We start from the raw sequence: 56,287 nt of genomic DNA on the forward strand, positions 1-56,287 counted from the left end.
TTGCGGTTCGGCGGAGACGGGCGGCAGCTTTTCCGCCGCCTGTCGGAGTGGGGCTGACGACTGCCCGCCAGGGCAGGAGCCGAAGGGGGCCATGTTTCACAGGGGTTTGCTTTGATAATGGACGGAGAGAAAAAACTGAGGCGAACACTGATAAGGATGAAAACACAAAGTAAATGGCCGGAAAAAACCGCCTTAACACAGCCACTGAACAACCCCACCCGGCTGAGCGGGGTCAGCAATCAACTGCTGCGCCTTCCGGCAACAGCCTGCTCGTCCCTGTCATTCATCGACCGAATCACCGCCGATGCGCCAGTATTCAATGTCTTCATCAAGCGCTTTGATGTGCTCGTCCAGCGCATTAAGAAGCTGCTCCGTACCCGTTTCCAGCGGCCCTGAAAGGCCGTCCCATTCCGACACCATTTCCGTTATTTTCGCGCGAATGGTGGCAAGTTTGCGGCGCTGGCTGCGGGCCGTTTTCAGTTCGGTAACGTAATCGCCTCTGCTCATGCTCCCTCCCTGCCCTGTGTGAGCTTGTTCGGCACCATCCAGCGCTCCAGCACCCGCACCGCTTCGCCCGCCTCCTCTGACCGGAAACCGGCCTCAGCGGTGAGCCGCCACAACGGCTCTCCGTAAAAATACAGCCGGACAAAACCGGCCATCGATGGAAAGCGATCGGCCCAGCGGTAAAACTGACTGATCAGCTCGCTCTCGCTCACCTCTGTGTCTGACCACTTTGAGGCCCAGCTGGCGACCGTGGCAGGTGTCTGGAAGGCGAGTTCAATTTCAGCCTGCGCCGTCAGCGCCTGAACCTCCCGCGCCTTCAGCGCCTCCCTGCGGCGAAACTGGCGGCTGTATTTTTCGGCGCGCATCTCTTCCTTTCTGTGCCGCCGCTCGCCGCACTGAAAGATGACTTCCGGAAAGAGCAGGCGGGCCGCGTCCGACGGCAGCGGGTGGGTGGCGCAGCCCCCGCTTTCGATGAGCCAGTCAACGGCCCGCAGCCACTCGCGTTTGCGTCCCCGTAAATCTTCCTCCCGCAGAATTGGATGAAAGAAGCGCAGCTCACGCAGGGTGATGCGCTTACTGCCCTTCAGGAAGCGGAAGAACGCCTGCGCATAAGGGAAGTCAGCGCGAAGCGTCTGACGTTCGCGCCTGCGCTCCACGTACTCAACAGCCTGAAGCATCGCGCGCCTGGCCTCGCACAGTGGCACCAGTGAACGGTTTTTCGGGATCATGCGTTGCCCTCCTGTACCAGGTAATCAGCCAGGCCGTTGACGCTGTACTCCAGCAGACAGGCCTGCGCCGCAGCGGCGACCAGGGAGCTGATGCGCGGCGGATCGAACGGCGTCAGCCGGAGGACGTCGCGCACGCAGCCGCCATCCGCCGACGCGATCAGCACAAGCCACTCTCCGGCGACTTCGCCGGGGCTGCACACGCACAGGCAGAATGCCTCACCGGGCGGCGCGAAGCGCAACTGCACCGGGAAAAGGCCGCCGAACTCGGCCCGGTACTCGCCGTTGACCGTCCAGCCCGCAGGGACGGTCAGGAGGGAAAGCACGGCGCTGGTCAGCACATGCCTTTCGCCCTCGCCCCGCTCACGCCACTCTTCAAACTCACAGGGAAGCATTGACGCCAGCATACTGAGATTGTTCATTACGGTATTTTCCATGATGTTCTCCATGCGGCCCCGAAGGGCCGCGCTCCCTGTCAGGCCGCGTGAGCGGGATCGTTGTTGTCCGTGTCGCTGTCAGCCTCGCTGGCAGCGGCTTCGTCAGTGGCCTTTTCCGGCTCCGGCCCCTTCATCCAGGCAGGCACCCAGCGCGTGTCGCGCATTCTGTTTTCAGCAAGTTCGGCGGCGTCGCCCTTCTTCATCTTCTCTGCATCCCGCGCTGCGCCCGTGAGTCCGGCCTCGTTCAGGGCATCAATGATTCGGGCGTGTGTCAGATCCCCGAATAAACCCGCTTTTGTCGGATGCCACCAGTCGCGAAGGTGGAAGCCCAGCGCGGCCTCCAGTTCAATCAGGTTACTGCGCGAGGTGTGGCCGCATTCGCGGGTCTGGACGCCGTCTACCGAGCAGGCGACACAGAAGGTCATCAGGGCCATGAGCGTTTCGCCGTTCAGCGTGAAAAACGCGGTGAGGTCTTCACCCCAGCCTTTCGGTAACAGCCCTTCCAGCCTTTTGCGCTCCTCCCTGAGTGCCAGAAAAGCGGCCCCGTTTTCGCCAGAAGGCGCATTACCCGTCAGGGTAGAATGTGAATCGGTCAGGCTGATCCGGAACGGCCTGCTGCGGGTATAACCGGCAGTGAACACGCTCCGGCAGAGTTGCCAGGTCAGCAGGGCAATGGCTTTTTTCTGCTGCTGCATCAGCGCGGCCTGCACGGCAAGGGTGCGCTCGGAGGACATTTTCGTGAGCAGCGGCAGGCTGATCCCCTCGGCCTCATCGGGCGGTGACTGATACTCAAAGCGGCTGGCACCGGATGGCTCGGCATCGCTCTCCTGCGGCTCCGTTCCGCTGCTTTCTTCCGTTTCCACCGTCTCGATATCCGCAAGGCGGATCACGCCGCGCTGTACGCAGAGATCGCCGTAACCGTCAAAGCCCACCACCACGCCTGACGTTGCGCGAAACTCCGGCGTCCACGCGCGGATTTGCGCGGCTTTTTCAATGGCTTCCCACTCCCTCTCGGCATCGCTGTAGCCGTCATCGTCGCCGGCCTCCGCGCACTCGTCGCCTTTCTCATACAGCGCGGTCAGGCGCTGTTCTTCGTCATTGATGTAAACCGGCTCCGGCGCGTCCGTCAGGCTGTATTCAAGCGAATCCCCGTATGTCCTGATAGAAACCATCCGGCCCATGCTCCACTTCCAGCCCTCCAGTTCCTGGATTTCCTGCGCCATCGCCTCCAGCTTCTGCACGGTCAGTTTTTCCAGCAGCACGATGTCTGCCGTTCCTTCGCCGTCCTGCTGGCTGAACAGGTCTTCACGTACCACGCCGCCTGCGTTCTCGTAGGCCTCACGGCCCACGAACAGGAAACGATCATCTGTGACGGAAATTTCTTTGTCGGTGATCTGCTTTTTCAGCATGCTGACGGGCAGTTCAGGCCAGCCCGATTTCACCGACTCGTAGACGCTCACCTGACGTGCCTGATCGTCTTCCAGGCAGAGCACCTGACACTGCTCAACGGTCAGTTTGTCGTCTGCCAGCAGCTTAAGGAGTGACGGGGCGAGGTTCGCGAGTTTGAGCATGCGCTGGACGTGGCGGGTGCTGTAACCCACCTCTGCACCAATCTGCTCGGCGGTTTTCCCCTGCGCCGCCTGCGTACCGAAGCTGGCGATCTGCTCTGCCGCATGCATGTCGCTGCGCTGGGCGTTTTCGACGTAAGAGACGAGCGCCGCCATGTCTTCAGACACACGCTTGAACGGCACCGGATGATCGGCCCTCAGAACCTGCTGAGACAGCAGCAGATTCAGGGCGGTGAGGCGTCTGCCGCCTGCAGCCACCGCCAGTTGCCCGTCAGGCAGCGCGTGGGCGACAAGATTCTGCAGCAGGCCGACCGACTTAATGGTGGCCGCCAGGCTCTCCACGCTCTCAGCAGAATACGGGATGGTGCGCGCATTGAGCGGCGACACCACGAACGCCGACAGGGGCGCGCGCTCCAGCGGCGCGGCTTCAAGTGCCGCGCTGACCGCCGCCTGTTCGGCGTCGGTAACTTTTTTTACGCTGGTTTTTTTTGCTGCTTTTGATTTAACATCCGCTACTGACATCGTTGATACCTCATTCGTTTAATGTTTGTCACGCCCTGCGGAGTGACCGCTCCGTCAGGGCACCTTTCACTGCTTACTGCGTTTTGCGGATGCCATACTCACCGATATTACGGTTGAGCCAGTAACCCGCCTTTGCCTCAAAATTCCACGCGCGCCAGACCACCTGACCGTCTTTACGCACGACCAGGCGGAAGTGCGTTACCTGATCGTCTTCAATGGCGACGTTGGTGTACTGCGCGGCGACTGCGTTGGCTTCCTCACGCGTAAAGGTGTCGTCCGGTAAGCGCACCACTGCTGACTGTTCCACTGAAATCTCCTCTTTTTTGCCCTTAAAAACCGTCACCCGTTGAGTTGCCGGGGCCGCGGTCTTGACGTTTTGCGGGGAACTGCTGCTTTGTCCCCAGGTTGTATCCTTCACCCGTTTGAGAGCCGTTCGCCGCAAAGGGCGTAACGGGCACGGGCCGGTGCAGGTGTCCGGGAGCGAGCGGAAAAATTTTTAGCCACATCAAAAAATTTTCCGGCGAGAGGCTTCAGCCGTCCCTGGACAGCCAGGCGGTTTGTGCTTGTCTCAGCCCCGGCGAAAGGACTCAGACGGGCGAACACAACCCCTGAGGAAAGCAGGAACCCGCCGCAATGGCGTTGAGCGCGGTTGCGAAACGGCGTTGCCCCTTACATCCCGCCGTGTGTTGTGGCGGGATGCACGGAGCGACGTGTACGGCGCGACTGAGCGGCGCAGCCGGAACGGCTGCTGCAAGCGAGAGGTGTTGCGTCAGGATGGAAACCCGCTGCCCCGGAACGGGGCCGGGCAGAGACGGCCTGCCGGCTCTGTGCGAAGCATGACAGCCGACCGGACGCCCGGTGAGACAGCCTTCAGGCTCGCCGCAACAATGATCTGAAGGGAAAAAACCAACCTGGCATGAACATGCCCTTAAAACCGGCCCGCAGCCGCAAAGGGAAAGAGAGTGGCGCGCCAGCGCCGCTCTCCTTTCCTTTGCCGCAGGCCACAGGGGTTTGCGCGCGCCCGGACGACTGCGGGGGTCGGTTCCCATAGGCGCTAACTTAAGGGTTGTGGCATTACACCGGATATGATTTAACGTTCTTATGAACTACTCTCACGATAACTGGTCAGCAATCCTGTCCCATATTGGTAAACCAGAAGAACTGGATACTTCAGCACGTAATGCCGGAGCCCTGACCCGCCGCCGCGAAATTCGTGAGCAAATTGCCCTAAGCTGATAGTCAGGCCATAACCGAGCAGCAGGCGCATCGGCACTTTTGGTCAGGCGACAAACAGCAACGCCGGGAAAGCAACGAGCAGAAAGCGTAGCCCCGCGAGCATCAGCGACGGCATGGCGTGTAGACCCACTATGATCACCGCAAAATTGAGGCCCCAGGCCACGAATACCAGCATTGCCAGCAGCACATCTTTACGCGCCATCTACGGCCCTTTTTGTTTACAAACTTGTAAAAACTTACGTTTACTGAAAAATAGTCCAGTAATAGATTATTAAATTCGGTAGGTCGTTTTTGGCACCTACAGACAAATTGGCGGTTGTGCGCCTCAGTTTCGACGTGTAATTGCAATTGGTATCACAAAAACTAAATAATCATGCCGGGTAAGAAAATGACCTCGACACAAACGCGCTCCACCGCCGCATTACTTTTTTCATCACTTTTGTTAACGATTGGCCGCGGCGCAACGCTGCCGTTTATGACTATCTACCTCAATCGCCAGTACGGCATGGCGGTCGATCAGGTTGGCTATGCGATGAGTATCGCACTGACCGTCGGCGTGATCTTCAGCCTTGGCTTTGGCATGCTGGCGGATAAGTTCGATAAAAAACGCTATCTTTTGCTGGCAATTATCGCTTTTATCGGCGGATTTGCCGCCATTCCGCTAACTCATCATGCTGGTCTGGTGATGCTCTTTTTCGCCCTCATCAACTGCGCCTATTCGGTCTTTTCAACGGTGTTGAAGGCCTATTTTGCCGATACATTGCTGCCGGCGACGAAAGCGAAAATTTTTTCGCTCAACTACACCCTCCTCAACATCGGCTGGACCGTCGGGCCGCCGCTCGGCACCCTGCTGGTGATGCAGAGCATCAATCTGCCCTTCTGGCTGGCCGTATTCTGCGCCGCTTTTCCGCTGGTATTTATTCAGCTCTATGTTCAGCGCATTGCCGTTGGCAGCGGTCACGATCCCGCTGCGGCCTGGTCCCCGTCGGTGCTGCTGAGGGATAAAGCGCTGGGCTGGTTTACCCTCTCTAACTTTCTCGCATCGTTCGTTGCCGGATCCTTTGCTTCCTGCCTGTCGCAGTATGTGATGGTGGTGGCAAGCAGTGAGTTCGCCGAGCGCGTGGTGGCGGTGGTTTTGCCGGTCAACGCGGCGATAGTCGTCACCTTGCAGTATGCCGTTGGGCGAAAACTCACCCCTGGCAACCTGCGGCCGTTGATGGGGATTGGCACGCTCAGTTTTGTTATCGGTCTCGCGGGCTTTATGCTCTCTGGCGACAATTTATGGCTGTGGGGCCTCTCCGCAGCAGTGTTTACCCTCGGCGAGGTGATCTATGCGCCTGGCGAGTATCTGTTGATTGATAATATTGCGCCGCCGGGCATGAAAGCGACCTATTTCTCGGCGCAGGCGCTCGGCTGGCTGGGCGCGGCGATGAACCCATTGTTAACCGGCGTGATCCTCACCACGCTGCCGTCCTGGTCACTGTTTGTCATCCTGATGGTCACCATTGTCATCGCCTGGCTGATCATGCTCAAAGGGATGCGCGTCCGGCCATGGGGCGTTTTGCAAACGCAATAAGGGGCGGTGGAACCGCCACACCATTGCAGGATGCCCCTTACGTCCCGCCGTGTGTTGTGGCGGGGTGCACTGAGCACCGGCTACGGCGAGACTGAGCGGCGCAGCCGGAACGGCTGCTGCAAGCGGAAGGTGTTGCGTCAGGATGGAAACCCGCTGCCCCGGAACGGGGCCGGGCAGAGACGGCCTGCCGGCTCTGTGCGGAGCATGACAGCCGACCGGACGCCCGGTGCAGAGAACGTTTTTACTGTTAAGCTGCAGCGAACTGAGAACGGGATTACATATCGCTTCTCTTAAATGAATATTAATGCTAATAAATAGCATATTTATTCACAAAAGAGAGGTTAAGTATGTCAGTTACCCGCCCCGTTGCTGCTCAGTTTGAGGCTTACAATGCCCATGATATCGACGCTTTCATGGCCTGCTTTGCTGAAGATTTCAAGGGCTACCGAATGCCTGCTGAAACGCCCTCAACACAGGGAAAACCGGCGCTGCGTGATTTCTACATTAACAACCGTTTCAACAATCCCGCACTCCGGGCGGAACTGATCTCAAGAACGGTGCTGGGGAATAAAGTGTTTGATCATGAATTTATTCACGGCCTTTCACCCTCGCCTCTTGAAAGCATCGCCGTTTTTGAAATCACCGATGGCCTCATCTCAACGGCCTGGTTCTATTTCCCCTGATCCCCTGCACGCTGCCGGAATAAGCAGAACGGCAGGAAGCGCGCCGCCAGGCGCGTCTTCTGACGTTCTGCCGCCGCAGGCGCAGGGTTTTGGGCGGACTGACAGGCGGCCGTAACCGCCTGAACGTTGCTGATTATCCCCTGCCGTCCTGCTTAATGAAGCGGCCGCCGATGTAGACGGCACACTGGCAGGTCATGAAATGGCAGATTTCATCCACGACTTCCTCCGTCCTGAGTTCTCTCAGTCCACTGCTGCGGCGGTGCTCGTTAATCAGCGCCCTGTACTGGCGAAGAATGTCGCGGGTTTGCGGTGACAGTTTCATTTTTTCTCCTTATCTGTTCAGGGCCACTTTTGCCTGAGCAACGGCCTGCAAAATCGGGTCGGGGTCGTCCTCTCCTCCGGTCTGGACTAAGCGCCCTGCGGCCTCGATCAGCATCTGAAGGCTTCTGGCGTCAAGGCTGACTTCGCGCACCTGATGCATCGCCCGAATGTTGCTGAGATGCTCCCATACGCTCTGTCTGTTGATACCGTGCTCAATGTAGTCCTCATCCTGTGAGATGCGTCTGAGCACCTCGACAGACTCCTGTTCGGTAATGCCCATGTCTTCGCTACAGACTTCCACATCTTCAATTGTCCACACCAGAACGGTCAGGGTGCAGCCAGGGATATAAGTTTCCAGCAGCCAGGCGCAGACTTCATTTACGGTGCCATGCATGTTTTTTTCTCCTGTCTGGGGCGGCCCGCCGCCCCGTGGGTTATCAGTCAAGGGCGCAGAAAATCGCGGCGGCTTCGGGATGAATTTGTGCAAATGCGGTCAGCTGGCGGTAGCGACGGCAGAAATGCGCGCACAGTTCCTCGTCGTCGTGGCGGTCGTAGAGCCAACTGCGGTGATTCAGTACCAGCGCCGTGATGATGATCCCCGCCGCGTCCGAACTGATTTCAAGGTCAGTCCAGACGTGGGGGCTGGAAAACTGCCAGCGTTCTTCTCCGGCGGGCTTCATGTAGCCGCCGCCGTGGGGCACGCCTGGCACCCGTACAAAGTCCCACACCGCCCCGTCATAGTTGGCCAGGTAGCGGTCGGCGTAGAGGTAAACGTTGTTTTCGGCCCGCATGAAGTCGTGGCCAAACAGCGCAGGCAGAAAATGCAGCCTTTCAGAATCAGCCAGCACGGACGCTGGCGGGTAAACCTGGAATTGTGTGTTCATCAGACATCTCCGCAGTCAGAGGGAATTACCGTTACGGCCTGTGCCGTGCCTGAATGACAGCCCGACGAAAAGCGGAGTGATCAGGAGCGACGACGAGGCCGCAGCGCAAGCGAGCGGAGACGTGATTACGCACGGCGCTGACGCGAATATTGAGCGGAAGCGCGACGGAAGTAAGCGCGGCGGAGGGAGTGCGAACGGGGGAGGAGTCGAGCGGAGCGGTCTCTTGATCACGCAGCGGTCGGGCTAGAGTGAAGGCACGGCACCGGCCGCAGACCGCACGGACCGGGTTTTCTGCCCTCCCCCGCCGACAGGCGGAGCAAAGCGGCGCGCAGCAACCTCCTTGTTCCCGGTTGTCCACAGCACGGTGAATAAACCGGCCGGAACCCTGTGGATAAAAGCACAGCGGCGGCAGTACCAGCGAACTGAAAAGGAGCGGTCAAAAAATGAGTAAGCGTAATATTCAAACCGTGTTTACAGGAGCCGGGTTTTAAACACGAGACAAGAGAACTAATATATATCGAAATAATGTTGAAACACTGTAACAGGAGATTTAACTGCCAGAGGCTGCAGTGGAAAACACGTTGAAATCTCACTTAACGAAGGGTTTTGACTAAGTTTTTCATAAAATAAATCAGCCTTGTCAGTTCTTACCTCCCCATTTCTACATAAAAACTGTCCCCAAAGGGGCATATTCCGGTACTTACCGGTAACAGGCTTCGAAGAAGCTATATATTCCGGAGGAAAAAGTCTCTGGTATGCGCTTATATTATATAACCATGAAAGCCCGCAAACATTTTCAATTTCAGGATGAGATGTCAGTACAAACCGGAACAGTTCCCGCAATTCTGCATATCTCATTTCCTGCTGGCTATAGCTCAATGGTGACTCTTTTTCACCTTCTCGATTTTCGAAATGAATCCTTGCGGTGTTCCCGGACTCATATCCGCATGAAAAACAGCCCGAAATAGCTATTACATCTGGTGGCTGCACTTCGGCTCTCGACTGCCAGACTTCATAGGTATATCTCGCATTACTGGCTGGGGTACTTCTTAGGCCACCAACGTATTCTAACCACTCCAGGTTATTGGCACCAAAATCCCGTCCAAATCCCAGTCGGATATAAATATTTGTATAATCCATAATTGCAGCACCCAGCGACGTATCTGTGACAGAAGTTATATAAGCAGCAAATTCAAGCTGCATTCTAAAAAAATCCCGTGTGACCAGCATTTAACAGACAACCTCATTTTCTGCCGATTAGCGATTAGAAGGAGTTAAAGTTAATTATTGCATGTCCATATTACAAAATTATCAAGAATTTAAACTCACTTGCCAGGGCAACAGATCCTTAACACGGTTCACTGGCCAGTCCTGGATATGACTGATGACGTAACGCAACCACGTCTCCGGCTCCAAGCCGTTTAGCCGACAGGTGCCGATCAGCGAGTACAGTACTGCTGCTCTCTCCCCGCCCGCGTCTGATCCGGCGAACAGCCAGTTCTTCCGGCCCAGGGCAACGCAACGCAGGGCGTTCTCTGCAATGTTGTTGTCGATTTCCGCCCAGCCGTTACTGCAGTACAGGTTCAGCGCATCCCACTGCTTCAGCAGGTATGCGAACGCCTTTGCCGTATCCGAGTGGCGCGACAGTACCGTCATCTGCGCCTGTATCCAGTCGTACAGCGACTGCATCAGCGGCACACTTCTGGCTTTCCTGACCGACAGCCGTTCGTCTGCGGGGCTTCCCCTTATTTCCGCCTCGATGGCGTACAGCTCACCGATGCGCCTGAGCGCTTCGGTGGTGATATCCGTGGGTGTACGAGCGTGCACGTCGTGGATTTTTCGCCGGGCGTGCGCCATGCAGGCCGCTTCCGTGATACGGCCGTCTTCGTACAGCGCATTATAGCCACCGTACGCATCTGCCTGCAGGATGCCGCTGTACCCGCTCAGGTGCCGCTGCGGATGAACACCCTTACGGTCCGGCGAGTACGCAAACCATACCGCAGGCGGAAGCTGTGAACCGGCGTTGCGGCCATCCCGCACATACACCCACAGCCGGGCCATGCGGGTTTTGCCGCTGCCCGGCTCCTGTACCGGCACCGGAATATCGTCAGTATGCACCTTGCCCGGCATCAGCACGTACTGGCGCAGCAGGTCGGACAGCGGTGCCAGCAGTTCGCTCACCGCACCGGACCATCTTCCCAGCGTGGCCCGGCTCAGCTCCACGCCCTGACGGCGGTAGATTTCAGACTGGCGGTAGTGCGGCGTGTGCTCTGCGTACTTTGCCGTGACGATGCGAGCCAGCAGGCCGGGACCCGCGTAGCTGCGCTCAATGGGTTTTGACGGCACGGGGGCCTGAACGATGTGGTCACACCTGCAGCAGGCCAGCTTGGGCCGCTGCGTTTCGATAACCTTAAAGGCGCTGCTGATGAGCTCCAGCTGTTCCGACACGTCGCAGCCCAGCGGACTGAGGTCACCGCCGCAGGCCGGACAGACTGCATCTTCCGGCATCAGCTTGATGGTTTCGCGGGGAAGTGAGGCCGGCAGCGGTTTCCGCGCAGAGGACTGGCGCAGCGGCTGCGGCAGTACCGGCTCAGGCTGCTCACCCAGTACTTCCGCCATCTCTTCCTGCAGGGCGCTGATGCGCTCCTCAGCCTCGCGCACCCGGCGCTGAGTTTTCTCCCGCAGCTTTTCGGAACTTTTGCCGAACTGCATGCGCTGCAGCTTCGCAACCAGCGCTTTCAGCCTGCTGATTTCGCTGGCGTACGACGCCACCCGCTGTGACAGGAGGCGGTTATATTCGGCCATCTGCTCAAGGCTTCGCTGCTGCGTGTCCAGCAGCGCCCTGAGCCGGGCGTTTTCTGCAGAAAGTGAGCGTTCCATGCGCTCACATTACGCCGGTTCAGATGCGCAGGCCAGGAGGATTTATCCGCTGCGGATGCTTCCAGTTGATGCCTTCCAGCAGCATGGCCAGCTGAGCCTGCGTGAGGTGCACCCTGCCGTCCCGGTTCACCGGCCAGACAAAGTGCCCCCGCTCCAGCCGTTTGGTGAACAGGCAAAGACCGTCCGCGTCGGCCCAGAGGATTTTTACCATGTCGCCGCGCCGGCCTCTGAAGATAAACAGGTGTCCGCTGAACGGGTCGGCACGCAGCGTGTTCTGCACCTTCGCCGCCAGCCCGTTGAAGCTGCAGCGCATGTCCGTCACGCCGGCAACCAGCCAGATGCGTGCGCCTGCCGGAAAGCTAATCATTGTCCGCCATCCCGGAGTTCACTGACCAGCGCCCGCAGCAGTTCCGGCGTCACGGGGCCCGTCAGGCTCAGGGTGCCCCCCGGCAGCGTCAGCTTACAGCTGATGACGGGTGGCGAATCCGGAATCCCACTGCTCTGCCTGACCGGTGCGGGAAAAGCCTCAACCGTGACGGGTATCATCCCGGCCCGAGTAGCGGGGTCCAGCAGGCCCTGCCTGTGGAGGTTTCGCCAGTTAAACACCAGATTGTCGTTGACGCCGTGCTCCCGTGCCAGCTGTGCCACGCAGGCATCCGGCTGCAGGCTGAGTTCCGCCATGCGGATTTTGAACTCCAGCGGCCAGTCAGGACGCCGCTTTTTCACGGGCAGGTTTGTTTCCAGATTGAAAGCATAAAGTTCCTCCTCAAGCCGTTCCGGCGTGTAGTCTTCGGACAGCGGCCAGTTAATACCCGTACGGCGAAAACGCTTGAACATTTTATGCGTAGCGGAAGTGCTGATGTTCAGTTGCTCAGCGATTTCACGGTAGGTCAGGGCGTCGTTAAACCGCAGGCTGAGTGCGGTGGTAATCCAGGGTCTGCTGATGTAAGGCGTGTTTCTGTCCACGGTAGTGTCCACGTTCGTGAAAGTGTCCATGGTAGGAAACACGACAAAAAATGGAAGACGGTCTGCGTGTGACGCTTACAAAAATGACCGCTCCGGCATCTTAATTCAGGTGGCTGCGCATCAGGGCGGCACGCCGGTAAAGGTCAAGGAGCTGTAAATCGATATCCTCAATCAGCACCCCCGCCATTTTCTGCGCCGGCGAGGCGCCGCGGTAAAGGTTGCGCTTTACCATGTCCCGCAGCCGTAAATGAAACTCGTAAAGCGATTCCTCCAGGTCGTTCACGTCGTCGGTGAGCTGAGTCAGTTCCGTATTCAGTGTCTGGTCTGTCATGGTGTTGTCCTTCTGGTCTGGTTAAGGGGATAAATCAGGCGGCCCGGGCGGCGCGCAGTTCGCCGATGCGCTTAAGGCCGGCGGCGTGGTACTGCTCCAGCAGTTCGATCCCAATCCAGCGTCGGCCGCACTGGTCCGCGGCGACGCAGGTTGAGCCCGAGCCAGAGAAAGGGTCCAGAACCAGGTCTCCGGGCTTCGTGAAGGACTCGATAAGCAGCCGCAGGACGCTCACCGGCTTTTCCGTGGGGTGGTGGCGGTTGCCCGTGTACTGCCAGGGGATGACGTCGGGCAGCGGGTTTGCCGGCAGCGGTGGACGGCCCTTGGCCAGCACGTAGGCGTTTTCGTGCTGATACCCGACGAATGCCGATTTTGAGGCGTAGGATTTGGTGAAAACGAGGTGCCCGACGACGCGTAAGCCTGCCGCCTTCCAGGCCTGCATAAAGATGTCAACGCGGTTCCAGCCGTAAAAACTCACTGCCAGGCTGTTGTTTTTGAGTACGCGGAACATCTGCTGGCTCGCCGGCAGCACCCACTCATCGTTAACGTCGTTGGCGATCGAACGGCCGGACCGGTCCTTGAAGCCAACGAGGTACGGCGGATCGGTGAGAATGAAATCGATGCTGTTATCCGGAAAGCCGGACATGATCTGTACGCTGTCGCCACGCATGAATCGGGACATAGTTATGCTCCTCAGTTTCAGGGGGCACCCCTGTGGTGCCGTGACCACCACAAAGACGGGCGAAAAGCGGAGCAGGCAGGGGCGACACCGGAAGCCGCACGCGCCGCCGGAGCGGACTGAATGTCCCGCGCACGGCGGGGAACGGGTGAGGATGGCGGCGAAGCTTCCCTTGCAGACGAAGCGGCCCGGCTACAGTGAGGGCACGGCACTTTGCATCGGCCGGTTTCCGGCCAGCGGACGGGAAGCGGCAAAAAAAGCGGAGCGAAGCGACAGACTCAGGGATTTCTGAAAGTGATGCCGCCGGTCAGGGCGGCATCGGGGTGAAAGGTCAGGGCCGGTAATCTTCCCACCGGCAGTCGCTACGATCACAGATGACGGGTGCATCCGGCGTGCCGCTCACCGCCCACTCATCGAGGAACCGCAGGCCGGTGAGGGTGTCGGCCTCCCGTTCATCAAGCAGGACGATGCTTTTGAGCCAGACGCTGCCCCGTTCAAACTGCCAGTAGCAGCCCTGCGAGCAGACGGGCCGCTCCGGTGGCCACCAGTTTTCACCCATCCGCTCGCACGCCGCCTCCGCCAGCCGGAAGTCGCCTCCCCTGAGCAGCATGTGATACTCGTGTGAGGTGCTGCCCACCGCCTCCTGCCAGCTGACAAGCCAGGAATTCATACGTCACCGCTCTGTTTCATTTCGCCGATGGCCCATTCCAGATGCCACCAGTTGAACCCCTCGCCGGCGTCATGGTTGTCTTCGGCAATCTCCATTGCCGACGCGATTTCCTCTCGTGTCAGCGCCGGGTCAATGCTGAGGAAGTCATCATCCAGCCAGAAGGTGCCGCAGCACAGCTCGTCATCCACGATGGCATCGAGGCGCGCCTTAAATTCACGAACCGTCATTTCTCTCATGTCATTGTCCGGCGGGGCTTTACCCGCCGCCTCCAGTCAGCCGCCGAAGTGCCCGGCGTTGTTGATAATCCAGTCCGGCATGATTTGCTCCTCAGTCAGTGGTTGCACGGCCTCACCTGCGCCGTGCCGCCACAACAGCCGGGCGAAAAGCGGAGCAGTCACGGGAGGACGCGCAAGCCGCACGCGCCGCCGGAGCGGACTGAATGTCCCGCGCACGGCGGGGAACGGGTGAGCACGACGCCCTTGACGGCGACGCGGCCCGGCTAACGTGAAGGCACGGTGCATTCCTGAAAAATGAGGGGAAGAAGCGTCAGAGGGAGGGAACAGATCCGGCGTCAGGCGAAGCCGCCACGCCGCTTAAAAGCGGAGCGCAGCGACGGCCGCAAAAAACGGTGATTAACGGCCGTTAACTGATAAGAAACATTTGCCAATAAAGACATAGAACCCGTGATACCGAGTGCCGATAGTAACCTGTGGTTAGCAAACACAAACACAGCAGATAACTTTAAAAAGAGAACGTTTATGAAAATTTCCACACGCCTTGTCGCAGGTTTTGGCCTGCTCATTATCCTGCTCACGCTGTGCACCGGCACGGCACTGCGGGCGCTTCATCATGCCCGTGAGGGCATGGACGATACCGTCAACATCAAAATGAAGAAATACCAGCTCGCTCAGGCGATGTTCGGTGAAAACAGGGACATCGCCATTGCGGTCAGGAACATTATTCTGTTCAGCGATCCGGCGATGATGAAGCCTGAAGTTGAGCGCATCAGCAAACAGAAGGCCCTGTTTATTGCCAACCGCCAGGCCCTGGCCGACATCATGAAAACCGATTCAACACCTGCGGGCCGGGAGGCCTACAAACGTATCACCGACGCTGAAGGCCCCACCTTTGTTGCCGTGGATAAAGGCCTTCAGCTCGGGCTGGCCAACCTTGACCAGCAGGCACTGGATTACCTCATCCGGGAGTTACGCCCGGTCCAGGGTAAGCTCCTCGCGGCCCTTAAAGATATGGCCGAGATACAGGAGCACAACAGTCAGGTTGCGGTGGAGCAGAACAGTTCCGCCACCGACCGCGCCTCGCTCATCCTGATGTTGCTGACGGGCGCCTCCGTCCTTGTGGCGGCGGGCGCCTGCTTTGTGGTCGTCCGGATACTGATGCGCCAGCTGGGCGGCGAACCCGCACAGGCACAGGCGCTGGCCGCCACCATCGCAGCCGGTGACCTGACGTCACCCGTAACGCTTCGCCGAAACGACACAACCAGCCTGCTTGCCTCCCTCGGTATCATGCAGGCCAGCCTCCGCGGCCTGGTGACGCAGATTAAAGAGACCGCCGCCCCGGTCGCGCTGGCCGCCGACGAAATTGCGCAGGGCAACACCGAGCTGTCCTCCCGGACCGAAGAGCAGGCCGCCGCGCTGCAGGAAACGGCCGCCAGCATGGAGCAGCTCACCGCCACGGTGAAAAGCAACACGGCCGGTGCACAGCAGACCGCAGAGTCCGCCCGCGAGACCGCGCGGACGGTGGATGGCGACAAGGAAAAGGTGCGCCACATGACCGAGACCATGCACAGCATCCAGGAAAGTGCCCTGAAGGTCCGGGACATCACGTCGGTGATTGAAGGCATCGCATTCCAGACCAACATTCTGGCGCTCAACGCCGCGGTGGAGGCAGCACGTGCCGGTGAAGAGGGCCGCGGCTTTGCCGTGGTGGCCGGCGAGGTCCGTACGCTGGCGCAGCGCAGCGCCACGGCCGCGAAGGACATCAAGGCGCTGATTGAACAGGCCGTCGCTCAGGTGGAAAGCGGCGTGGATGTCGCGTCGGGGACCGGACAGAGCATCCTGAAGATTGTCGGCATGGTCGGCGAACTGGCCGACTCCATGGACACGATTGCCCTGGCCTCGTCGGAGCAGATGCAGGGGATTTCCCAGGTGAGCGTGGCCGTGAGCCAGATGGACGGCGTGACGCAGAACAACGCGGCGCTGGTCGAGGAGTCCTCATCGGCCTCGCGCTCGCTGTCTGAGCAGGCGCACGCGCTGAGAGGTATGGTGGAGGCATTCCGTGTCTGATGATAACCAGCCACATCCTGACGAGAAACTGGTGAAGGCCGTCAGGTCGATGAAAGCGGATCTGGATGTGATTTACACGCAGCTGAGGGACGGAGCCTATGCTGACCCGGACACCTTCGTCAACAACTGGGCGCATCTGATAGACCGGGTCAACAAAATGAAGCCGGTACTCAGTGAGCCCGGCGTCATGGAGGCGCTGCTGCGTACGGACGTGATGACTGCGGCAGAACTGCTGGCCATGACGCATGCCGTAGGCATCATTGAGAACTTTATGCGGTGCCTGGAGCATCAGACCACAGAGAGAAGCCTTAAACCGCGCTAAAATCTGACCTCACCTGACAGTTGAATGTCACAAAGCCCGGGTTTACCGTACAGCGGCTGTGTTGCATTCGTTGTCATAAATTTGTTCAGCACCTGATGGCGCACCCGCCGTGACCATACCGGCGGGCTTTTTTTGCCAGAATACTGCCCGTGTCCGGGATGAGTAGCCAGTAAACTGCTCATCAGCCCCCTGATAATCGCAACAGGGCCGTTTTTTCCGCACAGCACCCCTTTTTTACCCCGGCTAAAAGATATCCACCGGTTCATCTGGCGTGGGTACATACCCGTCCGTAAGGCCCGTCTTTATCTGTGATTTTCACCCATATCAGCGCTCCAGAAACACACAAAGTTTCTGGTTGAGCCTGTCGTTGAATGTTAAATTTCCCGAATCTAACCGGATTAAGACAGGGAACTGACGATGTTAAAGGCGCTTGTGACAGGAAAATTAAGTCTGGCAAAAACATTCTGGGGATGGGGATTCGGCGGAACCGCGCTGATTGTGGCCATCAGCAAGGCAGGTGCATATGCAGGGCATTACTGGGTGATCCCGGTGAGTCATGTTCTGCAGGCCCTGCTTTCCCTGGCGGTGCTGTCCGGCCTGACGTTCATCCTTAAGGAGAAGCACTCCTTTCTGGGTGCCTTACTCGGCGGCATCGCTTTTGCCATTTTTCTGGCGCACTTCATCCTGAGTGCAATATTTGCCGTGCGCTTTTCGTCAGTGATTTTTTTCTGATTACCGGCAGGCTTTAAAATGAGATGGAAAGTTTCAGCTAAAAAACCTGCACAGTGTATCTGTGCCAGATGACATTCAGGAGCGGCGTCTTACCCCGGCCCTATCAGGAGAGGGCTGCAGGTGAAGCCGGTAACTTCAGTCAGCACCTGCCCTGCCGTTATACAGGTGCTCACAAAGTGAAACAGGGTGCTTACAGAAATGAATAAAAAGTTGGCTACGCTTTCTTTCGCTGCACACCGTCGTGTCAGCTAAAGATGGCTGTTTTTGACTTATTTTGCCCGGCATACCGGGCTTTTTTTAGCTGTCGTGACTGAGCTTCCTGAGTTCCGACATCGCCTGCCGGACCAGCCAGAAGCCGGGCGAGTAAAACACGCGGCCCAGCTTTTCTGCCACGGCAGGAGTGACCGTCAGTCTGTCCCGCAGAATAAGCCTGACCTCATGCTCCTGCAGCCTGGAACGCCGGCAAAACTTGTCCACGCTCATGTCATACTCAGCCAGCAGAGACGCCAGAAAACGGCCCACTGATTCATGCTCATCCATAAAAGCGTCCTTCGTCCGTGATTTTCACCCGAGCATAAAACATGCACCTGCCCTGTTCAACGTTCACACAGCCAGATAATACCGCCCTTAAAACGTTAGCCGGCAACGCTCGCCGCAGAACATGACTGAGGCGTACCGCAGCGGAGCGAGGAACGAACAGCCGTGTCGAGGAAGCGTCATTTCACTTATGTCAGCAACGACTGCTTACGCGATCCCCTGACTGAAACTGCCTGACAAAAAAATTATTAGCCTGCTCAGTAAGATAAGCGTCCCCTGAATTGCCTGGCGTCCGGTTCCCCTTGCCATGCGACTCCGGCTCAATAATACTGTTTTTATATACAGTGCTATTTAAGGGGGAATTTATCATGTCAGAATCATTCACTGCCGCACCGGCTTCAGGCCATTCAGTCCGGAGAATGGCGCCATGAAAGCAACATCCTCCCGGGGTGGACTGACGGTATTCAGGCCTGCCGACATCCGTCCCGTGATGCGCATCCCGCTGTTTGTTGAGCGCTGCGCCGCCGGGTTCCCCTCCCCTGCCACAGATTATGTCGAGAGCGAGCTGGACCTGAACGAGCTCTGCATCACCCACCGGGCCGCCACGTTTTTCGTGCGCGCCAGCGGCAGCAGCATGGAAGATTTGGGTCTGTACGACGGGGACGTGATGGTCGTCGATCGCGCGAAGGAAGCCACGCACGGTGACATCGTTATCGCAGAGGTCGGCGGGGAGTTCACCGTCAAGCGCCTGCAGCTGCACCCACAGATTGCGCTGCGCCCGATGAACCCGGCCTATCAGGTGATATACCCCGAGGAGCTGCACCTGCTGGGCGTGGTCACCTGGTTTTTCCACAATACCGAGGCGCGCCGGAGGTAACCATGCCGATGTTTGGTCTGGCTGACGTCAACAGCTTCTATGCGTCCTGTGAGGCCCTTTTCCGGCCTGATTTGCGTGGAAAACCTGTCGTCGTCCTTTCGAACAACGATGGCTGCGTCATAGCAAGAAGCAAAGCGGCCAAAGCCCTGGGCATAAAAATGGGGGTGCCGTGGTTTCAGTTAAAAGCGCTGGATTTCCCGGAAAAAGTGCATGTCTTCAGCTCAAATTATGCTCTATAGTAAGTTAAGTGGAATGCAACATTGATCGTATAGACTTTGAACAGCAACGCTGACCTCAGAGGTAAACGCAATGACGACTCCACTAAACAACAGTGCCATTTTACTGGCGGAACGCTGGCTGAAGCTGCTGTCCGACCTGGGGCGGGCACCCGCCACCCTGACCGCCTACCGCGCAGCCCTCTGTCATTATTTTGCGTTCTGCAGCCGGAACAGGATTGAACCTGAAAAGGTCAGGTTTGATGACATGGCTGCCTACATCCGTCCTCAGTTACCCGGTATGCCTTTCCCGGCCGCAAGCGCCACGCTCCAGCTGCGCCTGTCGGCTGTCCGTCTCTGGTACGACTTCCTGATGTATCTTGACCTGTGTAAGGTAAATCCGCTGCCCCGTTCCGGCACGCCGGGCATGCTGTGTTCCGCACGGGGGCTGGTTCCCCGTATCGTAAAGCTGCCGCGTATTCCTGACGATGCACAGTGGCAGCTTTTTCAGGCTCATGCCGCGGATTCTCCGCTTCGTGACCGGCTGATGCTGGCGTTAACCTACTGCGGTGCGCTGCGACGATCGGAAGTCACCGCGCTGAGTACTGATGACCTTGACTTTGCCCACCGCCTCATCCGCGTCCGGGCTGAAACCACCAAGAACCGTCATGAACGGATCGTCTGTTACAGTCCCGCCCTGACGCCGGTGCTGGCGGCTCATCTTTTACAGATGAAGCTGTCGGGGATGGTAAAAGGAGCCCTGTTCCGCTCTGAGTCCGATCGTAATCAGGGGGCACCGCTCTCTTACTGGAGCTGGAGCAAAACGGTACGGAAATGGGCGCTTGAGTCAGGGCTGCCCGACATTTCAACCCATACTTTCCGCCACCTGCGGTTGACGCATCTGGCCCGTGCGGGCTGGAAACTGCACGAACTTGCCACCTACGCAGGTCACCGTGATCCGCGCACCACTCAGATTTATATTCACCTTTCCGGCAGGGATCTTGCCGCCCGGATGGCAGGAGCAATTGAAACGGCAGATATCAGGATGGCGAACCTCATTTTCGGCACGGAGGAATAATATGGCAGCGTCTGAACAGCCTGAGAATGTGTGGCTTCCCTTCGATCTCTCCGCTTACAGGCTTGATGCTTTACTGACTGAGCCTGAAAAGGCCGCACTGGCCACCTCTCACAGCCGGGGCAGGCTGCTGCGGATGAAACCTGCTCCTGAGTTTATCAGGCCGCTGAAAGACATCGCAGCAGAAAGCGGATGCAGCCGCGAGGTTGCTGACCTGATAATACTGGACCTCCTGCGTGAGATGCACCTTTCGGGTATACCGTACTGGCGATGGCCGCAGGAACGCTGGCAGACATTCAGCCGGACGGACGGAAAAGGACGGCCGCTGATGGCCGCCTTTGCATGGCATTTCGCCGGACGGTATGATCCCCTCAGCCTGCCAGACATCAGAAAACCTGCCCTGTATACCTGTGCCATTTTTGGTCAGGCTATTTACTTCCGGGAGCTTCACCGCCTGACTGAAACCCTGAAATCGCTGGGCTATGCTGCGGGTAGTCAGGTCACGCATCTGTCGGGCATACTGGCCACGCTGATGGTCATGAACAGAGATCCCCGTCTTGAAACCTTTACGCCTGAACTGCTGTGGGAAGCCCAGAACAACACAGATAGCGGGACATCCCGGTACATTGGCCGGATTTCACACGGCCTTGCTGCGCTGGGCATCTTCAGCGCCCCGATGAGGATGCGTAATTATACCCGATGGTATGAAAAACCCGTAGACGGGATCGATCCGGCCTGGGTCAGGTGGTGCCGGCGCTGGCGGGAAACGTCTGTGCTGAGGCCTCGCACCCGTGAAGGCCAGTACAGTTTTATACTGCGCTGCGGCCTCTGGCTGGCAAAGGCGCATCCGGAGGTGCGTGAACCGTCAGACTGGAGCATGGAAATCTGCGCCAGCTTTATCGCTGCGGTCGGCCGGATGAACGTGGATGAGCTACAGTTGGGCACGGAAAGGGGCACCCGAAAATCGGTGCGATCCGGTGAGCCTATGATGCCGCATTCAAGGGCGCATTTTATCTACTCACTGCGCCGTTTTATGGTCGACTACGAAAACTGGGGCTGGGGTCGCCTGCGCTTCAGCCCTGCCCGTCATCTTTCCACACCGGATACCACCCTGTTTCGGCGCGACGTCAATCCCCGTGTTATCGACGATCCGGTCTGGCTCAAGCTCATCTGGGCCAGCCTCAATCTGCGTCAGGAAGACCTGCTTACTGAAATACATTATCCGCTGGCCATGCTGCAGGCGATGGCCGTCATCTGGACCCATGCGGGGCTGAGGAAAAATGAGCTGCTCCGCCTGACTACCGGTTGCATCGCGCCGCAGGCAGATGAAATAACGAAAGATGACGGCAGCGTCATCCCGGCCGGAACCCTTTGTTACCTGCATGTCCCCGCCGGAAAAACATCAAAAGCCTTTGTTAAACCCGTGGCGACAGTGGTAAAAAAATATGTCGACATCTGGCTGGCCGAACGCCCGGCAGAACAGGCCATGCTGGCTGATGAGCGGACCGGTGAGAAGGTCCGGCTGCTGTTTCAGTACCGGGGGAAGCCTGCCGGCAGCGCTATCCTCAACCGCACGGTGATACCGATGCTCTGCGCAAGAGCGGGCGTTCCTTCTGAAGACAGCGGCGGAGTGATAACCAGCCATCGGGGACGCGCCTCAGCCGTGACCGCACTGGCCAGCGTACCGCAGGGCATGTCACTGTATGAACTGATGCAGTGGGCTGGTCACTCAACGCCCCAGTCCACCATGCATTATCTCCGTATCCGCCCGACACAGCTGGCCGCCTCGTTTGTAAAAGCAGACAGAGTCGCGCACATGATCAGCGTACTGATTGATCGCGACCCTGACGCCGCCAGCCTGACCGGACCTGCAACGTATTATGATTTAGGTGATTCATACTGCACAAATCCGTTCTGGAGCAGCTGCCCGCACCGGATGGCCTGCATCGGCTGCGATTTTAACCTGCTGAAGGACAGCGCGCGCGGGCTTATTCTGGAGAGTAAAGCATCCATCCGGCGTTATCTCGAAGAGGTCCCGCTCACTCCCGATGAGAAAGCCGTACTGGAGCAGGATGCTGAAAAGGTTGAGCAGGCTCTTACAAAATTGGGCCCAAAATCCTGAGTGCTCAAATGCTTTCAATGTCCGGTCTGAGGGTGTCAGTTCAGAGTCAGTACAGACGACCGAACGTCGTATTTGATATGAATCTGATTATAGCGGGCGTTATGACGTAACTGATGGAACAGCAGATGAGAAAACAGAAGCGATGTATGGGGTATGTGGCTGTCGTGGTCGATGACTACGATCGTGCAATTGAGTATTACACCGATAAGCTGGGCTTTACCCTGATTGAGGACACGCCGCAGCCGGGTAAGCGCTGGGTCGTGGTGACGCCGGACCCTGACAGCGACTGTGCTATTCTTCTTGCCCGCGCGTCGAACGACCGGCAGGAAGGCTTTATCGGCAACCAGTGCGGCGGACGGGTTTTTCTGTTCCTGCAGACCGACGACTTCTGGCGCGACTACAATGCTATGAAGGCAAAAGGCGTCCACTTCTGTCAGGAGCCGCGCGAGGAAGAATACGGAATGGTTGTCGTGTTTGAGGACATCTATGGCAATCGCTGGGACCTTTACCAGAACAGGCAGACCTGAAACTCTGTCACGACAGTGTCCCGGATTTAGGGGAAGCCTTACAGGCGTAAACCCTGTCGGATCAGGCCCGCAGAGAGCGCTTCTGAACAATATACTGAACTGTCTGACCTCAGTGCAGCGGTCGCTGCACTGAGGTCTCCCCTGGATAGAGGCCGTACGGTCCGGGTTAACCACACAGCGTCATGATATAAAATCCGGCCGCCGTCATGGCCAGCGAACCCAGCACGTGTATCAGCACCGAGGCGGCTGCCCAGGCATAGCTGCCTGACTGCAGCAGGGCAAAAACCTCAGTTGAGAATGTGGAGAAGGTCGTCATTCCGCCACACAGCCCGGTGGTAATGAGCAGCCGCCAGGCCGGATCGAGGCCGGGATGGCGCAGAAAATACGCCAGCGCCGCCCCGATGATAAATCCACCCAGCAGGTTGACCAGCAGCGTCCCCGGCGGCAGGTCCGGAAAAAGCGCGTTCAGGCGTGCGCCCAGTTGCCAGCGGATAACACACCCTAAAGCACCGCCGGTGATGACGGCAAAAAGCTGATTCACGTTCATTCCTTTTTTTTAATATTCAGAACATAACGGCACACGACCTGTGCGGCCGTATCCATTTCATATACAACCGGCACGCCGGTCGGGATGTGCAGCTGTGCCACGCTGTCGTGGGGCATGCCGTTCAGAAAGGCGGTCAGGGCGCGCAGCGTGTTGCCGTGCGCCACAATCAGAACGGTACTTCCGCAGCGCAGCTGTGGCACCACAACGTGGTGCCAGTATGGCATGACGCGACGCAGGGTCATTTCCAGGCTTTCCGTTGCAGGCAGGTCGGCCAGCGCAACGCGGCGATAGCGCAGATCCCGACGCAGCTGCGCCGGAGCCTCCGCGTCTGCGGGCGGAATGCCGCTGAAGCTTTTGCGCCATAGCCGGACGGTCTCTTCCCCCATCATCCGGGCAGCGTCGTCCTTGTTCAGCCCCTGCAGCGCACCGTAGTGGCGCTCGTTCAGTCGCCAGCTCTTTTCCACGGGCGTCCAGCTTCGGTCAAGACGGTCCAGCACCCGCCAGACCGTGTGAACGCAGCGTGTCATCACCGAGGTGAAGACACGGTCGGGCATAAGGCCCACTGCCCGCAGCGCGTCACCGGCTCGGTCGGCCTCCTGCCGCCCCCTGACCGTCAGCGGCACGTCCGTCCAGCCGGTAAAACGGTTTTCCCGGTTCCACTGGCTTTCGCCGTGCCGCAGGAGGATCAGCGTTGCAGGGGCCACAGGCATTCCTTCTTTGCCGGACGGGGACCGTCCGGCGGATGTGTTACGTGCGGCGCACAAACGCATGAAGCCCCGCGTAGTGCGCGTCCTCACCCAGCGCCTGCTCAATGCGCATCAGCTGGTTGTACTTTTCCACGCGTTCGCCGCGGCACGGCGCGCCGGTTTTCAGGTGTCCCGCGCGCAGGGCCACCGTCAGATCGGCAAGGAACGTGTCCGTGGTTTCCCCGCTGCGGTGAGACATGAACGCACCCCAGCCGTGCCGCTGGCAGAGAGCCACGGCGTCCAGCGTTTCGCTGAGCGAGCCTATCTGATTGAGCTTGATCAGCGCGGCGCTGGCGAGGTTTTCGTCAATGCCGCGCTGGATGTACTTCACGTTGGTTACAAACAGGTCGTCACCAACCAGCTCGGCCCTGCCCGCAAGCTGCTGGTGCAGATGCTTCCAGCCCGCCCAGTCGTCCTCGGCCAGGCCGTCTTCCAGCAGGATGACCGGAAACTGGTCCATCAGCTCGCCGTAGTATGCCGTCATTTCCGCCGCGCTCAGCGCGCTGCCCTCGGTGCGCAGATGATACTGACCGTCAGCGAAAAACTCACTTGAGGCAGGGTCCATGCAGATGCTGATGTCCTCTCCGGGCCTGTATCCCGCCTTCTCAATCGCCTGTACGATAAACGCCAGCGGGTCACGGTTCGACGACACGGCGGGCGCAAAACCGCCTTCGTCGCCCACTGCCGCTGAGAGTTTTTTGTCCAGCAGGATCTGGCGCAGCGCCTGGTAGACCTCGCTGCCCTGACGCACGGCCTCGCGCAGCGTGGGTGCCCCGTGTGGCGCTATCATGAACTCCTGGAAGTCCGCGCCCTGACCGCGGGCGTGCACGCCGCCGTTGATGATGTTCATGCACGGCACGGGCAGCAGATTCGCCTGCAGGCCCCCCAGGTAGCGCCACAGCGGCTCGTGCGAGGCCTGTGCCGCCAGCCGGGCCACCGCCAGCGATACGCCCAGAATGGCATTGGCACCCAGGCGACTCTTGTTCTCCGTGCCGTCCAGCATCAGCATGATGTTGTCCAGCTGCCGCTGCTCGCGCACGTCCAGGCCGCGCACGGCTTCGCAGATTTCCGTATTAACCGCCCTGACGGCATCCAGCACGCCTTTGCCGCCAAAACGTTGTGCGTCACCGTCGCGGCGCTCTGCGGCCTCGCGCGACCCGGTGCTGGCCCCGGAAGGCACCGAGGCGCGTGCCATCATCCCGTCCGGGGTCCGGGCCTCAACTTCAACGGTGGGGTTGCCGCGAGAGTCAAGAATTTCCCGGGCGGTCACGTTATCCAGTGTAAAGTGCATAGCGTTTCTCCCGGTTTAGTCATTCAGGTGAGTAATAAGCACATCCACCGTGAGGTGGTTGATGTATTCCGCCGAGCGGGACGTCAGCATTCCCATAAAGCGGTTGCGGTGCCCGGCAAGCACGAGGTCCACGCCCAGCTCATTGATGCACTTCTCCACGTCCTCAAAGCGGCGCATGGTCACCAGCTCCCGCGTGTCTACCGCCTCAGGCACGGAGGCCGCCAGCTCGCTCATAAACGCTTTGGCTTTCAGCACCTCTTCCGACACGACGTCGTCCATCAGGCTGTCGGACACGTAGTTCATTTCCCGGTAGTCGTCGCTGATGTGGGCCAGGGTGATTTTCATGCCGAGCGGCTGCGCCAGCGCGACCGCCCGTTTCAGCAGGAGGGTGCCGTCGTCTTTGTCGTTCACAAGTATCAGTGCGTGGGTGTAGCAGGTCATAATGAACTCCCGTTCTGGTTAAGGCGGGACTCAAGCCACGGCAGAAGCTGTTTTTTGCGGCTGAGCATGCCCGGTACGGAGCAGGAGGCCGCGTTAACGCTCTCCCGCCCGGCGAAGTAAAGCGTTGAAAACCCGGCGCGAATGTCGGTCAACATCAGCACCGTCAGCCCGGCACCCGACTGGTCCGCCAGATACGCCAGGGCAGCGAGCAGGTCGTCCATCACGGGGGCAACCTGTGTCGGTGAGCTGACCTCAATCTGGGCAATGCGCACGTCGGTGCCGGCAATGACGAAGGCCTTGAGATCCCTGCCCAGCAGCTGCTGGGCGCTGAGGCCGCTGACGTCCGTTTTGGCGGTGAGGAGGTCACGGGCGAAGGCTCTGCGGTTTACGCCGGACAGCACGCCCAGTTCGGTCGCCGAACGGATATCGTCTTCGGTGGTGGTCGGCGAGCGAAGATTCACGGTGTCACTCAGGAGTGCGCCCAGCAGAAGCACGGCGAGCGTCGGGGGCAGCGTGCGGCGCGCTTCAGCGTCCATCAGCAGCCAGAGCAGCGTGGCGCTGCTGCCAACCGGGCGGATATGCACCTCCGGCGGCAGTTGCGTTATCAGCCCGCCCAGCCGGTGGTGGTCAGTGATGCCCACGACGTTGCTCCGGAGCAGGTCGTCAGGCCCCTGCGCCGGCTCGGTGAAATCGACCAGCCACACCCGTTCATCCTGCAGCGGAATAGCGAGCAGCGGCGGCAGCGTAAGACCGGCGGTGTCAAAGATAAAGCGGGTTTCCCGGTTAGCCTCGCCGAGACGCCATGCGCGGGCGTCCATGCCGCGCCCGGTCAGCCAGTGAGCGGTGACGACCGCCGTGCAGATGGCGTCGCTGTCAGGATTGATGTGGCCAAAAACGTGTATCAAGGGTCTCTCCCCGTAAAGGGAAGTACGCAGGCCGGGAGGAAAGTAAGGACGGCCTGACGTACCTCCTGAAAATCAAGAGTCACATCAGGCGTCATCAGCTCCGGAACGGAGCGGTTGGGAAAGGTGGAACGCCATCACCCTGTACTCTGAGTATAGAGCCAGACGGAAAGCCTGTCAGTATTATTCTGCTGGCACCCTCAGCCCGCCAGCGCAGCGCGTGCCTCGCGGAGCACCCGGCGGATGTTTTCCGGCACCGCCGGGCTTGTGCAAAGTGAAAGCGGACTGGGGTGAGGCATCTTCAGCACCGTGACGCCGGGGCACTGATGACTGACCGTCCCGCGGGCCTGAGCCGCTACGGCACCGGCCAGCACCACCACGCGCAGCGCGGGCAGATACGCCAGCACGTCCTCAAGCCAGGCGCAGCCGCTGCGGATGTCCGCCGCTGAGGGCCGTTTCTGCGGCCCGTCGCTGACCCAGGGCACCGTATTCCACAGCACGCTGTCCCGGCGCGCAATACCGGCTTCCGCCAGAAACCGCCCCAGGTTCTGCTGGGCCGGCCCCGGGTTATCCCGCGACACAAACCGGGGTGACGGGCTGCTGCGCGCCGGCGACTGCAGCAGGACGAGCAGTCCGGCCCCGGTCCCGCCGTCGGCCGGATCAAACCACGGCAGCTCCACGCCGTGCTGACGCAGCCCGCTGACCCAGCGATTCAGCGCGGCCACGTGCGGCGCGGTGACTGCCGCGAGGCGTTCCTCGCGTAAAAACGGGTCCAGCAGCGACGTGCAGGTTTCACTCACGGCTTCCGGTCCAGGCCTGCCAGACAGGGGGAAACAAACAGTTTCCCGCTCCATGCCCCGCGCACCGTCTTCACCGCGACCAGCAGCCACATGGCGGCCAGCATGACGACAAGAAGCGCACCGAAGCCTTTAAAGAACGCCAGGTCAACGAGGGTGGACAGCTTCAGCGTGGCGACCGTGTACACGCCCAGCGGGAAGGTAAAGCCCCACCATCCCAGATTGAACGGAATGCCTTCACGGAAGTATCGCACGGTTATCAGCGTGGCCAGCAGCATCCACCACAGGCCGCAGCCCCAGAAGAGAATGCCGGCAACGAACCCCACGCCTTGCGCGATATGACCGATTTCCGGCATGCCCGCCGCGGCAAACACCCCGGGCGCATCTCCGCCGATGACCAGCATCCCCAGCGAGCCGGTACCAATCGGCCCCAGTGCCAGCCAGCTTGAGGCCGCCATGCTTTCGTGTGGTAGCTTGTGCAGCGCCATACGCAGCAGCAGGATGGCGAGGATGCTCAGCGCCACCGGCACCGAGTACGCCCACAGCACGTAGCTGGTAATAATGATGCCGAGCTGCGCGTGGGGGTCGGCAATGTGCGGTGCCAGCAGGCCGCCACTGACTGCCGCAACCTCGGCGGCCACGACCGGCAGTAACCAGACGGCGGTCATCTGGTCAATGCTGTGCTGCTGCCGGGTAAACATCATGTAGGGAATACACACGCCACACAGCAGCGACATCGCCACGTCCAGCCACCACAGGGCGTGCGCTACGGGAATGACGTCAGCCCCCCACCGGGGGAGGCCAAACGCCAGCAGCCCGTTGATGATGGTGGCCATGCCCATCGGGATGGTGCCGAAGAACATGGACACCGTTGAATGGCCAAAGATGCGCTTTGCCTCACCGAAGTACATCACCCAGCGGGCCAGATACATCACGGCAAAGACGCTGAACAGGAAGATGTTAAACATCCAGAGTCCCTCGGCGACGAGGCGTAATCCCGGAACCGGCCAGGGGAACTGCGCCAGAGACAGAGACAGGATACCGGTCCCCATGGTCGCGGCGAACCAGTTAGGCGTGAACTGACGTATAGCCTCTTTCGGGCTGCTCAGCGCGCTCAGCGGGCGCGCTCCGTTATGCAGGGTAAATATTTTATCGTTCATGCCGTAATCTCCTGAGTAGACAGAAAGAGTATAGGCACGTCGGGTTAAATCTTTAAAACAGGTTATTCAGTTAAAATAAACCAGTAAAAGTGGTTAGACTCTCCCACTCCGGGAAGGACCGTCACACCGCCGGAGTGAGGGAAGGACTGAATCAGGCCTGCGGCGGGCTTTTAATCGTGGCCGTGACGCGGTTCTGTTTCAGGTCAACGACCGCAATGCTGAGGTCTTTATTCAGCACCCACGCGCGGGCACCGTCTTTGCTGAAAACGATGGCCTGACGGGGCGCATCCAGTCCGGTAACGGTGGAGACCACCTTACCGGCGGCGGTATCAATAACGGAGAGGCTGTTGTCGCCCAGGTTGCCGCTGTAAACATAGCGGTTATCCGGCGTCAGGGCGGCACCGTAAGGATCCTGCCCCACGGGAATGGTTGCCGTAATGGCGAGCTTCTGCGTGTCAACCACGGCGATGGTGTTGCTGCCGCTGTTAGCCGCGTACAGTGTGCGGCCGTCGGCGCTGACTGAAATGGCGCGCAGCTTGCTGAAGCCTGTTATCTCGCCGCGAATCTCGCCCGTTACGGCGTCAACCAGGGTAATTTTATCGCCCTTAAAGTTAGTGACGTAGACGGTTTTGCCGTCCGGGCTGATTTTTATGCCCTGACGGGGCTGGGCAAAACCCGTCACGACCGCAACGGGCCGGTTGTGCGTCAGGTCATACACCGAGAGCGTGCTGGCGGCCTCGTTATTCACATACAGGCGCTGACCGTCACGGCTGATAGCTGTGCCGAATGCCCCGGGCCCCAGCGGCAGCGAGGTCTCCACGTCAAGCGTCCCGGTGCTGATTTTTCTGACCACGCCGAGGCTGCTGTCTGAAAGATATACGGCCTTCCCGTCGGGGGAGAAAAGCGCATTGCGGGGCGTGACGTATCCCTTAAGCACCTTTCTGACTTTCCCGGCAGCCAGGTCGTAGACCACCACCTCAGAGCGCTCACTGTAGGACGCCACCGCCGTTTTCTCATCGGGACTGACAGCAAGGGAATTGTTGTGGATATCGCCGTCAAACGTCCAGCGTTCCTCTGCGGCACCGGCGAGGGTGCTGATAAGAAGAAACGCCACCGCGGTCAGTCCCGGGATCCTGTATTTTTTTATCATCATTTTTCCTGCATTGGGGTGGGTAAGGGATAAGACTCATTGCCCGATTGAGGGCTTCAGAGTAAGCGTGGCAGATTAAATCCTGGCGGGGAAATCGATTTTCCGACTATGTCTTACCACCCTCAACCTTCCCCCCTGTCAGTAAGCATACTGAGGTAGTTCAAGGCTGAATAATTCCTGTTCAGAAAATAAACTTCAGAGGAATGGTAACTGATTTTTTTTGTTTAAATTGCATTCCACATAAATCATTCATTATCGCAGAGAACTATGTCAGCGCTTGAGGAAATGACGCCAAAAGTCGAGCAGTATTCTATCGATGAAATGTTCCTCGATCTGACCGGCATCGATGGCTGTGAGGACTTTGAGCACTTCGGGCACCGGCTGCGTGCCCATGTTCTGGCCAGAACCGGACTGACGATTGGCGCCGGCATCGGCCCGACCAAAACGCTGGCCAAATCAGCACAGTGGGCCTCCAAAGAGTGGCCACAGTTTAAGGGCGTGCTGGCGCTGACGCCCGGAAACCCGAAGCGGACCGAAGCGCTGCTGATGCGCCAGCCGGTCGAGGAGATCTGGGGCGTTGGTCGGCGTATTGGCAAAAAGCTGAACCTGCTCGGCATCACCAGTGCGCTGGAGCTGGCACGCACGCACCCCGCCTTCATACGGAAGAACTTTTCGGTGGTGCTGGAAAGGACGGTGCGGGAGCTGAACGGCGAGGCGTGCATTCCCCTGGAAGAGATGCCGCCGGCAAAGCAGCAGATTGTCTGCAGCCGCAGTTTCGGTTCACGCATTACCACCAAAGTGGCCATGCAGCAGGCACTCTGCCAGTACGCAACGCGCGCGGCCGAGAAGCTCCGGGGCGAACGCCAGTACTGCAGGCACATCAGCGTATTTGTCCGTACCTCACCGCATGCGGTCGGCGAGACGTTTTACGGCAATACGGCCGGGGAAAAACTCACCCTGCCCACCCAGGACACGCGGGACATCATTGGCGTGGCCATGCGCGCGCTTGACCGCATCTGGATAGACGGCCACCGGTACATGAAGGCAGGCGTCATGCTCGATGACTTCACGCCTCACGGCGTCAGCCAGCTGAACCTGTTTGACGACAACCGGCCGCGGGCGAACAGCGCGCAGCTGATGCAGGTGCTGGACGGTATTAACCAGTCAGGCCTGGGACGGGTATGGTTTGCGGGTCAGGGGATCGATACTGAGTGGAAGATGAAGCGGGACATGCTGTCACCGGCGTGGACGACGCGATGGAGCGATATACCGGTTGCCCGGGTAATCTGAACCAGCGCACAGAGGAGGTGACGGTGCGAACGTCATTCAGACTTCATGTCATCAGGACTGAACCGGTGGAACCCTTATTTTGAGTGTAACTCATCAATAAGTACAATCCTGTCACCTGTGGGGGAGATGACATTCAGGTTTTCGTCGGCTGCGCTTCGTAAATCTTCCATGCTCTGTACCACAGATGCCACCGTCATGGCTGACGAGAGGCGTAAGAACGGATCATTATTCCCTTCCACTACGGGTACAGCGGGAAAGAAAATGGATGCCGTCGGCTCGCCGAGAATATCGCGGATGCGTGACAGCTTATCGTCCGTCAGCGAGGCCGCAAATGCCCGCTGTCTTTCCCCACTCAGCTCTTTCACGCTGATCGTGACTTCCACCCTGTTGGCCGGTTTAGACGGCCGAAGTTTAGAGAGGTCCCGCAGATCTTCCTGCAGCGTTTTGTCCATAAGCACGACGGTCATGAGCTTGCCTGCTTCAAACACGAGCTGGTATTCCACCCAGTAAATCAGCTTTTGATTGCACTCTTTAACCGATGTGTAGATATCGACTGTGCCCGTATGCGGCACAGGCACCGCGGCGGACTCCCCTGCCCCGGCATCACTGACATTCCTGTAGAGCTGTCCGTTAAAGATACAGTAATCGGCCATGCCGTATTTCATATCCAGGTCTTTGGTCTGGAAATACTGGCCGTTGTGGCTACGGTCAAACCCTTCGTGGGTGATGTTAACCGGCCGGATATCGCTGAAGTTGCCCATGGTGCCTGCCTTAATAATTGCGATTATTTATCTGCGGTGAAATTAAGCGCTGATTTCTGCAAACCGGTTACTGAGAGGGTCAGGGTTGTTGTTTGTTTTTCTTCCACGTTTCGCTGGCCAGAAAAGCGGAGCGTGTCCCGACAGCCGCCCACAGCAACTGCAGAACCACAGAGACGATGACGCCGGGGTGTTCCCAGAACAGCAGCGGAACGATAAACAACATACTGATCAGGAAGCCCCACTCGCCTGCACTTTTCCGATCTTTGCCGGTGAGCTTTCTGAACCCTAGAAATCCTGACACAAGCAGTGCGAATCTTCTCATTGAAACCTCAGCCACCAACATTAAACACAAACAGTACTTGTATATCTAAAGAGTACATAATGAACACTTTAAAGATATACAACAAGTTCACATTAAATATTCATCGAGTATGCATTGAATATCTATTGTATATCTCTAATTTTTAAGCGCTCCATCATTCTCCAGCTTCTCCCGCAAAGCCTCGAGTATATAGGCGCTGAAATCCAACGAGGTTTTGTTTGACGCCTTTAATTGAGCATGGGCCTCAAAATATGTTTCAGGTACAGCCCTCAGATTCTTGCTACGAGCTTTACTTTTGACGACGGTCTTTGGCTCAGTACCTTTCTGCTCACCAGGGCTCGGAGAGGTCTTGAGCTTTGCCGAACTCATGAGTCCAGCAAGCTTTTCATGTTGGTCTGCAAAATCGAGCTTTTTAGTCATAGATACACCATAAATACACAACAGATATACATAAGATATTTATAGAATACACTAAAGATACCTTTTATGTATTCATTGTGAGTACTGAAAGTAATTACTTTTTCCTGATGATTTCAAGCATTTCTTCAACCATTGAAATCACCTCTTTACCGCCTGCAGTTACCCGTCCGTGAACAGATTCGGTGATACCGAAACCCGTTTCGATTGTTTCTTCAAAATCTTGCGTACGGTACGAAAGACGACTCTTCATTAATTTAATGTGATTGAACGAAGGAAGCAGAGCCTCTAACTTAGGGTAGTGTTTTTTGTTGGGATTGGTTTTACAGAGAAATAAATGAGCTTCGACATGCTGCCCAATGATCTCACTTATCTCCCCCAAAACCCTGTCAAAACTCATCAGGCCAATTCTTTCAGTAAGAGAATCTTTAGCCGGGACAATAATCAGATCAGCGAAAGCGACTGCTGTACGGGTCATATCTGAGTCAAAGCCACCGCAGTCGATGAATAAAATTTCATCGCTTTCTTTAAACGGACTGATTTCGTGAACCAGCTCTTCCTGGGTTTCAGGAATTGATATAGGGATCTGTCTGTCTTCAGGGCGCAACCCATGAATGATAGAAAGGCCTTTATGAGTATCTAGGTCAAGAGCTTTAGCTGGTTTCAGCTCGCCGGCAACATGGACGGCTGAGGTGGTCTTACCTGCCCCGCCTTTATTGTGTGCCATAACAATCACTGTCATACATATCACCCTGTATATCTGATAAGCGCACACAAGATATTCTAAGTGCGCACATGAAAGTTACTTAAGATATCCGATAGATACTCAATGTATATCTATAAGGCTTCAACTTTATAACACTAAAGAGAATTATCAGCAAGCATGATATGTACACCATGAGCCCTCAAAATACCCACAAAGTAGACACTACAGGCGCATAATGGATACACATAGTGTATACAATGAATATCTATACATCGTATTGTCTTGATAACTAGATAGCAGGGCAGGGCAGATAGGCTATAGCGCGATCAAAATGAAAAGAAGACTTATAAGAAGCAGGGGACTGATAGTCCCCGTGCTTTGATTTACCAATATTGGTATGCCCATGTCAGCTGCTCTCTGTCTTAAGCGGGCATAGATCTGTTCATGAGTCCGCTCAGAGCCAATAGCGGAAGTAGCTATCAACATTCTTTTATGATTAACGGGGAGCGGGTCAGTTCCTGAATAAGCAGTCATATATGGCATAAAACAACGTATCGGATTTGCTGAGTTGCATTACTTGTTACACCCTAGTAAAAAAGCTGTAATTCTAGACAATTAGGACAAACAATGCGTCTCTACCATGGTACATCATTCAGTGCCTCTCAGAGCATTATCACCTCAGAGAAAATCCTTCATGAAATACAACGCACTTATAGTGAATCTTCACTTTTTCCCACGACAAACGGCCTCGTTTACTTGACGGATAATATCGGCTTTGCAATTTATGTGGCTAATAAAGAGGCCATATTACGTAGAGAGGATTTTCTTTCAGTATTCGAAGTTGAAGTGGACGATGCTGAACTTTTGCCAGACTTCGACCAACTCCATTACGTACATGGAATAAACCGTGAAGACGCTAGGCATTTGACTTATTCCGACTCCCTTGAAAAAGCACAGGCGTGCTGCGTTGCCCGAAGTTTGCATCTTTTTACAGACATCACGAGGCAATTAGTTTTGCCTTCTAACATAAATAGGAAACATCAGCTCAGGCCGCTGACGAGCGAACTCATTATGCTCAGAAAAAACGGTGATCATCAAAAAGCATCTGACATGCTTAAACGGCAAGTCTGGCACACCTTCAAAAAGGTCTTTGAGCAGAAGTGATATGCCCACCGCTGATTCACACTGAATGTGAAACGTCAGTTTCCGCTCATAGCGGACAACGACATGCGAAAACTTAATCGGAACACTACTCGCAGAGTCTGCAAAACGAAAAAAGGCGGGGTGGTGAACCCCGCCTTTATTCAAGTTCCTTCAGCCCTTATGAGCGTCCGGTCAGTTGCTTGATTACAACGATAATGCTTAAACTGACATGCACTATCTGCAATGCCAGCAGGACAGTACCTAGCGTTATCACTTAGCAGCCTCCTTTACAGGAGGGCGCTACCCACCGCTTATGCCCTTGAACTTCCCTCGCGGTGTGTATCAATTACGAGTCGATACATGCAGCACCCATTGAGTGGGGGCAAACCGGACGGCTCCACCCGTTGCCGGTTGGGAGAATCCTTTAAGATTCACCCAAAGGTACTGCATCAACACGTGCAGACATTATAAAAGCATTATAAGGCTGACGCTATGTTGACGTGACCGTCAGTAGTGCTAAAATTGCACTACGAGTCGATACATGCAGTACCCAGTTCACAGGTATGGCTTCCAACCATACGCAGAACTGAAAAAACCTGGTCTCCAAACCAGGTTTTTTTTCGCCTGAACTACTCAGAAAGAAAAATCATAACGCCGCTATTATAACACGCCCCACACTCCTACGTAGTCGCAGAAATGTAAGCTCAAAGCCCATAATCAGTTCATCCCTTTAGTCAGTAAAAGTCACAGCGGAAAAATAATTTTGTAAATCTCACTTCTTAATCAGTTTCGGGGAACGTCAACAGGAAACGGCTAAAGCCCGAATCAGACGTGATGCTTTGTTAATGCCCGATTAAATTTTTAGCTATAAAACATCAAACTATTAAATAGCTCACTATCAATGAGGCTACATTAGTTCCTGACAGTTAAATTTACGCTTGAAAAAAACATAGGGGTTATTATAAGAAGGGATATTAAATTAAGGTATAATATTAACCGACTAATAATATAAAAATGAAATTAATTGAACACTATGGATGCTTCGAAAGCACACTTTCAGCCAATTTAGATAGCCAATAAATAATTGGCCAATTTAAACCCCCAACTGATATTATTGGCCTGTTAAAACACACAGGCTAATTTAAGTATACCTCCTGAATCTTCCCCCTGGCACCATTCACGACAGTACTATGACATTTTGGAGGCTGGGCCCTTTATTTAGGGGTAAATACGCTTTATTTTCTCAGCCTATAAACCACAATTCATCCCTGACGTTTCCGGTCAGCCTCAGCCGCTCAGGCCCTGTTCGCCAGTGTCTCAGGGGAAGGCAGATAAGATAGATATGTTAAGATAGCCGGGTTTACAGGGGACACGAGTGATCGGGGGTGATTTATGGATATATCAGTGTCACTGGAAGAACTCGGCCATCGCATCTGCATTTTGGGCCCCTCCAACAGCGGTAAATCCACGCTGGCCAGCGCGATAGCAGCCAAAACATCTCTGCCTTTAATCCATCTGGACCAACTCCATCACCAGCCGGGTACAAAATGGATCCCCAGGAAATCAGAAGATTTTCATCGATTACATACCGAAGCCGTGAACACGGAAAAATGGGTGATGGATGGTAATTACACGAAGTGTTTACAACGGCGACTTGCGCGTGCCACTGGGCTGATACTGCTGGATGTTTCGATGCCTCTGGCACTGCTGCGATATATAAAGCGGTGCTATTCGTCGATTCCCAGAATCGGTGGTCTTTATACCGGAAAGGATAACGTGACCTGGGAAATGCTCAAATACATCACGCTGACTGCGCCTAAAAACCAGCTCCGTCACAGAGAGCTTTTCTGCAAAAGCACTCTTCCCAAAGTGATGCTGAAGTCATCCCGTGATATTAATGCCTGCTGTCAGCAATGGGGGCTGGAATTACTCCGCTGAAAGTAATACACAGCAGTACGCCTCGTCTTTTGCAGGCCCCGGTTAAAAACGATGTAAGTTCACGGCAGCAACAGTACACCATTTCTGTGCTTCACCGGCATCCGGTGGCTTTTTACGCAGGCCGTGGTATTTCATATTGAGTCGGACGGTGCGTGACATTTTCCCCCGGGACGTTGTTCTGCAACTGCGCCGTCCGGTCCTTCCCGTGAATCCCGTGCGGGACGACTTTCACTGGATTAGAATTTTACTCGACAGCCTTTTCTTCACAGCGTACCGAAACGGCCGGGCAGAGGTGCACATCCTGAAACGCGGGGTATTGGCTGTCAGGTTTTTTTAAGAATAGCCACTGCGTCGGTTCCGGGCATGTGAAACTGCACCCGGTGACGCGCCGCCACATCGAGCGCAAAGACCTTCGTGTATACCTCAGTTGACTTCAGGCTCTTGTGACCCATAAGGCTCTGCAGCGCCTTCAGCGGGATCCCCGCGTAAAGCATGTGCATGGCATAGCTGTGCCGGAAGGTGTGCGGCGTCACCGGCACCGAGAAGGTCACACCGTCGGCCGCAGCGGCCGCCACGGCTTCATTGATCCAGGTCCTGACGGTGCGGTCGGCCACGCTCCACAGCCGCACCTTTTCCGTCCGGCCGGTGTCAGGATTGCGCCGTTCGACCGGGATCCGCAGCGTGGCGACCATCATCTCCAGCTGGGCGATATACTGCGGATCGGACAGCGGAACCAGCCGGTGCGGCACCACCCCGGACGGCGCGCGCCCGGGGCCACGGGCCGCCTTCTCACCACGTTGTTTCAGGGTGGCCAGCTGCACAAACGGGTAGGGCGGCGTCAGGGTGAAGTCGGCCCGCGTCAGGGCCAGCGCCTCATTGATGCGCGCGCCGGTGTTCCACATGGTGGTCAGCAGCATCTTTCGGTGCAGGTCCGGCACATAGTGCAGCAGGGCGCTGACCTCCGGCGCCAGCAGGTATCTGGGTAAGTCGTCAATCAGCGCAGCCATCTGTCGCAGCGCCAGCGCCGCCGGATAATCGATCGCGACGGGCAGTAAAGCAGGGGTCACCGCGGACGCCTGTGTCGGGTAAATCTGCAGATCAGTGTTAATAGTCATGTCTCCGTTGTGACGGGTTCCGGTCATCAGGCAGGTCGTCCGGCCGGCCGGCCTTCGTTCTTTTAAACAGGCGGTCTGCCCTGTTCAGCAGAAAAAACAGCCCGGCCCACAGCCCAGTGACAAGACGCACCTTCCACTGACGTTCAGTCAGGAAGCAGATACGTTCAGCCTGCCTTGCCACTTTCGCCTTCAGGTAATCAAGCTCTTGCTGCTGTTGCGTGCACGTCCGGCTCAGCTCGCTGACGGCCAGGTCCAGGCGAACGGCAGCCAGCGAAGAGCGCCGGCCTCTGGGGAACCGGAGATCACGGATACGCAAAGAAAAGGACTTATCACTGTTCTCTGCAAACCGGAAACCCAGCCCGCGCCAGAAGTTCTCACGCCGCAGGTAATTTTCTTCATCAGCATCGTCCCGGACTGAAAGTTTGATACGGCGGACACGCATATCCGCGGGCAGGGTTCTGGCCCAGCAGACAAGCTGCTGCATGATCCAGGATCCCAAACCGCGCCCCCTCAGTCTGCTGTCAATAACGAAATCCCCGCCGGTCAGATCCAGAAATGAATACTCACTGCCGTCCGGACGGATGTAGGTTCTCAGCACAGCCGCAAAAGTCTGGTCCAGGGTATTGCCTTCATATTGGCAACTGAGAAAAAGCGTGCAGGAGAGCCCATCCTCGTAGCGATCGCCACCTACAGTCCGGACAGCGACTATCTTGCAGGCCGGTATAAGATGCCCTTCCGTCCGTATTTCCGGCAGAGTCAGCAGCCACGCATTTTCATTTTCCCTGAACCACATATCTTCAGGCCTGTGAGTAAATCGGTCCATCCATCCTCCTTTGCTCTAAAGACGATCCGCCCTCAGGGGTGCCCGCATCGAGCAGCGGCATGGTTCCGTTTTGAGGACTGTCAGAAACCGGAGCTGAGCTTCCGGCAGCGATACAGGACGCTGGGGAAATAACAGATCCCGGCACTGCCCTCTGTTCATCAGAACCGGTAACGCCCTGAACAGTTATGCAGTAAATGTGTCCTTTTAGATATTGTCACGGAAAATTACTTGTTCATGCATGAAAATTCACCAGGTGATTATCAGAAATAATTTAATTTACCTGAGTGACTGACTTCGGCATAACGGTCATGCCTGAACAGATAACACACGATATATTCACCAATATGAAAAATAGCCTGCTTATATTCCTGCACCGCAATTGCCGGAAGCCGCCTTCAGCTGGATCCGACTTTTTCCATATCGGGCAGTAACCGGAAGGGTAGCACGGCGGCGGGGCGGGCGGAAGCGGGGTTTTCAGGACGCCTTTCGCCTGACCCATCCCCTATGTTGTGTCATGTGCAACTGATTGAGCCACAACATGTGGTGTGCTGCGCAGAAAACCGCCACAGGAGGGGTAAGGATCCGCTTCCACCTTTTTTCGGATCCGCGGGAGGTAACAGAAGCGGTGTGTGCAGCATGCAGTGAATCAGGCGGTAAATACTCAGACGACAGCAGAAAAGACTTAAAGGCAGTTTTAAGTATTAAAAGTCATAATCCTGCATACAGGAAGCATTGAGCACCGCATGCAGGATTTGTGGTAATAACCGTTAATGATGCCTGAAAGCTGAACTGCAGTGTGGAACAAACCTGATGCGCTGACGGGCTTCATTCACGTTTAGGGACTGGATGAACCCGGCCTTTTCCAGCAGGCGCGCCATTTTGATGAGGGCCTTCGTGTAAGGCACCGAGCGGTGCGCTTTGGTACTGAGAAAAACCCGGTAGTCATCGTCGGAAAGGGAGCTGAGAACCAGCGTAATGATCTGATGGGAGAGCTCCCCGGCGCTGAGCGCCTGCAAAAGCAGAGCAAGCCGCAGGTCATCATTTTTCAGCGCAGGCACAATGTGCCTGAGAGACTCTGCCGGTATAAACAGCGGCCCTTCAAAGACGTCAGGGTCGTAGCCCCACAGCGAGTTCAGGGTACTTATGCCAGCGGATTTCATGACTTCGTCATTGCTGAACAGCCTCTCAGCCAGGGGAAAATCGGGCTCATCATCATGCACAAGGACCGTCAGCGGATGGTTTGTGAGCAGAGCCGGATACTGAGAAACGAGACTGGCCAGTATTTCACTCACGCCCTCATCATTATCTGTATAGGTGTCACGGATCTCCGTGAATACCGCGGCTGTCGGTGCAAGCCTACCGTATTCAACCATAAGAGCGACCTGTTCAGGGGGAAGATTCCCGGGCAGAGACAGAAACACCACATGGAGGTTGGCAAGAATCTTTTTGCGGGAAGATTCGCTCAGCACGGGAGAATTAAAAAAATGCTGCATCAGGTGGTAAGAAGAATCAGATGAATGTGAAAGGATATTGGTATCTTTAAATGCGAGGTGAGTTTCATTAAACCATTTTGCGATGGTCAGGACTGAGACAACTTCCTGGTGGAGCAGGTAACTCATCTGTTTCCAGTTTGTACTGACACGGTAATATTCAAGGAGAAGAGAATATAAATCATTACCTTCCGGCTTACTTTCAGTCCCGTCGAACATTACTGATCGGTTTTTAATCCCGCTGACTTCGTCGATAATGAACTGCATTCTGGTTACTATATCAAAACATCTTTCAGGGGTGACTGAATTGTTATTGAGCAGCTCCGGTATGCGGGAGTGTTCCTGTGAGTTAATAAAGTAATCGACTATAAAATTATTGATATTGTTCCACACGAGTGTTTTAAGCGCCGGAATATTCAGCCCTTCAATGGCTGACAGGGGAAAGTTATGAAGATATTCACGGTCTGTTTTCGCGCCGTCAGTCAGCATCACGAAGATATTTTTTAGGTTATCCGCAGAGTATGACCACTGCCCGTTATCGACAATACTTCTGACAATTTTTCTTCCCTCCGCTGACTCACACACGTCCAGCCTTGAAAGGTGCAGACGCGTGTCAGTGACATTCCTGATGAACGTGCTGAGGTATCCTTCCGGCACCTGGTCAGGAAAAGTGGCGTTACTGGCGAGGATGGACCGCGCCCACTGCTTCATGTCGGTTGTTTCATGATTCCACCTGAGCCGGGAAGAACAGAGCTGCAAGAGCAGGAGTTCAGACGCGGCCACACTTTCTTTCATTTCAGAGAGACGCTGGACAAACGCGAATGCCTTTTCTTTAGTGGAAGCAATCCGTTCAACGTAACGAATACGCTGCGGCATACTCCACTTTTTAAAGGTATGCTCTGCGAGCTGAGCCAGGCACCAGTCATCTGCGGCCTGAACCTGAACGATGGGGTGAAGTTTACTCAGGTCATTTTCAAGCAGGTAAAGCAGGACGTCAGGATGCCAGGCATTGGCATCCGTCATCAGTCCCAGACTGAACAGCTTGGCTGCGACGTTTTCGACCTGCCTCAGCGGCATGTCCAGTGTATAGTTCAGCCCCCGGCCGATACTGACCGCCTTGATGAATTCATTGTCCTCATGGCTGAGGCTGCCCGGCCTGAATACCGACCGGTAAAACATGTAGTCAGACGCAATATAGCTGTGGCTCAGAAGAAAATAGAGGAACTCCAAGTGTTCAGTCCTTTTTTTATCTGTTCCCGGCGTTGGCTCATCAGCGTTACCGTTTACGTAAACCCATTTTAAAAAACCGTCATGGCCCAGAATGCGGGCTAAAGCAACCAGGCTGGTTTGATTTAGCGCATTAATCTCATCATTAAGGCTGTCAATATCATCTCTCAGCTGAATGACTTCGCCATTAGTCTTTTTATCCAGAGCGTTTTTCCTGTCCTCATAACCCGTCATTATCTCCCTAATAGCAGCTTGATTGATTGTAAAAACATTGCCTCCCCTTTCACCTGAATATAGGTATAAAGCATTAACGCTCCTTAATTTATTAAACAAACCTTCATTCTGAGAAAGCGCATCTAAACTAAAATATTCACCCACGACAAAACTGAACTTAAAAGTCGGTTCTTGCTTTGGTGTGATATATTCAGAAAGGATGCTTCTCCTTATTTCTGCGACGCTTCCAGCGTCATCACTGAGAAGAGAATCAATTTCAATCTGAATTTTTTTTATTTTTTCAAGCCTTTCCTTAACCGGTTCTTCTTTTAACCCACCGGATACGAAGGCTCTGACGAAGGAATACAGAACCCCTTTTTTTTCATCAATACTGTGATAGTCCTCAGCGAATATATTTTTGTATGCAATCATGGAAAGAAGGCGCGTGATGTCACCGGCACCGTTTACCAGATTCTGATAGATCCTGAATTCATTCGCAATATTCCTCATGATCCGCATATCCGGTATGAAAAGGGCAAGGCTGGAGACACACTTAGTGAAGTCAGGATCACCGAGTTCAGTTTCCCTGAACATACTGCTGAAATGCTCTGCGGCATTTTCGCTGTCCATGACCGGTATCACCGGGATCACAAAATCGAAAAATTTCGTCCTGGCTTCCGCGGTTGAGAAAAGCCCGTCCCTGACGGCGTAAATGAACCGGACAGGTTCGTCGTCGGGGCGGGTGTTATTAATAATCTGATTTATTTCCCGGAGCTTGATAAAAATGGCTCCGTCGTTATGGCGATCCAGATCTTCAAAAATCACCACGTTGTGCCCGGTCTGCTCAAAGAAATACACAATTTCGTCGATGTAGACATTAAGAAGGGACGGGGAAGAGGAACGGGTTGATATGGCCCCTTTCAGCATGTCGATCTTGTCAACGCTGACACGACGGTCAAAAAGGCCGATACGGTGAAGTTTTCTGACAGACAGAAACAGCGCGGTAAAGAGCAGTACTCCGGCCAGAACAAGTCTCCCTACTGTCCTGTCGATAAGATACTGGCTGATCATCCCGGGCAGGGAAAGTTTATTACTGACGTACTCCGGAAAGAGACAGAGCAGGCCAGCCAGCATAACAATCAGGATTAAAAGCAGGTCTGCGGCTACTGAAGCAACCTGAAATGAAGAGATATCGGTAATGCGTTCAATACGTGAATAGGGAAGCGAACTCTTTTTTTCTTTGTACAGCAGCTGCTGAAGGATGCTGTACTCGATGGTTTTTTCTTCCGCTGCGGCTTTTTTATCGTCGGCAGGGCTTGGTGCCCCATCCTTTTCCGCAGGCTCAGCTTTTGGCCTCAGAGCGGACTGCATCTCGAAGTCAGCCAGTGAGACGGTCATGATGCGTAAATCGTTATCAGGACACTCCTTCCATGTCCGCAGGACAGAGCTTTTACCCGCACCATAGGCACCGGTTACGGCAATGTTTCTGATATCCCCACGGGAACAGGCGAAGTTTAGTGCATCGGTATAAGTGGACGACTCCTGCGGCTCGATGATGCTGGGCGTAAGCGCTTCATACTCATCAGCAGTACTTATTTCGTCTGGCTCCGGAGAGGCTGCGTGAAAAAGAACATCAGCCAGCCTTGGCTGTTTAAGCATGTTGTCACCTTATTATTTTTTGTAATTCACATCAGTATATCTTCACTTTCCTGGTGAGTTCACTGTAATAAAGCACCCGAATGGTGGCAGCGACATATATATTGAGAAGGAGCATCAGACAGGGATGCGGTACCGCCTATTTACGAATGCCGGTACGTTAAAAAAGGCGTCATCAGGGTCAGCATCCCGGACTGTTGCGGGATTAAACCGAATCTGATGAACGGCCTGATGCGTTTTAAATGATTCAGGGGAAAGTTAGACCGGGGGTAGAGCTTTTACATACGAAAACCGCCCGTGATATTGCACACCGATAACACCAATCCCGGCAGAAAAGAGTCAGCACTCCTGTGCTCAAGGAATTCTCCCTGTCAGCCCGTTGACGGGCTCTGCACAGAGTAAAGGCCCGGCAATCCCGGTGCAGGGCCTTCCCGGCTTTAATCCACAGGCGCAGCGGAATTCTCCATTTCGCAACGGGCTGCATTTTTTTTCAAGTAAAGATAAACATTAAGGGCAAGTAGAAGAAAAAGCAGGACGGTATCAGCAGATAAAACCCAGGCAATTTCACCGGACTGCAACGCTGTACCTATAGTGGTCATCCCGAAGAATGTCACCACTGAACGCGGAACGCGGAATGCGGCCATGGTCTGGCCATATTCACCTTCATGACTTGCAGCCCTGACCTGACCGGCAATAAAAATTGACCACCATACTCCCGTGAGTTCAAGACAGAGGGCAAGAGAGGGAAGAAACCACGGCTTTTTGTCGTAGTCCCAGAAAGTAAGTAAGACCGCTCCCGAAAAAATAACTAAAAAGGTGCACAGAAAAAAACGCCACCGGAAGTTAACCGTAGTTTTCCCCACCGAGCGGGGATAAAACCACGAAGCCAGGCTGTCAAGAACGCCGCTGATCGCGCCCAGAATAAAAACAGCAGCGAAAGGTGTGGTACCTAGTGAAAATGCAATCACGTCAAAATTGGTATTAAACGACGTCTCCGTAAACGCCATCACGCACATAGCCAGCGCAAGAAACCAGTTGCGTTTAAGGCACCGGAAAGTCTGACGATAGATCCCGGAGAAGTCTCTTTTATCCGTCTCAGGGACAGCCTCATCCGGACCGGCGCAGCTCTTACCGCGGATCAGGGGAAGAAGAGTAAGGGCCGAAAGGAGGAAACAGCCGGAGGCCACACTGAAAAACAGGGAGGGTGAATAGCGGTCATAAAGGGCGGCAAGCACCAGTCCGGTGACGAAAACGGCGATCCCGCTGATATATGACGCCACAGCCACACTCGTTTCATAATCCCTGTGAAGTTCAGGCAGCAGATACTGATTAACGATAATCGTCGCAAAATTTACGGTGAGAGAAAGGGATATAACCAGTACAGGTGTGACTACGAGACTGAAATGCGACTGGTTTCCGAAAGCGAAAACCAGAAAGCCACAACACGCCTGCGCAGTCATCAGCCAGAAGAACCGGTGACGGCTCCTGTCGATGAGCCGCCCGGCCAGAGGCCCCCACGCCAGGCTAGACAGCGCAGTTGAACCAATCAGTACTGAAATAAAAAGGGGGTCGGTTTTGATTTTAACCAGATAAAAGGAAAAAAAACCCAGATAAAGGCAGAAACCGAGTGTGGACAAGAGTATGAAAAGACACAGCGTAAGCTGCCGGAAGCTCTTAATCATGCACATCTTCCCTATCCAGAAAAGCATATTCCATCACCCGCTTTCTCCCGGCACGCTCAGCGGCGCGTATTGAAGGATGGTTACTGCTTTCAATGGTTCCCCACAGCGATGCCGGTGTGCGGAGCGTGCTGAGAAAAGAAAGTAAGGCCTGTTGTGCAGAACCCGCAACGTGCTTTCCTCGAAAGCGCGGAATAACGATCTCTTCGGTGATCCACAGTCCTGATATAAACGCCCTGCGTCCGTTCTCACAGATGATAAAACCGGCATGCGCCCCTTCATAAACTATGATGAACAGGTTTCCATCCTTAATGGCATCGCGAATGTCTTCTTCATCTGCAGGAAACACCTTATCCTTCAGGAAAGGATAGCGGGAATACGTCCCTGCATAGGCCAGTTGCAGAGCCTGAAGGCACCACTCAGCTGACTGTGGGCAGGCCCGCTCAATGCAGACAGTCTGGCCGCTGATAACCGCTTCATTTCTTTCATGCATGCTTTCGCCGACATAGAAAAACTGATCGGCACAACCACGCGTATCCTCAGACACGGGCCGGAGAACGCGAACTGAACAGGCGCCCATGGGATGCCATACTTCCAGTATTGAGGCCATTGCCCGCCGGGTCAGAGGAGCAGAGCTGGCGACCAGATCAATGAACGGCTTCTTCAAATCGCCGCCTCTGTATCGTGGACCGGTGAGGTAGTCATTACCGTCGCAGGAAACGATTTTCTGAAGAAAAAAATCCTGAGGCAGGCCGGTCTCCCGGAAAGGAAAGTTTGATGAAAAATTGCTGTCCTCACACCAGAGCAGCTGTTCATCAATATAGTCTTTCATGCCGTTTCTGAGTAACCCGGAGTCAACAGGCAGCCTGCTGAACTGCTCAACCATGTAATCAAGCATTAACTTGTTCCTTTTATTTCCACGGGGATGCCTGTTTTATAGAAAGAAAGAATGAGGTTGATGACGTCTTTTCTGTCAGCTCCGGGGCGTGCAGAGAAACTAGTGAGGCTCCGGCGTTCAAAGATGTGATGAAAGACTTCTTTCGTTAATTCAAGGACATTTTCCCTGTAAATGAACCGGATGTAAGAATCCTCCTCATCCAATAAAACATCCTGCCCCGTATGCAGTACCAGTTCAGCCCCCCCGAGCAGATTGCCTATACTCCGGAAAAATGTCACCGCTGAGACATCGCCAGGGTGATCTCCTGCAGACGCGGGTTCGGGGAAAGCAGGGAAAGATGACACCCCGTAAACGAGCCCCACCGTCAGGTGCAACGACTGGTGTCCGTCTTCCGTAACCGGGTCATGAAGCGTGCCTTTACGGACGAAGAGAATATCGCCTGCTTTTAACGTGATGTCTTCGTGTTCAAACCTCCATTTTTTCTTACCAGCGAGCTGCACGATGACCACATCATGGTCATCAGTGTGGGCACCGGCACCGGTGCTGCCAGCGGGCGACCAGTAAATATTGTAGTGTGAAAGGATCCCTTTTTTATCAGCCAGATAAGTGTACAGAGAAAAGTATTCCAGCATCCTTTTCTCGAGGTGGTTGAATACGATGGTCCGCTTACGAAGCAGCATAAGGGCCATAGTGTAAAATCCCAGTATTCCGTCAGTACACGTCTCACTGGCAGGATAGTAGACATCGCCACAGCAGAGCAATTTGATGTCTTTTTCAGGATGACGGATCCCGCGAAAAAGATAGTGAAGTGAGTAATTAAATAAAGCCTCAGAGAAGGAGGAATTTCCCTCTGACAATACGCAGTCCTTTTTAAAAGGTTCAGTGTCTGTCAGCAGAGCCGTCAGCTCATTCATTGGAAAGGTAATCATACCAGCACTCCGGTACGGATCAGTTGCGTGATAACCTTATTGAAAACACCTTCCGCGTCAGTATCACGGAATTCAAAGCTGAAACCAGATCTGGCCATCTCATTTTTAAGATCAAACAGCTTGTCCGCCACTTCATTTCTGACTAAAAAATCTTTTCCACGGAGGTATATCCGCGTTGAGCTGCCTTCCGTTTCACCGAAGACGATGTCACCATGATATTGATAAGGCCTGTTAACGGTCATTCGGGCTGGTGAAGTATATTTGAAATAACTATTACTTTTGAGCCGGTTTATTAGCCGTGCCAGACCTTTGTGTGCAATATCACCGAGGCTGTTTTTTGCAGAGTCAGGAGGGATAACGGCTGTAATAATATCGTTAACGTCAGCTTCGGCCCTCAGAGGCAGAGTGATATAAGGATCCTCTGTATCATGGACAGCCAGGAAATCTGACAAAAAAGACGTCAGTAATTGTGATCGTTTCATTTCATAAGGAGCAATACCCAGCGTGACGGAAAATTCGGGATTTTCCAGAACATGATACCAGTTCTGAGGAATAAACAGCGCATCCCCCGGGCGCAGAGTGACCTCCGTCGCCCATGAGAGGGTTTCCTTCAGATTAAAGGAGTCAGACTTCACAACCGGCGCAATGTCTTTTATGGCCGGATCCCACACCCATGCTTTTTTGATTCCGGGGCCGAGGTGATAAAGAAACGTATGCTCCTGATCTTTGTGAATACCAAATGGTGTCAGGCTATATCGCCCCATGAAGCTATAAACATCAATCCCCTGGCTCGGAATACCGTATTTCTCAACCCATTCTTTATTGAAATCCCGGTTAATTTTCTGTGCCAGAGAGTCGGACCATCCGTTAAGCCCGTTAATAACGGCACAAAAACTGGAGGCGCCGGTTATTCGCTCAAGCCATTCACTGAGGCGCTCGTCTTCGCGAGGGGGATGATTCGACACACTGTAACCAAAGTCATCACGGGTGCCATTATTAATAAACACACGGGCATTGAGCAGGCTTTCTGAAATACTCCTTCTTTTACGGATAATATGCTCTATATCGGCAAGCAGCGCGCCAGGATCCGTCAGAACTCCTGCCTGATGGTAGAATTCATTGATATTAAATTCTGTCAGGTGACCGGTTAACATGCTTACACACATCTTTACCTCCTGATCTATCAGCTGATAATGAGAGAAATTATTTTATCCAGCAAGGGCATTTCATGGTTAAACGGATTTCCTTTTTTATCAAAACCACAGGTGAACTCCATGATATCGGCACCCACGACGGAAAGGCATGAATTCTTAATCAGGCTCAGAACATCCGTTATATTTTCCTCGTTCATCCCCTCATCCAGCGGCGTCGTGACGTGCGGAAAAACATCAGGATCAATCACGTCTGCATCAAAACTTATATAGACATTTTTCCCCTCGATTAACGACGCAAGCTTTATTTTATCGCTGGTGCTCATTACTGCACTGAACTGATTAATGGATGAAGATTGAAGGTAATCCCTTGAATATCTTATTGTTTTCTCTCTGACGCCAATCTGTATCACTGACCTGATTGCGTTATCAGCAATGAGTTTTGAAACAAAATTTGCATGGTAAAGAGGCGCGTTTGACTTATCCGTGCTGGTATTGATATCGGAATGCGCATCCAGTTGTATCAGCACGAGTTCAGGGATAAACCGCGCGGTTTCTGCCACGGAAAAATAAGTCAGCGAGTGATCGCCACCGAACATCATCGCTTTATTGTTTTTCGCTCTGATTTTGGCGACAACATGCTGAATTTTCTCCCCGAAGCTGTATATATTATCAGTTGTACTATAAGCGATGTCGCCAACATCCCTCATTTCAGCGTGGTTGCGTCCTAATTTACGGTAAATATAGGGGCCATGCGCCGGCGATCTGGGGGGGTCTAATGCAAAATCTGCCGGGGCACCAAAAAAGCACCACTGATCCTGCGGGGTGTCAGGTATGGATAATGCCACCTTTTGTATTCGCGCAGGGTTATACAAAATGCCGTCTTTTAGTAACTCATCGTCCTTCCGGGAGATTAATATATCGTTAAAGTACAGAAGTGAAGTAATTTCTTTAAGATGCGCATTGTGTGTCGAAAGCAGGTCTTTAAAGTTTATGTCCTGTTCTGTCATTTTTCTTAAAAGCTGATACAGCTTACCACTGACCGTCACACTGACTCTTCTTTCATTAAGCGTGAGCTCAACCTTGTCACCTTCTTCGTTGATAACCGTATTTCTGTTAATAACAATATCATCTTCATGCATATTTCACCCCCGCCATGGATAAAAAATAATTACCTCATATTCAGGTAATTTCAATATCCTTTTCCAGACGATTCAACTTTTCTCAAAAAAAATAACCAATAACCTCATGATTATCTTATTAAATTACATCTAAAAAAAACATAACCATCCCAACTTAATAGTTTAAACCTATCAATTTTGTTCAGGTTAAATTAGTTTTATTATTAATAATAAAAGGAAAAATTTTTTTAAACTTTATTTTTTACTATTCAACTGAAGATAAAAGAAATTTATCCTTGCGCACTTTGTTTACGCTGTTAAATAAGTTTTTTCATAACTTTATGAGTTGACTTTCGTTCTGGCCCAATACAAGAATTCTTCTGCCAGGCGTTGCTGGCAGTTTGACCAACTTTAAATATTGGAGGTATGTATGTCCTTGAATAAATATGGTGAGTCACAAAAAGATAATCTGGATAAGATCGCGGCTGAGCTGTCAGCTTTCAGCCACGATGATGTCATTGTGGAAGTAAAAAAAGACAGTAACAATCACATCGACATCGGTGGTGGTGGATTAGGGCGTGATCGCCGCGATACTGGTCACTGATGAAAAAGAGGAGCAGCCGACAGGCTGCTCCTTTGCTGATTAACAGGGCTTTGCTGGCTGAGTTCAGAAAATTACCATTACTGATACCCGCCCAGGAAAATACACTTACAGCACCCGGAAAAATTGCTCCTCCTGGATGTGACAAGATTCTTTGTACAGTTTTAAATTTTCACTATCAGTAACAGGGTAGACATCACAATAAGAGAGATGATAACCAGTTTTCTCCGGAAGTTCTTCTCTCCGATGAATAATGCGGACAGAATGAACCCCACCACAAGGCTCATTCTCCTGAATACCGAAAGATATGTCACATTAGCATCGGGGTCTGTGATTGCAAAAAAATAGATGAGTTCCGCAATAACCCATGAAAAACCAACCAGGGGAATGTACAGACTCCACATGCAACGCAGGTTGCTCCGCCCAAGCCGGATAAACGCAAAGAGAAACGCTGCAGCGAAGATAAACCGGTAAAGTGAAGAATAAGCCTGAATGGTATAAGCCGATATATCGAGATTATGAACGATATATTTGTCAAAAACGGTTGTTAATGAGGAAAGTATGGTTGCAAGAAGCATCATGGCCACGGGGAGACTGCGTAGCGTGTTGATCCCTTCCTTTTTGCCTGTCTGTGATAACCCGTAATAACAGAGCACGGAAACGAGTACCGCTGTGAACTGCAGGGGGGACAGGAACTCGCCGAAAACCACGCTGCCGCCCGCAAGCGTCCATAACGGCCCTGAGGCCCTGACGGAACCTGAAAAGGACATCGGCAACTCTCTTACAGAGAAATAAGCGAAAACCCAAGACAGGGTCATCATCAGACTCTTTACCAGAATAGGCCACTGCTCTGTAAAACGAACAGGACCTATTTTCAGCTGCGGGCTCAACGCCTGTACCTGAGGCAAAAATACGGGCAGCCACAGCAGAGCTCCAAAAAAAGAACTGTAGAAAACCACCTGAAACAGACCATTACCTGACATGGCCTTTTTAGTCCAGAAATCATAAAAACCCAAGATAACGCCGGCTGAAACACCGTAATAAATCCACATGTTCGATCGGTCCTTCAGCCTGTCAGGCCTTTTTCACTGGGTGATAAACTGACTGCAGTTCAATTCCGCTCTCTTCAAAGCGTCCGGCGCCGTTGATGACGCGGCCTCGGGGTATGTTAAGGTTTCGGGCTGTACCAAATCCCTTCAGCAGCCCGGCTCTTTCATCAGGTGATGGCTCATGCCAGCCACCGCCGCTTTCGAGTGTGCAGCTGTCAACGGTAATCTGCCCCAGAATCTGGCTTCCGGACTGAAGGTCGGAGACGCCAAAAACTGACGCGCCCCCCAGATAACGGCCGTGGTTACCTATTTTTACAACGGCACCGGTTCTGTTAGCCTTAACGGTGAAGCCACCTTCACCAAACTGGTTTTCTGACCCAATGAAAACCGGTCCGGCCGAGGCATCGATCGATGTATTGCTGTAGAAGGTGTTGGAATCTCCTATCTCAAGGGTGTTTCCGTTTTTGCCAGCAAGAATTACGTTAGGGAAGAAAATGTTTCCCTTCCCGATTTTTATGTCCTTGTATATAAGTGTCGAGAAGGGATCGTAAATAATATTCCCGGCTTCACACAATCCACCGAGTTCGTCGAGCGTCAGAAATCCACTGTCTTTTCTCATACGGTTAAAAATAGTAATGTCCATCACGCAATTTTCTCCAGCACACGGAACTCATCACAGGGACGCATAGCAACAGAAGCGTTATCTATTGCGTCATGAAGATAGGCGACCAGCTTGTCAGTTAAAAACGGGGCTTCCGTCATTTTTCCGGGTAAGGCGAGTATATGGCCTGGCACCGGCTCTGCGATGGCAACGTTGAGTGAACGGTTGCAGTTCAGGGATGTCTGCAGATCCACTTTGACGCAGGCTATACTTACTGAATTCCGACTGTCCCAGCCGGGAAATATTGAAGCGATGCCCCTTTTAATATTTTCTGCTCTTTCATGAATCACCTCATAATCGGCACATGGCGACAGTAAAGCGTCTTCATTGAAACCCACAATGCTGTGGTCGCCGTGATGCATCATCGCAGCCTGATGCGGGTCCAGATAAAAAACGCCTTCTGCACAGAGCCTTGGTGTGATGATGAGATGACTTTTCCAGTACCTGATAGGAATGGCGAGGTCATGATGTCTGGTAAATAAATCCCTGGCCCCGGTACCGGAAGAGTAAACGATGCGCTGACCAGCTATTGCGGCTTTGTCACCCGAGAGGCTTTCGAGGTGAAGTGTCTGGCCCTCGATCGCGGTAATCTCATGCCCCAGGTAGAATACGCATCCTGCTTTCTGAGCAGCACTGATCAGCTTTCTGTAGAGTAAGCGGGTGTTCAGGCTGACGTCGTCGACCGCAAAAATAGCTTTCGTCTCAGTAAAATCGGCTTCAGGAACCAGGCTGCGCGCTTTTGACAACGTCAGTGGGGTAAAGGACACGCCGGCTTCATTCCAGCGGGAAATAACCTCATCCGCTCGCGATTCATCCTTTAATAACGCGAGAGGCCGCTTGTCAATATCCTCCAGGGCTTCCGGGGCAAACTCACGTATGTATTCGTGTCCATAAATACATCGCTTAGCCACCTGCACAGCCTCCTGCCTGTTTTTAATCGAGGTCGCGTGATAAGTCCCCTTATGGAGCCAGCCTTCATTGCGTGTGGACGGGCCAGCTGCGAACACAGGTTTGTTTTCAACCAGCGCCACAGATAGGCCAATATTACAGAGCTTATAGGCAGACATCAGTCCGGCAATACCCCCGCCGATAAGAACAACATCGTAACTGTTCATTTTATTTTATCCTTTTTTGGTGAAGCGCTATTTTTATGAACATATTGTTATTTTTCTATTTAATTTTTAACAGACTTTCATAAAACATCACTTTCAGAAATTAGCAAGCAAACAAAAAAAACCAACCTCATGATTACAATGAAAAATAATAAGACACACATTGCAATTAAAATTTCATTAAAATTAAATAACAATGAAACACTAACAAAAAAAATAAAATTTCAGACTGAGTTAACTCATAACCTCAGATCAACATGCTTACAGAGCCTAACATCTCAAGACCAAATAAATTGAAATAATTCATTTTCTGGAAATATGAGCGCCAGAAAAACCATAAAAGTGATGTCAACCCTGAAAGCGGAAGCTAAATGAAGCTTGTGCAGATTTTCAGTCCGTCAAACCTCTTTAATTTCATCGCCAGCAGGATTTCAGATACAGCTTTGATAAAAAAAAGGCCATTAAAGGTATACTCAAAATGACCGTAACAAGACCTTAATAACAAAGGGGTTATGCATACCAGTAACCAAAACGGAAACTTTTTCGGGAAGGGTCGAACACGTTGTACATGTGGCCACTGTCAATCAGGTTAACCTGATGCTGTATGGCGTTCTGCTTTCAGGAGAGCCGGAATGGTTGCGCATCTGCACGACGGAAATTAAACACGCTGAAAAAATCGCGTTTCTCAGCCCGGACGCTTACGTTGAAATCAGGGTACGGGACGACATTGATATCCAGGGGACGACGTACAGGGAATTTCACTCCCTCAGTTAACATCATTTGCCCGGACTGAAAACATTCCCGGAGGTCACAGTGAAACCCTTCAGCCCTTTAGTGAACCATCCACTGGATGAAACCTATCTCAGTCCCCCAGGAGACTTCTGTGCGGAGGGTGAACTGCCAGCAGAGGAGACTGAGGTGCGTCAGGCGCTTACAGCCATGTATGTTCTGACAAACCGCCTGATGAACATCGGCTTATGGGACCGTCTGTTCAGAACCCGTAAATACTCGTCAGCCAGCCGTTCGGCGACAGATGTACAGCGGCAGCTGATGGCGCTCGTGAACAGTACGCCCCTTCATAAAGCCGCGCTGAGAAGGATTGTGAGCGTCATGCCTGAAGACAACGGCGGCCGGGAAGCGCTCAGGGATTATTTACGTTAAGAGGACAGGACCGCTAAACCTATGCAGATTGCACGTATCTATCTTCGGGTCAGTACGGATGAACAGGAACTGACGCGGCAGAACAGTATTATTGAAGATGCCCGGGGCAGGGGGTTTTATGTCGCCGGCGTTTATAAAGAAAAGGCCTCAGGTGCCAGGGCTGACCGCCCTGAACTTCAGCGCATGATTGCCGACCTGCAGCCCGGGGAGGTGGTCGTGGCTGAAAAAATTGACCGCATCAGCCGTCTTCCGCTTACGGAGGCCGAGCAGCTGATCGGCCTGATTAAGGCTAAGGGGGCAAAGCTGGCCATCCCCGGCATAGTGGATTTGTCCGAGCTGGCCATAAGCCAGGACGGCGTGGCCAGAATCGTGCTTGAGTCCGTCCAGGATATGCTGCTTAAGGTTGCCCTGCAGACGGCGCGTGACGACTACGAAACCCGAAGGGAAAGACAGCGGCAGGGCGTTGAGCTGGCAAAGGCGTCAGGTAAGTACAAAGGGCGAAGGCCAGACAATAAAACGCATGAGCGCATTATTGCGCTTCGTGAATCCGGCATGACGATTGAACGGACCGCCACCCTGGCAGGCTGCAGCATAAGCCAGGTAAAACGCATCTGGTCGATATACAAGGCAGATAAATCCGGTCAGTATTTAAACATAAATCAGGTTGCATTGCAGAGAGGGGACAGAAATGACCATTTTGCCAGGCAGTGTGTTTGTGGCCATGCTGATTATCTGTATTTATTTGATGCGGAAAATCAGGCAACAGTCTTCCAGAATAAACCAGCTGGAGTCCGCTATTCGGGGTGAAAGTACCGGGAAAAAAATTCCTTATGAATCGTTATCACTTCTGGACAGTCTGAGGCGGCAGGCAAACCAGTGGAACAGTTCAGAAGACAACCCCGAACTTTTAACGGTACGTCCAGCCTTCATTAAATGCCTTGATGATTACCTTTCCAGTGTTTTCAGCGTAGTGCCTGAACTGAACGGCCGTAATGCTATAACGCATATAATTGAGCCTCGTCCACTTTATACCTCACTGAATAAGACTCATTCTGTTATGGTCTGGTTTGAACCACATCCTGTCAGCTTCCCTGTGGCCAGTCGTGAGCAGGCAGAGCGTATTGCAGGCGCCCTCAATACTAAAGGAATTGAGGCTAGGTGGACAACCAGAGATGCACGTTCGTTGTCTGGTTCCATGTCGGCATAAACCAGAGAAATATCATTCAGAAACAGCCAGAATTACATAAGGATATAAAAAATGAAGTTATATCATTTCACTGGTGTTGCAATGTTACACAACATATTGGCGGCGGGAGGAATAAGTAAAGGCTACTTTCACTTGAGTGACGGAAGGATGCTTTACGGTCACAGCTGGTACACGTCGTCCCCATTACCTTATGGTCATGGTTTAGTGGATGGTACAGAAGTCCTCAGCGAGAGCACTAAGAATTTTATATCACGAGCTTCAGGTCCAAATACTAAAGGCCCAGTCAGAGGCACCCATAATAAAAGACTTATACGCCTGACTGTAGACTCGGATTGGTTAAAAAAACAAGATACGTTTTACTCAATGAAACAGATAATGCTCAAATATGGAGAGCCTTCACTGAGGGCTAAGATACTGGGCGTGGCAGGCTGGGTTAATATCGATAGCCTTTCTGACCGTGAACTGATGAGGTGGACAAAAAGTCCTAAACTGAAGCATGACACTTGGTATGTTCACACTGAAAAATTACCGGTGGAGCGTATTCTGTCCATTGAGTTTATGGAAAAAACTGATGTCTATGTACCTTACGACTTTGAGTTACACGGACGTCGAGAGCTTGAAAAGGTAGGTCTCTATTCCATTACACCCCAGCAATTTAATGAGCTGAACGAAATACTTCAGGAAGAAAATTTTACTGGCGGAGAAGTTTTGGTTATATGCAATGAACCTGATGCTGTTCCCCGGATTGTTTTCAGAAATCACAACGGCGCGCATGTTCTTGCTATTAATGATGGAAGTCTTCTACAGTGCGAAGGAGAAAAGTACAATCAGCATTCACTAAAAATACTTTCAGACTGGGTTAGACAACACTCAGATCATTTGATGGGCTTATGGAACAGAAGTAGGGAAGACCTACTGAAATATGATTCCTGATATCGCTCACAGGTCACATTGCAATTACAGCACTCAGGAGGTGGAAATTAATGCATTCCAAATGTTCCTGCCACCTCCCGATACCATCATCGGCCCTGGCTGTTTTCCGCAAAGGCTTTCATGTCTCAACGATTATGACTGTCTCTGGCTTCTTGCAAATCAGTCATAGCACCATCGCCCGGCCCTTGCTGACTCGATCAGCATTCCGATGGTAAGAGGGATGGCCTCACGCGGGTTTTTCGGATAGTAGAGGCTGAACATGACCTGATCAGAATCCATTCCAAACGCATCAAAGACGTTCTGTAGGCATTCCGCAGCATCTTCCGGGTCCAGCTTCATGTCCAGATTGAGCGACATCTCGGGCGTAAGTGTTTTTTTCCGGAACGTCAGCAGGGAACGACCGTTCCACGGCTCAATGAGCGCCATCACGCGCGCCTGGGTGTCATCTACCATAACTTATCCTCCCCACGGGCGATGGTGTTGTACCGGTTGACCGTGTGAAAGCTGATATCGGCAACATCTCTGGCCAGAATCACCCAGCCCACGACAGGGACCGCACGCCCGATAAAAGTGCTGAGCTTGTTTGTCCATCGTATACGCGCCGTCCACGGTGGATATCCTCCTACGACGGTTGGGAGCTGAATGTTGAAGGGGAACTTGGCGGTACGGAATACTCTGCGCGCAGCACGTGAAGCATAGGATGTGCCCTTTTCCGCATCGCGGGGTTTGGCGCGGGTCGTCAGGACATTACGGCCTGTGAGGATAGCGACGATCGCCCCGAAGTCATCAATACCCAGTTGATCAGCGACTTCTTCACAAAAAATGATGAAAAAGAGTTCACCGGCGGTCAGGTTCGGTCTGCCCGCGTAGAAATAGGTGTCATTGAGTTCTTCAGTCGTGTCCACTGCCTGCTCCCATAAGTTCTTACTGAGCTGTTTTCCTGACGTGTGAGTGAAGATAC

General features: G+C 54.0%; 56 protein-coding genes, 5 pseudogenes and 1 riboswitch. Of the genes and pseudogenes, 18 read left to right on the forward strand and 43 right to left on the reverse strand.

Translation table 11 applies throughout. The annotated features are described in order from the left end of the window. Positions 1-279: 279 nt before the first annotated feature. From C7433_RS21850 to C7433_RS21870, 5 genes are all read right to left on the reverse strand, one after another. Entirely contained in the window at positions 280-507 is a 228-nt protein-coding gene (locus tag C7433_RS21850) for a hypothetical protein (RefSeq protein ID WP_110268895.1), read from the reverse strand. After that, positions 504-1,232 (reverse strand): plasmid SOS inhibition protein A, encoded by a 729-nt coding sequence (locus tag C7433_RS21855; RefSeq protein WP_110268896.1) that lies wholly within the window; start codon positions 1,230-1,232, stop codon positions 504-506. The genes C7433_RS21850 and C7433_RS21855 overlap by 4 nt, the downstream gene beginning before the upstream one ends. Beyond that, positions 1,229-1,666: a conjugation system SOS inhibitor PsiB gene (gene psiB / locus C7433_RS21860; RefSeq protein WP_158281348.1), complete on the reverse strand. Its 438-nt coding sequence runs from the start codon at positions 1,664-1,666 to the stop codon at positions 1,229-1,231. Before psiB ends, C7433_RS21855 begins: the two co-directional genes overlap by 4 nt. A 38-nt stretch (positions 1,667-1,704) precedes the next feature. Beyond that, positions 1,705-3,756, reverse strand: coding sequence for a ParB/RepB/Spo0J family partition protein (locus C7433_RS21865; RefSeq protein ID WP_110268898.1), 2,052 nt, complete (start codon positions 3,754-3,756; stop codon positions 1,705-1,707). 73 nt (positions 3,757-3,829) lie between these two features. Further along, on the reverse strand, positions 3,830-4,063 hold the full coding sequence (locus C7433_RS21870; RefSeq protein WP_110268928.1) for a DUF905 domain-containing protein: 234 nt from the start codon (positions 4,061-4,063) through the stop codon (positions 3,830-3,832). Positions 4,064-4,857: 794 nt separating this feature from the next. On the opposite strand from C7433_RS21870, the pseudogene C7433_RS21880 reads away from it, so the two are divergent. Next, positions 4,858-4,986 (forward strand): annotated as a pseudogene (locus C7433_RS21880) (IS4 family transposase); the annotation flags it as partial. Here C7433_RS21880 and C7433_RS21885 read toward each other — a convergent pair. Beyond that, positions 4,943-5,194 (reverse strand): annotated as a pseudogene (locus tag C7433_RS21885) (O-acetylserine/cysteine exporter); the annotation flags it as partial. The pseudogenes C7433_RS21880 and C7433_RS21885 sit on opposite strands and share 44 nt — an antisense overlap. Before the next feature lie 186 nt (positions 5,195-5,380). Here C7433_RS21885 and ydeE point away from each other — a divergent pair. Both ydeE and C7433_RS21895 read left to right on the forward strand, forming a co-directional pair. Next, positions 5,381-6,568: an efflux MFS transporter YdeE gene (ydeE, locus tag C7433_RS21890; protein WP_110268899.1), complete on the forward strand. Its 1,188-nt coding sequence runs from the start codon at positions 5,381-5,383 to the stop codon at positions 6,566-6,568. A gap of 347 nt (positions 6,569-6,915) precedes the next feature. Beyond that, positions 6,916-7,251, forward strand: a complete 336-nt coding sequence (locus C7433_RS21895; RefSeq protein WP_110268900.1) for a nuclear transport factor 2 family protein — start codon at positions 6,916-6,918, stop codon at positions 7,249-7,251. Between the two features lie 133 nt (positions 7,252-7,384). Here the strand turns inward: C7433_RS21895 and C7433_RS21900 are convergent, their stop codons facing one another. From C7433_RS21900 to C7433_RS21955, 11 genes are all read right to left on the reverse strand, one after another. Then, positions 7,385-7,573: a hypothetical protein gene (locus C7433_RS21900; protein ID WP_104094415.1), complete on the reverse strand. Its 189-nt coding sequence runs from the start codon at positions 7,571-7,573 to the stop codon at positions 7,385-7,387. Between the two features lie 9 nt (positions 7,574-7,582). Continuing rightward, positions 7,583-7,966 (reverse strand): DUF1380 family protein, encoded by a 384-nt coding sequence (locus tag C7433_RS21905; RefSeq protein WP_110268901.1) that lies wholly within the window; start codon positions 7,964-7,966, stop codon positions 7,583-7,585. Between the two features lie 43 nt (positions 7,967-8,009). Next, positions 8,010-8,456 (reverse strand): antirestriction protein, encoded by a 447-nt coding sequence (locus tag C7433_RS21910; protein WP_110268902.1) that lies wholly within the window; start codon positions 8,454-8,456, stop codon positions 8,010-8,012. 507 nt (positions 8,457-8,963) lie between these two features. Beyond that, positions 8,964-9,659 carry a hypothetical protein gene (locus tag C7433_RS23600; protein ID WP_146212572.1) on the reverse strand — a complete coding sequence of 232 codons (696 nt, stop codon included), beginning with the start codon at positions 9,657-9,659 and terminating at the stop codon, positions 8,964-8,966. A gap of 108 nt (positions 9,660-9,767) precedes the next feature. Continuing rightward, positions 9,768-11,336: an IS66 family transposase gene (locus C7433_RS21920; RefSeq protein WP_110268903.1), complete on the reverse strand. Its 1,569-nt coding sequence runs from the start codon at positions 11,334-11,336 to the stop codon at positions 9,768-9,770. Positions 11,337-11,355: 19 nt separating this feature from the next. Then, complete coding sequence (tnpB, locus tag C7433_RS21925) at positions 11,356-11,703, reverse strand: IS66 family insertion sequence element accessory protein TnpB (RefSeq protein WP_110268904.1); 348 nt, start codon at positions 11,701-11,703, stop codon at positions 11,356-11,358. Next, a complete protein-coding gene (gene tnpA / locus C7433_RS21930) occupies positions 11,700-12,302 on the reverse strand; it encodes an IS66-like element accessory protein TnpA (protein WP_233255816.1) in 603 nt (200 codons plus the stop codon). Before tnpA ends, tnpB begins: the two co-directional genes overlap by 4 nt. Positions 12,303-12,402: 100 nt before the next feature. Next, positions 12,403-12,633 (reverse strand): hypothetical protein, encoded by a 231-nt coding sequence (locus tag C7433_RS21935; protein WP_109718057.1) that lies wholly within the window; start codon positions 12,631-12,633, stop codon positions 12,403-12,405. A 34-nt stretch (positions 12,634-12,667) separates the two neighbouring features. Beyond that, positions 12,668-13,312: a DNA methyltransferase gene (locus C7433_RS21940; protein ID WP_110268906.1), complete on the reverse strand. Its 645-nt coding sequence runs from the start codon at positions 13,310-13,312 to the stop codon at positions 12,668-12,670. Positions 13,313-13,640: 328 nt separating this feature from the next. After that, complete coding sequence (locus C7433_RS21950; RefSeq protein WP_110268907.1) at positions 13,641-13,979, reverse strand: hypothetical protein; 339 nt, start codon at positions 13,977-13,979, stop codon at positions 13,641-13,643. Further along, entirely contained in the window at positions 13,976-14,215 is a 240-nt protein-coding gene (locus tag C7433_RS21955; protein ID WP_233255817.1) for a hypothetical protein, read from the reverse strand. Before C7433_RS21955 ends, C7433_RS21950 begins: the two co-directional genes overlap by 4 nt. Before the next feature lie 522 nt (positions 14,216-14,737). On the opposite strand from C7433_RS21955, the gene C7433_RS21960 reads away from it, so the two are divergent. From C7433_RS21960 to C7433_RS21975, 3 genes are all read left to right on the forward strand, one after another. Further along, the gene (locus C7433_RS21960) at positions 14,738-16,282 is read left to right on the forward strand and encodes a methyl-accepting chemotaxis protein (RefSeq protein WP_110268908.1); all 1,545 of its coding nucleotides are present in this window, start codon (positions 14,738-14,740) and stop codon (positions 16,280-16,282) included. Next, positions 16,275-16,604 carry a hypothetical protein gene (locus C7433_RS21965; protein ID WP_110268909.1) on the forward strand — a complete coding sequence of 110 codons (330 nt, stop codon included), beginning with the start codon at positions 16,275-16,277 and terminating at the stop codon, positions 16,602-16,604. Before C7433_RS21960 ends, C7433_RS21965 begins: the two co-directional genes overlap by 8 nt. Before the next feature lie 417 nt (positions 16,605-17,021). Beyond that, positions 17,022-17,336 carry a hypothetical protein gene (locus tag C7433_RS21975; RefSeq protein WP_019105465.1) on the forward strand — a complete coding sequence of 105 codons (315 nt, stop codon included), beginning with the start codon at positions 17,022-17,024 and terminating at the stop codon, positions 17,334-17,336. Positions 17,337-17,633: 297 nt separating this feature from the next. Here C7433_RS21975 and C7433_RS21980 read toward each other — a convergent pair whose 3' ends face one another. Then, positions 17,634-17,876: an XRE family transcriptional regulator gene (locus C7433_RS21980; protein WP_110268911.1), complete on the reverse strand. Its 243-nt coding sequence runs from the start codon at positions 17,874-17,876 to the stop codon at positions 17,634-17,636. 424 nt (positions 17,877-18,300) lie between these two features. Between C7433_RS21980 and umuD the strand changes: the two genes are divergently transcribed. The 5 genes and pseudogenes from umuD to C7433_RS22005 all read left to right on the forward strand — a co-directional run bounded on the left by umuD (position 18,301) and on the right by C7433_RS22005 (position 22,689). Next, on the forward strand, positions 18,301-18,750 hold the full coding sequence (gene umuD, locus C7433_RS21985) for a translesion error-prone DNA polymerase V autoproteolytic subunit (protein WP_110268912.1): 450 nt from the start codon (positions 18,301-18,303) through the stop codon (positions 18,748-18,750). A gap of 8 nt (positions 18,751-18,758) precedes the next feature. Then, positions 18,759-18,986 (forward strand): annotated as a pseudogene (locus C7433_RS21990) (DNA polymerase V subunit UmuC); the annotation flags it as partial. A 73-nt stretch (positions 18,987-19,059) separates the two neighbouring features. Continuing rightward, positions 19,060-20,043: a tyrosine-type recombinase/integrase gene (locus C7433_RS21995; protein WP_014594566.1), complete on the forward strand. Its 984-nt coding sequence runs from the start codon at positions 19,060-19,062 to the stop codon at positions 20,041-20,043. A 1-nt stretch (position 20,044) separates the two neighbouring features. Next, positions 20,045-22,162 (forward strand): tyrosine-type recombinase/integrase, encoded by a 2,118-nt coding sequence (locus tag C7433_RS22000; RefSeq protein ID WP_014606796.1) that lies wholly within the window; start codon positions 20,045-20,047, stop codon positions 22,160-22,162. A gap of 125 nt (positions 22,163-22,287) precedes the next feature. Then, positions 22,288-22,689 (forward strand): VOC family protein, encoded by a 402-nt coding sequence (locus C7433_RS22005; protein ID WP_014606795.1) that lies wholly within the window; start codon positions 22,288-22,290, stop codon positions 22,687-22,689. Between the two features lie 166 nt (positions 22,690-22,855). Here C7433_RS22005 and crcB read toward each other — a convergent pair whose 3' ends face one another. The 8 genes from crcB to C7433_RS22045 all read right to left on the reverse strand — a co-directional run bounded on the left by crcB (position 22,856) and on the right by C7433_RS22045 (position 29,723). Then, complete coding sequence (gene crcB / locus C7433_RS22010) at positions 22,856-23,236, reverse strand: fluoride efflux transporter CrcB (protein WP_014606794.1); 381 nt, start codon at positions 23,234-23,236, stop codon at positions 22,856-22,858. Next, entirely contained in the window at positions 23,233-23,940 is a 708-nt protein-coding gene (locus tag C7433_RS22015; RefSeq protein ID WP_019105545.1) for a 2,3-diphosphoglycerate-dependent phosphoglycerate mutase, read from the reverse strand. Before C7433_RS22015 ends, crcB begins: the two co-directional genes overlap by 4 nt. A gap of 43 nt (positions 23,941-23,983) precedes the next feature. Beyond that, the gene (gene eno / locus C7433_RS22020) at positions 23,984-25,273 is read right to left on the reverse strand and encodes a phosphopyruvate hydratase (RefSeq protein WP_014606792.1); all 1,290 of its coding nucleotides are present in this window, start codon (positions 25,271-25,273) and stop codon (positions 23,984-23,986) included. A 15-nt stretch (positions 25,274-25,288) separates the two neighbouring features. Beyond that, complete coding sequence (locus tag C7433_RS22025; RefSeq protein ID WP_014606791.1) at positions 25,289-25,714, reverse strand: universal stress protein; 426 nt, start codon at positions 25,712-25,714, stop codon at positions 25,289-25,291. After that, positions 25,711-26,619, reverse strand: a complete 909-nt coding sequence (locus C7433_RS22030) for a DHHA2 domain-containing protein (RefSeq protein ID WP_014606790.1) — start codon at positions 26,617-26,619, stop codon at positions 25,711-25,713. Before C7433_RS22030 ends, C7433_RS22025 begins: the two co-directional genes overlap by 4 nt. Positions 26,620-26,697: 78 nt before the next feature. Beyond that, positions 26,698-26,767, reverse strand: a riboswitch (Fluoride riboswitch). 49 nt (positions 26,768-26,816) lie between these two features. Continuing rightward, positions 26,817-27,416 carry a uracil-DNA glycosylase family protein gene (locus C7433_RS22035; protein WP_014606789.1) on the reverse strand — a complete coding sequence of 200 codons (600 nt, stop codon included), beginning with the start codon at positions 27,414-27,416 and terminating at the stop codon, positions 26,817-26,819. Further along, positions 27,413-28,573, reverse strand: coding sequence for a TDT family transporter (locus tag C7433_RS22040; RefSeq protein ID WP_014606788.1), 1,161 nt, complete (start codon positions 28,571-28,573; stop codon positions 27,413-27,415). Before C7433_RS22040 ends, C7433_RS22035 begins: the two co-directional genes overlap by 4 nt. Before the next feature lie 151 nt (positions 28,574-28,724). Then, positions 28,725-29,723 (reverse strand): YncE family protein, encoded by a 999-nt coding sequence (locus C7433_RS22045; RefSeq protein WP_014606787.1) that lies wholly within the window; start codon positions 29,721-29,723, stop codon positions 28,725-28,727. 234 nt (positions 29,724-29,957) lie between these two features. Here C7433_RS22045 and umuC point away from each other — a divergent pair. Then, positions 29,958-31,013 (forward strand): annotated as a pseudogene (umuC, locus tag C7433_RS22050) (translesion error-prone DNA polymerase V subunit UmuC); the annotation flags it as partial. Between the two features lie 74 nt (positions 31,014-31,087). Here umuC and C7433_RS22055 read toward each other — a convergent pair. From C7433_RS22055 to C7433_RS22070, 4 genes are all read right to left on the reverse strand, one after another. Beyond that, positions 31,088-31,774, reverse strand: coding sequence for a hypothetical protein (locus tag C7433_RS22055; protein ID WP_110268915.1), 687 nt, complete (start codon positions 31,772-31,774; stop codon positions 31,088-31,090). Between the two features lie 79 nt (positions 31,775-31,853). Then, positions 31,854-32,075, reverse strand: coding sequence for a hypothetical protein (locus C7433_RS22060; protein ID WP_345892006.1), 222 nt, complete (start codon positions 32,073-32,075; stop codon positions 31,854-31,856). A gap of 156 nt (positions 32,076-32,231) precedes the next feature. After that, a complete protein-coding gene (locus tag C7433_RS22065) occupies positions 32,232-32,516 on the reverse strand; it encodes a molecular chaperone GroEL (protein ID WP_110268917.1) in 285 nt (94 codons plus the stop codon). 94 nt (positions 32,517-32,610) lie between these two features. Beyond that, positions 32,611-33,255, reverse strand: a complete 645-nt coding sequence (locus tag C7433_RS22070) for a ParA family protein (protein WP_110268918.1) — start codon at positions 33,253-33,255, stop codon at positions 32,611-32,613. A gap of 591 nt (positions 33,256-33,846) precedes the next feature. Between C7433_RS22070 and C7433_RS22075 the strand changes: the two genes are divergently transcribed. After that, complete coding sequence (locus tag C7433_RS22075) at positions 33,847-34,383, forward strand: hypothetical protein (RefSeq protein ID WP_105088876.1); 537 nt, start codon at positions 33,847-33,849, stop codon at positions 34,381-34,383. Positions 34,384-35,754: 1,371 nt separating this feature from the next. Further along, on the forward strand, positions 35,755-36,300 hold the full coding sequence (locus C7433_RS22080) for an AAA family ATPase (protein WP_110268919.1): 546 nt from the start codon (positions 35,755-35,757) through the stop codon (positions 36,298-36,300). Between the two features lie 323 nt (positions 36,301-36,623). Here C7433_RS22080 and C7433_RS22085 read toward each other — a convergent pair whose 3' ends face one another. The 8 genes from C7433_RS22085 to C7433_RS22120 all read right to left on the reverse strand — a co-directional run bounded on the left by C7433_RS22085 (position 36,624) and on the right by C7433_RS22120 (position 48,623). Further along, positions 36,624-37,415, reverse strand: coding sequence for a site-specific integrase (locus tag C7433_RS22085; RefSeq protein WP_233255818.1), 792 nt, complete (start codon positions 37,413-37,415; stop codon positions 36,624-36,626). Further along, positions 37,405-38,238 carry a GNAT family N-acetyltransferase gene (locus tag C7433_RS22090; protein WP_110268920.1) on the reverse strand — a complete coding sequence of 278 codons (834 nt, stop codon included), beginning with the start codon at positions 38,236-38,238 and terminating at the stop codon, positions 37,405-37,407. The genes C7433_RS22085 and C7433_RS22090 overlap by 11 nt, the downstream gene beginning before the upstream one ends. A 767-nt stretch (positions 38,239-39,005) precedes the next feature. Next, positions 39,006-42,827, reverse strand: coding sequence for a pcar (locus C7433_RS22095; RefSeq protein ID WP_110268921.1), 3,822 nt, complete (start codon positions 42,825-42,827; stop codon positions 39,006-39,008). A 434-nt stretch (positions 42,828-43,261) separates the two neighbouring features. Further along, entirely contained in the window at positions 43,262-44,506 is a 1,245-nt protein-coding gene (locus tag C7433_RS22100; RefSeq protein ID WP_146109465.1) for an MFS transporter, read from the reverse strand. After that, complete coding sequence (locus C7433_RS22105; RefSeq protein ID WP_110268922.1) at positions 44,499-45,401, reverse strand: GNAT family N-acetyltransferase; 903 nt, start codon at positions 45,399-45,401, stop codon at positions 44,499-44,501. Before C7433_RS22105 ends, C7433_RS22100 begins: the two co-directional genes overlap by 8 nt. Beyond that, positions 45,401-46,330 carry a JmjC domain-containing protein gene (locus tag C7433_RS22110; protein ID WP_110268923.1) on the reverse strand — a complete coding sequence of 310 codons (930 nt, stop codon included), beginning with the start codon at positions 46,328-46,330 and terminating at the stop codon, positions 45,401-45,403. Before C7433_RS22110 ends, C7433_RS22105 begins: the two co-directional genes overlap by 1 nt. Continuing rightward, positions 46,327-47,496, reverse strand: coding sequence for a JmjC domain-containing protein (locus C7433_RS22115; protein WP_105088898.1), 1,170 nt, complete (start codon positions 47,494-47,496; stop codon positions 46,327-46,329). Before C7433_RS22115 ends, C7433_RS22110 begins: the two co-directional genes overlap by 4 nt. Positions 47,497-47,513: 17 nt before the next feature. Continuing rightward, a complete protein-coding gene (locus C7433_RS22120) occupies positions 47,514-48,623 on the reverse strand; it encodes an arginase family protein (protein ID WP_110268924.1) in 1,110 nt (369 codons plus the stop codon). Between the two features lie 409 nt (positions 48,624-49,032). Here C7433_RS22120 and C7433_RS23670 point away from each other — a divergent pair, with 409 nt between their 5' ends. Further along, positions 49,033-49,206, forward strand: coding sequence for a hypothetical protein (locus tag C7433_RS23670; protein ID WP_155683843.1), 174 nt, complete (start codon positions 49,033-49,035; stop codon positions 49,204-49,206). 161 nt (positions 49,207-49,367) lie between these two features. On the opposite strand, the gene C7433_RS22125 is transcribed toward C7433_RS23670, so the two are convergent. The 3 genes from C7433_RS22125 to C7433_RS22135 are packed head-to-tail and all read right to left on the reverse strand — an operon-like array spanning position 49,368 to position 52,028. Then, entirely contained in the window at positions 49,368-50,255 is an 888-nt protein-coding gene (locus C7433_RS22125; RefSeq protein WP_105080074.1) for an EamA family transporter, read from the reverse strand. A 22-nt stretch (positions 50,256-50,277) separates the two neighbouring features. Beyond that, positions 50,278-50,895, reverse strand: coding sequence for a hypothetical protein (locus tag C7433_RS22130; protein WP_233255819.1), 618 nt, complete (start codon positions 50,893-50,895; stop codon positions 50,278-50,280). Next, entirely contained in the window at positions 50,895-52,028 is a 1,134-nt protein-coding gene (locus tag C7433_RS22135) for an FAD-binding oxidoreductase (protein ID WP_105080076.1), read from the reverse strand. Before C7433_RS22135 ends, C7433_RS22130 begins: the two co-directional genes overlap by 1 nt. 810 nt (positions 52,029-52,838) lie before the next feature. On the opposite strand from C7433_RS22135, the gene C7433_RS22140 reads away from it, so the two are divergent. From C7433_RS22140 to C7433_RS22150, 3 genes and pseudogenes are all read left to right on the forward strand, one after another. Beyond that, on the forward strand, positions 52,839-53,186 hold the full coding sequence (locus C7433_RS22140; protein ID WP_105080077.1) for a hypothetical protein: 348 nt from the start codon (positions 52,839-52,841) through the stop codon (positions 53,184-53,186). A 21-nt stretch (positions 53,187-53,207) separates the two neighbouring features. Beyond that, positions 53,208-53,822, forward strand: a pseudogene (locus C7433_RS22145) (recombinase family protein); the annotation flags it as partial. A gap of 622 nt (positions 53,823-54,444) precedes the next feature. Further along, positions 54,445-55,326: a hypothetical protein gene (locus C7433_RS22150; RefSeq protein WP_105080078.1), complete on the forward strand. Its 882-nt coding sequence runs from the start codon at positions 54,445-54,447 to the stop codon at positions 55,324-55,326. Positions 55,327-55,485: 159 nt separating this feature from the next. Here C7433_RS22150 and C7433_RS22155 read toward each other — a convergent pair whose 3' ends face one another. Together C7433_RS22155 and C7433_RS22160 are read right to left on the reverse strand one after the other, a co-directional pair. Continuing rightward, positions 55,486-55,779, reverse strand: a complete 294-nt coding sequence (locus C7433_RS22155; RefSeq protein ID WP_105080079.1) for a DUF1493 family protein — start codon at positions 55,777-55,779, stop codon at positions 55,486-55,488. Then, entirely contained in the window at positions 55,773-56,231 is a 459-nt protein-coding gene (locus C7433_RS22160; protein ID WP_105080080.1) for an STM2901 family protein, read from the reverse strand. Before C7433_RS22160 ends, C7433_RS22155 begins: the two co-directional genes overlap by 7 nt. Between the last annotated feature and the right edge of the window lie 56 nt (positions 56,232-56,287).

Source organism: Pantoea sp. PNA 03-3, assembly GCF_003201175.1.
In the GTDB taxonomy this organism is placed as follows: Bacteria; Pseudomonadota; Gammaproteobacteria; order Enterobacterales; family Enterobacteriaceae; genus Pantoea; species Pantoea stewartii.

What these genes read in the sequence shown, in the direction of transcription:
- tnpB (WP_110268904.1), bottom strand. Translation starts at nt 11,703, where the DNA reads ATGATTAGCTTTCCGGCAGGCGCACGCATCTGGCTGGTTGCCGGCGTG.
- C7433_RS21975 (WP_019105465.1), top strand. Translation starts at nt 17,022, where the DNA reads ATGTTAAAGGCGCTTGTGACAGGAAAATTAAGTCTGGCAAAAACATTC.
- ydeE (WP_110268899.1), top strand. Translation starts at nt 5,381, where the DNA reads ATGACCTCGACACAAACGCGCTCCACCGCCGCATTACTTTTTTCATCA.
- C7433_RS22005 (WP_014606795.1), top strand. Translation starts at nt 22,288, where the DNA reads ATGAGAAAACAGAAGCGATGTATGGGGTATGTGGCTGTCGTGGTCGAT.
- C7433_RS22105 (WP_110268922.1), bottom strand. Translation starts at nt 45,401, where the DNA reads ATGCTTGATTACATGGTTGAGCAGTTCAGCAGGCTGCCTGTTGACTCC.
- C7433_RS22000 (WP_014606796.1), top strand. Translation starts at nt 20,045, where the DNA reads ATGGCAGCGTCTGAACAGCCTGAGAATGTGTGGCTTCCCTTCGATCTC.
- C7433_RS21940 (WP_110268906.1), bottom strand. Translation starts at nt 13,312, where the DNA reads ATGTCCCGATTCATGCGTGGCGACAGCGTACAGATCATGTCCGGCTTT.
- C7433_RS22025 (WP_014606791.1), bottom strand. Translation starts at nt 25,714, where the DNA reads ATGACCTGCTACACCCACGCACTGATACTTGTGAACGACAAAGACGAC.
- C7433_RS22055 (WP_110268915.1), bottom strand. Translation starts at nt 31,774, where the DNA reads ATGGGCAACTTCAGCGATATCCGGCCGGTTAACATCACCCACGAAGGG.
- C7433_RS22110 (WP_110268923.1), bottom strand. Translation starts at nt 46,330, where the DNA reads ATGATTACCTTTCCAATGAATGAGCTGACGGCTCTGCTGACAGACACT.
- C7433_RS21905 (WP_110268901.1), bottom strand. Translation starts at nt 7,966, where the DNA reads ATGCATGGCACCGTAAATGAAGTCTGCGCCTGGCTGCTGGAAACTTAT.
- C7433_RS22125 (WP_105080074.1), bottom strand. Translation starts at nt 50,255, where the DNA reads ATGTGGATTTATTACGGTGTTTCAGCCGGCGTTATCTTGGGTTTTTAT.
- C7433_RS22095 (WP_110268921.1), bottom strand. Translation starts at nt 42,827, where the DNA reads ATGCTTAAACAGCCAAGGCTGGCTGATGTTCTTTTTCACGCAGCCTCT.
- C7433_RS21960 (WP_110268908.1), top strand. Translation starts at nt 14,738, where the DNA reads ATGAAAATTTCCACACGCCTTGTCGCAGGTTTTGGCCTGCTCATTATC.
- C7433_RS22150 (WP_105080078.1), top strand. Translation starts at nt 54,445, where the DNA reads ATGAAGTTATATCATTTCACTGGTGTTGCAATGTTACACAACATATTG.
- C7433_RS22080 (WP_110268919.1), top strand. Translation starts at nt 35,755, where the DNA reads ATGGATATATCAGTGTCACTGGAAGAACTCGGCCATCGCATCTGCATT.
- C7433_RS21865 (WP_110268898.1), bottom strand. Translation starts at nt 3,756, where the DNA reads ATGTCAGTAGCGGATGTTAAATCAAAAGCAGCAAAAAAAACCAGCGTA.
- C7433_RS22135 (WP_105080076.1), bottom strand. Translation starts at nt 52,028, where the DNA reads ATGAACAGTTACGATGTTGTTCTTATCGGCGGGGGTATTGCCGGACTG.
- C7433_RS22040 (WP_014606788.1), bottom strand. Translation starts at nt 28,573, where the DNA reads ATGAACGATAAAATATTTACCCTGCATAACGGAGCGCGCCCGCTGAGC.
- C7433_RS22065 (WP_110268917.1), bottom strand. Translation starts at nt 32,516, where the DNA reads ATGACTAAAAAGCTCGATTTTGCAGACCAACATGAAAAGCTTGCTGGA.
- C7433_RS22085 (WP_233255818.1), bottom strand. Translation starts at nt 37,415, where the DNA reads ATGACTATTAACACTGATCTGCAGATTTACCCGACACAGGCGTCCGCG.
- C7433_RS22130 (WP_233255819.1), bottom strand. Translation starts at nt 50,895, where the DNA reads ATGGACATTACTATTTTTAACCGTATGAGAAAAGACAGTGGATTTCTG.
- C7433_RS22100 (WP_146109465.1), bottom strand. Translation starts at nt 44,506, where the DNA reads ATGATTAAGAGCTTCCGGCAGCTTACGCTGTGTCTTTTCATACTCTTG.
- C7433_RS22115 (WP_105088898.1), bottom strand. Translation starts at nt 47,496, where the DNA reads ATGTGTGTAAGCATGTTAACCGGTCACCTGACAGAATTTAATATCAAT.
- C7433_RS22045 (WP_014606787.1), bottom strand. Translation starts at nt 29,723, where the DNA reads ATGATAAAAAAATACAGGATCCCGGGACTGACCGCGGTGGCGTTTCTT.
- psiB (WP_158281348.1), bottom strand. Translation starts at nt 1,666, where the DNA reads ATGGAAAATACCGTAATGAACAATCTCAGTATGCTGGCGTCAATGCTT.
- C7433_RS22155 (WP_105080079.1), bottom strand. Translation starts at nt 55,779, where the DNA reads ATGGTAGATGACACCCAGGCGCGCGTGATGGCGCTCATTGAGCCGTGG.
- C7433_RS23600 (WP_146212572.1), bottom strand. Translation starts at nt 9,659, where the DNA reads ATGCAGCTTGAATTTGCTGCTTATATAACTTCTGTCACAGATACGTCG.
- C7433_RS21910 (WP_110268902.1), bottom strand. Translation starts at nt 8,456, where the DNA reads ATGAACACACAATTCCAGGTTTACCCGCCAGCGTCCGTGCTGGCTGAT.
- C7433_RS21855 (WP_110268896.1), bottom strand. Translation starts at nt 1,232, where the DNA reads ATGATCCCGAAAAACCGTTCACTGGTGCCACTGTGCGAGGCCAGGCGC.
- crcB (WP_014606794.1), bottom strand. Translation starts at nt 23,236, where the DNA reads ATGAACGTGAATCAGCTTTTTGCCGTCATCACCGGCGGTGCTTTAGGG.
- C7433_RS21995 (WP_014594566.1), top strand. Translation starts at nt 19,060, where the DNA reads ATGACGACTCCACTAAACAACAGTGCCATTTTACTGGCGGAACGCTGG.
- umuD (WP_110268912.1), top strand. Translation starts at nt 18,301, where the DNA reads ATGAAAGCAACATCCTCCCGGGGTGGACTGACGGTATTCAGGCCTGCC.
- C7433_RS21950 (WP_110268907.1), bottom strand. Translation starts at nt 13,979, where the DNA reads ATGAATTCCTGGCTTGTCAGCTGGCAGGAGGCGGTGGGCAGCACCTCA.
- C7433_RS21980 (WP_110268911.1), bottom strand. Translation starts at nt 17,876, where the DNA reads ATGGATGAGCATGAATCAGTGGGCCGTTTTCTGGCGTCTCTGCTGGCT.
- C7433_RS21895 (WP_110268900.1), top strand. Translation starts at nt 6,916, where the DNA reads ATGTCAGTTACCCGCCCCGTTGCTGCTCAGTTTGAGGCTTACAATGCC.
- C7433_RS22070 (WP_110268918.1), bottom strand. Translation starts at nt 33,255, where the DNA reads ATGACAGTGATTGTTATGGCACACAATAAAGGCGGGGCAGGTAAGACC.
- C7433_RS21935 (WP_109718057.1), bottom strand. Translation starts at nt 12,633, where the DNA reads ATGACAGACCAGACACTGAATACGGAACTGACTCAGCTCACCGACGAC.
- C7433_RS22075 (WP_105088876.1), top strand. Translation starts at nt 33,847, where the DNA reads ATGCGTCTCTACCATGGTACATCATTCAGTGCCTCTCAGAGCATTATC.
- C7433_RS21955 (WP_233255817.1), bottom strand. Translation starts at nt 14,215, where the DNA reads ATGAGAGAAATGACGGTTCGTGAATTTAAGGCGCGCCTCGATGCCATC.
- C7433_RS21900 (WP_104094415.1), bottom strand. Translation starts at nt 7,573, where the DNA reads ATGAAACTGTCACCGCAAACCCGCGACATTCTTCGCCAGTACAGGGCG.
- C7433_RS22120 (WP_110268924.1), bottom strand. Translation starts at nt 48,623, where the DNA reads ATGCATGAAGATGATATTGTTATTAACAGAAATACGGTTATCAACGAA.
- C7433_RS21850 (WP_110268895.1), bottom strand. Translation starts at nt 507, where the DNA reads ATGAGCAGAGGCGATTACGTTACCGAACTGAAAACGGCCCGCAGCCAG.
- C7433_RS22090 (WP_110268920.1), bottom strand. Translation starts at nt 38,238, where the DNA reads ATGGACCGATTTACTCACAGGCCTGAAGATATGTGGTTCAGGGAAAAT.
- eno (WP_014606792.1), bottom strand. Translation starts at nt 25,273, where the DNA reads ATGCACTTTACACTGGATAACGTGACCGCCCGGGAAATTCTTGACTCT.
- C7433_RS21920 (WP_110268903.1), bottom strand. Translation starts at nt 11,336, where the DNA reads ATGGAACGCTCACTTTCTGCAGAAAACGCCCGGCTCAGGGCGCTGCTG.
- C7433_RS23670 (WP_155683843.1), top strand. Translation starts at nt 49,033, where the DNA reads ATGTCCTTGAATAAATATGGTGAGTCACAAAAAGATAATCTGGATAAG.